Source organism: Salinirubrum litoreum, assembly GCF_020567425.1.
GTDB lineage: Archaea > Halobacteriota > Halobacteria > Halobacteriales > Haloferacaceae > Salinirubrum > Salinirubrum litoreum.
Genome location: NZ_JAJCVJ010000003.1, coordinates 1 through 57,671 on the forward strand (window position 1 = coordinate 1; position 57,671 = coordinate 57,671).

Genomic DNA, 57,671 nt, shown 5'->3' on the forward strand with positions numbered 1-57,671 from the left:
ACCGGGACGCTCCCGGTGTCGGCGGTGTCGCGGAAGGCGTACTCGGCGTCCGCCGAGGAGCCGTCGTCCGCGATCACGACCTCCTCACTGCCGGAGCCGAGGACGGTCACGTCGGTGATCTGTGCGACACTGCTATCGCCGACCGCGAGGCCGATCTCGGCCGCGCCGACGCCGCCCTGTGCGTCGTCGACGACGACGGTGAACGTCGTCTGCTGGCCGACGTCGATACTGTCCGTCGCCGGGTCGAGGCTGACGGTGGTCCCGCCGGCCGCGAGGGCGACGCCCGCCGTGGCGCTCGAGGCCACGACGAGGGCGGCGACGAGGAGGACGGTCAGCCGTCCCGCTCGTGCTGTGATCGATGGTCGTTTCGTGTTGGTATCTTTCATGTTGTCGTTGTGAGTGTCCGTAAGAGACGAAATACTGAGTCGGGGAGGTAGTTATGCGGCCCCTGTGAGTTCGGTGAACAGTGCCTGTGCGTCGCCGACGTCGACGCTCCCGTCGCCGTTGAAGTCGAACGCGTCGACGTTCGTCGTGACCGCGTCGGCGTCCCGGTTGCTGAACAGCGACTGCGCGTCGCCGGTGTTCAGGTTCCCGTCGCCGTTGACGTCCTCGTAGAGGCCGTCACCGTCCGGGTCGCCGGGCAGGTCCTGCGCGTCGTTGACCGCCGGCGGGGTCACCTCGACGGTACCGCCGGCACTGTCGGAGGCGGTCTCGACCGTGTACCCCCGCTCGCCGAAGGCGGCGTCCGCCGGGACGTCGACCTCGAAGGTCACCTGCGTCTGGCCGTTCGCGGCCACGGTCACCTGCTGACTGTCGACCGTCTCGGCGGTGCCGTCGTCGTCGAGGTCGAACTGCAGGTCGACCGTCTGGGTGCTCTCGACCGCCCCGTCACTGCTGATCGTCGCCGTGACGGTGGTGGTACTCCCGACGGCCGCCTTCGCCGGAGCGCTCGTGCCGTCCACGACGAACTGCACGGGCTGGACCTCCAGGCTCGCGCCGGTCGTACCGGTCACCTCGTAGGGGACACCTTGCTCGTCGAAGACGAGCACGTCCTCGTTGCCGTCTGCCGCACCGATAGAGAGGCCGGCGGTGCCCTCGCCGGCACCCTCGACGGTCACGGTCGCGACGGTGACGGGCCCGGTCTGAGCCGTGTCCGCACCGAAGTACTCGAACTCGGCAGTCGAGTCAGCGATCGTGACGTCCTCCGAGTTCGCCCCATTCAGGACGGTCACGTCGGTGATCGTCGCGATGGAACTGTCGTCGACAGAGACGGCGATATCGGCGGCGCCGACGCCGCCGGCCGCGCTGTCGACGACGACGTCGTATGTCCGCTCGGCCCCGACTGTGGCGGTCTGCTCGCCGGGCTTGAGACTGACCGTCGTCTCCTTCGCTTCGGGCGGCTGGACCGTGACGCTGGTCGACTGTATCGCCGTCTCGCCGAACGAGTCGGTGACCGTCAGCGCGAACTCGAGCGTCGTCTCGCTGTCCACGTCCGGCGCGGTGAACGTCGGCTGGACGGCCGTGGCGTCACTCAGCGTGACGTCCGGGCCGCCGGTCTGACTCCACTGATAACTCAGCGAGTCGCCCTGGTCCGGGTCGTTCGACGCGGAGGCGTCGAGCGTCACCGTCTCGCCTTCGGTGACCGTCTCGGGATCGGCGTCCGCGACCGCCACCGGCTGGGTGTTCACCGTCAGCGTCGCGCTCCCGACACTGTCGAGCGTGTAGCCGGCACCGTTCTCGTCGAAGACGACGAGGTTGCCGGTCTGGGCGTTCTCGACGATCTCGATATCCGTCGTCCCGGCCGACGCGGCCTGGAGTGTCACCTCGAGAACGGTGACGCTCCCGGTGTCCGGGCTGTCCGCGAACGCGTACTTCACGTCCGCCGACCCGCCGCCGCCAGCGACGTCGTTGTCCGTGCTGCCGGGTTCGTTCAAGACGGTCACGTCGGTGATCGCCGCGACTCCCGGATCGCTACTCGTCACCCCGAGTTCGGCGGCACCGACGCCGCCGTCGGCGCTCGCTACTGCGATCTCGACGGTCGTCGTCTCACCGGGTTCGATCGTGTTGTCGTCGTCGGTGACCGATACTGTCAGGTCTGTCGTCGTCGCTGCCCCGGCGAAGCCGGCGAAGCCGACGGTCGCCGAGAGGGCGACCACGGTCACCAGCAGCAGGGTCAGCGCCTTCCGGTTGGATGGTGTGGTTGAGTTCATCTGTGTTCCGTCGTCGTGCGTCGGTCGGTGTCGTGTCGTGCGTGTGTCGGTCGGGTAGTGGGGTGGTCCGGTCCGAGTGGGGGACTGTCCCTCCAGAGAGTCGCGTGGACCGGCGGGGAGAGCGGTGGCTGATCAGGCCTCCGTCCCGTCGCTGTCGCCAGCCTCGACGCCGTTGGCGAACAGCGCCTGTGCGTCGCCGACGTTCACGTCACCGTCGCCGTTGTAGTCGAACGCGTCGACGTTGTTCACGACGACCGGATCGTCCGCGTTGGCGAAGATCGCCTGTGCGTCGCCGACGTTGACGTCGCCGTCGCCGTTGACGTCCTCGTAGAGGCCGTCACCGTCCGGGTCCGTCGGGGCGTTCTCGAAGTCGCCGATGACCCCGGGACCGTCGTCGGCGGTGTCGATCTGCTCGACCTTCACGGCCGAGAGCTTCGCGTTGTCGTTGATCGCCGCGAAGTCGACGTTGAGCGTGCCGTCGGTCACCTCGACCGTGTAGGTCTTGTCGGTGGCCGTCAGCGGGCCGACCTCGGAGAAGATGTCGTACTCCGTGAGCACCTCCTCGCCCTCGACGGTCACGGTGAACAGCCGGTCGTTCTCGTTCGTCCCGTCGACCGGCGGCGTCGTGGAGTCGGGTGAGTCGCTCCCGGAGACCCCCTGGTAGATCTCCGCGAACTTGAGGGTCACCTCGTAGGTGCCGTCCTCGACGTCGAGCGCGAGGTTCGGCGCCACGTTCCCGTCCGAGCCACCGTACCGTTCGGTCTGGTACAGCGTGTCGTCCTCGGTGTTCGCGATCGACTGACTGACCGAGTACGTGGAGCCGCTCGCGAGAGCGGTCGCGTCGGCACCGGCCTGGTAGGTCGTGCCGTCGGCGGCAGTGTACGACGAGCCGCCGGCGTTGGCCGCGAACACGACCTCGCCGTCCTGGTCGGGTTCGTCGACGTACACCGCGAACTCCTCGCTCGCGGTGGCCTGGCCGTCGTCTGCGGTGACGGTCACGGTGTAGGTCCCGACGGCGTCGGCACCGGGCGCGATCGTCAGCGTGCCGTCCGCGTTGGCCATGACGAAACTCGGCCCGGAGGCCGAGTAGGTCAGGTCGTCGCCGTCGGCGTCAGAGGCGGGCACGTCGACCGAGAGCGACTCGCCCTCGGTGACGCCCTGATCGGTGATGCTGTCGACCGTCGGCGCACTGTTCCCCGCGTCGGGATCGAGTTCGAGGACGACCACGTTCGACGACAGTCCCGCACCGTCGCCGTCCTCCACGGCGGCCACGAAGTAGTTAAGACCGCCGACGTCGGTCGAGTCGGTCAGCGTGACCGGGATCGTCGCCTCGCCGTTCGAGTCGAGCGTCGCCGAGTAGTACTCGACGTTCTCGGCCTTGTTGGCCTCGAAGTCCTCGATCTCGTAGCCGGGCGTCCCGTCGTAGTCGGGGACGTTGCTCAGTTCGAGTTCGCCCTCGACCCGCACGAGCGTCACGTCCGCGTTCGCGGGCCCGGAGACGGTGATCGTCTGGGCCGCCTCCGTCACCGTCGCGGCGCCGTGGTAGCCGTCGAGCGCGGTCCCGTCCAGCGAGACGCCCTCCGCACCGATGCTCGGCGCGGCCGGGACGTCACTGTCGGCGACGGCCTGGGCACCGCCCTGGCTCCCGTCGCCGATCGCCTGCGTCGTCTGGGTCGTGCCGTCGGCGTAGCCGACGTCGACCGTCGCTCGCGCGAGTTCGAGGCCGGAGACCGGGCCGGCCTCCTGCGACGAGACCGTCGCGCCCTTGATACTCGTCGGGTCGTTGTCCGCCGAGAAGGCGACCGTCTCGCCGGGGTCGAAGTCGGTGAACTCGATCGTGAGCACGTCGTAGCCGTCGGAGCCGTCCTGCCCGTTGTGCGGTTGGCTGAACACGTCGCCGTCGGCCGTGGAGACGACGCCGACGCCGTCACCAGACTGGCTGTCGATGGTCAGACCCTTCGCGGCCTGGTCGCCGGCCGTCCCGTCTGGGTCGAACACCATGTCGGGCAGGGTCGTCGTGCTCAGGTCGATCGTCACCGACTCGATGTTCTGGTCGCCGGTGTTCGTCACCTGGAAGGACCCGCCACCGTAGGTGCTCGCCTCGAGGCCGCTGTTGGGAGTGATCGCCACCTCGGCGCTCTTCGCACCGGTCGAGGTGGGCTGGACGGTCACGCTGACCGAGTCGGTCGCGGTCGCGCCGTCGTCGTCGGTCACCTGGACCTCGAAGGTGAGCGTCTCCTCGCTCGTCAGGTCCGGTGCGGTGAACGTCGGCTGTGCGGCCGAGGCGTCCGAGAGACTGACCGACGTGCCGCCGGTCTGCGTCCACGAGTAACTCGCGATCGAGCCGTCGGCGTCACTCGAACCGGTGGCGTCGAGCGTCACCGTGTCGCCGGCCTGCACCGTCTGATCGGCACCGGCGTCGGCCGTCGGCGCAGTGTTCTGTGCCTCGACGGTGATCGTCAGGTCGTCGGTGTCGGTGACGCGCGTGCTTTCGCTGTCGATCCCCGACCCCTCGCCGGCGACGGTGTAGTCGCCACCGGCTGCGTCACTCGGCACCTGGACCGTGTAGGTGATCGTGTAACTCCCACCCAGCGAGACCCACTGAGTCTCGGATGGTTTGTACGTCACACCGTCAGGGCTCTCCTGACTCGTCACTGTCCACCCTGACGGGAGGTCGACGTCGATCGCCGGGCCGTTGACGTCGTCGGCGGCGTTGACCGTCGCCTCGACGGTGAACGTCTCGCCGGGTGCGACTGTCGTGTCACCGCTCTGCACTGTCTGTGTGAACGATACCGCTTGGGTCTGTGCGCTGGCTACCCCGACCGGTCCGAGGACCGAGGTAACCATGAGCACCGCGACGAGCGATGCCAGGAGCCGTCTACTGTTGGTACTGTTGTTTTCTGTCATTGATCGATGGTACATTGCTCCGACCGCGCCGGAGCAGCCGTGGTTGCCGTGTCGTCGCTACTCCCGCCGTTACGGGCGGTCACGTCGCCAGTCCGCGTCGCCCACACCGTCCTCGGGCAGGTCGTCGACCGACCGGCGTCCCCCGACGGGGACCGGGTCGGGCCGTCATCAGCGGTGGGTGCGATCGACTGCAGGCCGCCGAAACGGGCGGCAGTGTCGATCGTATCCGGGTGAGATCGCATGTTAGCTCGACCCCCCGCTCGACGTTTCGACGATCTCGATCGCGTTGACCTGCGGGTTCTCGATCGCACCCGGCGTGAAGGTAATCGTGACCGTCCCGTCGCCGTTCTCGGTGACGGTGAACGCCTTCACCGTCCCCGTGGCGTGGCCGACGTCCTGGACCGGGTCGTACTCGGTCAGGACCTGCTGGCCCTCGACGTCGACGTTGTACTGACGGGTACCCTCGGTGTTCGTACACGGACACTGGCTGCCGAGGTAGAGCCGAACCTCCACTTCGGCACCCGAGGAGACGTCGAACTCCCAGGTCATCCCGCCGTACCGTTCGGCGTCGTAGACCCCGGGCGGCGTACTCGACGGGACCGCACTGCCGGCCGTCACGTCGTCGCCGCCGTCGTAGTTCCCGGTGCTCTCTCCGGTGACCGAGACGAGCGGACCGTCGGTGCTCGTCCCCGCGATGCCGGTCCAGTCGGGACCGCCGTCGGTGGCAGACAGCGTCGTGCTCTCGCCCACGTTCACGCGGGCGAGTACCGTGCCGTCGGTGGTCGCCGTCGCGGTGTCGACCGTCAGTTGGAAGCTCTCGGTGCTGGTCGCGGCGCCGTCGTCGGCCGTCACTTCGACCGTGTACGTGCCCGCGTCACCCGAACCGGGGTCGATACTGATCTCGCCGCTGTCGAGTGTCACGAAGGCCGGCGACTGGCTCAGCGACAGCGACACGGTGTCGCCGTCGGGGTCGGAGGCGCTCACCGGCACGACGACGTTCTCGCCGGTCACGACCGTCTGGTCGGACAGCGCGTCGATCGACGGTGCCGTGTTCGTGTCTGTCTCGACTTCGAGGACGACCGTCTGTGAGACCGCGCCGGTCGCGCCCGAACCGTCCTGCACGGCCGCCTGGACGTAGTTCAGGTTCGACTCGCTGAGACTCACGTCGACCGTGGCCTCGCCGTTCGAGTCGAGTGTGACCGTCTGCGTGTTCACCGCCTCGGCGTTGTCCGCCTCGAAGGCGTCCACGTCGTAGCCGTCAGACGGCGGCGCGCTCGCCTCGACGGTCAGCACTTCGACCGTCGCGTCGGCAGGCCCGCTCAGCGTGAGCGTCTGACTCGCACTGGAGACCGTCGCGGCGCCGTGGTTCGGGAAGTCGGTCGACTGGAGCGTGACGCCGTCGACGCCCAGCGTCGGCGCGGCGGGTGCGTCACTGGTGACGCTCGACTGTGAACCGCCAGCGCTCCCGTCCGTGAACAGGTCGTTCGAGACCGTCGCGCTCGACGACTGGACGGTCACGGCCGACCCCGAGAGTTCCAGCCCCGAGACCGATCCCTCGCCGCCGGTCGTCTCGACGCCCTTGATCGTCGTCGGGTCGATGTCGACCGAGAACGCGACCGTCTCGCCGGGGTCGAAGTCGTCGAACTCGACCGTCAGCGCCTTGTAGCCGTCGTCGCCGTTCTGGCCGTTCTGCGGCTGGCTGAACACGTCTGCGTCGGCCGTCGAGACCACGCCGGCGCCGTCACCCGACTCGCTGTCGATCTCCAGTCCTTTCGCGCCGGAGTCACCGGCGGTCCCCTGCGGGTCGAACACCGCGTCGGGGATGAGGCTCTCACTCAGGTCGATGGTGACCGACGAGATGGGCTCGTCACCGGTGTTCGTCACCTCGAAGGAGCCACTGTTGAACGTGCTCGCGTCGATGTTACTGCTCCCCGAGTTGACCGTCACGTCGGCACTCGTCGCGCCGGCCGGGCCACCGTCGCTCGCCTCGACGATCTTGAACGCGCTGAGCTTCGCGAAGTCCTGGGAGGCGGGCATGTCGATGTTCAGCGTGCCGTCGGTCACCTCGACCGTGACCGTCTCGTCGACCGCCGTCAGGCCGCCAGCCTCGGCGTAGATGTCGTAGTCCGTCAGGACCTGTTGTCCCTCGATCGAGACGTCGAACACGCGGTCGCCGACCTCGCCGTCGCCGCCGCCGTCGTCGTCGCCGCTCCCATCCGTCTCCGAGGTGTGGTAGATCTCGGCGAACTTCAGCGTCACTTCGTAGGTCCCGTCCTCGACGGGAACGCTGTACGTCAGCGGATCGCCGTACCGTTCGGTCTGGTAGAGGGGATCGTCGTCCGTGTCTGCGATCTCCAGGGTCGTCTCCGTGGTGCCCTGCGAGTTACCGAACGAACCGTCGAAGTTCGAGTCGGCGACGTAGGTCGTCCCGTCGCTGGCGGTGTAGTCGGAGCCGCCGGCGTTGACCGCTGCGACCACGGTGCCGCCGGTCGCCGCCTCGACGGTGAGCTGGAACGACTCGGTGGTCGCGTCCGTCCCGTCGTCTGCGGTCACCTCGACCGTGTACGTCCCTGCATCACCCGACTGCGGAGCGACGTCGAGGCTGCCGGTGCCGTCGCCGTCGTCCGTCAGCGTGACGAACGCGGGACCGCTCGTCTTCGACAGCGTCAGCGCGTCGCCGTCCGCGTCGGAGGCGCTCACGCCGACCGTCGCCGACTCCCCTTCGGTCACCGTCTGATCCGCGATCGACTGGACTGTCGGGGCGGTGTTGCCGCCGCCGTCACCGACCGTCGCGCCGGTCGACCAGATGTCGATCAGGCTCTGGATCTCGGTGAGGCTGATCGTCTCGCCGCCGGTGTCGGGCACCTCGCTCCCGCTACTCCAGTAGTCGATCGCGGTCTGGATCTCCTGCAGATCGATCTGGTCCTCGGGGGCGTTGTTGTCCGCGATCGCCTCCGCGACCGTCAGATCGCCGGTCGTGCCGTCGACAGCCACGACCTCGATCGCCGAGATCTTCGGGTTCTCCTGCTCGTGCAGGAACTCGACGTCGATCGAGCCGTCCGAGGGCGTCACCTCGTACGACTCCACGACGCCGACGTCGTGACCGTACTGATCGTAGATGTTGTAGTCGTTCAGCTTCGTCTCGCCCTCGACGACCACGTCGAACGTGCGCGGTCCTTGGGCGTCGACGTTCGAGGAGTCCAGGAAGATCTCCGCGAAGTAGAGCCGGACCTCGTAGGTCTGCCCGCTCTGGATCTGATCGGAGAACGTCCACTGCATCTCGGTGTCGTCCGCAGTCGACCCGTCGGTGTCCGCATCGAACCGCTCGGTCTGGAACACCGACGCGGGCGTGCTCGACGGCACCGAACTGTCGAGCGTGACGGTGTCGGTCGTCGAGTAGGTAGAGAGGCCGTTGTCGCCGTCTGCGTTCACGTACTGCGACGGGCTAGCCTCGGTGTCGGCGCTCCAGGCGGGGCCGTCGTCGGTCGCCGCGACCTCCTGCCCGCCGGCGTTCACGCGGTACACCACCTCGCCGTCCGCAGGCGTGGTGTCCTGCACGGTGACGCTCACCGTGTCGGTGTCGGTCGCGCTCCCGTCGGAGACACTGACCTCGAAGGTGAGCGTCGTCTCGCTGTCCACGTCGGGCGCGGTGAACGTCGGCTGTGCGGCCGAGGCGTCACTCAGCGTGACGTCCGGACCGCCCGTCTGCGTCCACGAGTAGGTCAGCGAGTCGCCGGACGAGCCCGAGGCGTCGAGTGTCACCGTCGCCCCTTCGTCGACCGTCTGGTCGTCGCCGGCGTCGGCGACGACGCTCCCCTCGGCGTACTGCACCGAGAGCTGGTCCCACGTCGCGGAGAACGTCGAGGACGCGAAGTTGGACGTGCTGATGACACCGATCGCGAGACCCTGGTCGCTGTCGGTGAACCAGGCGGCCGGTGCCGCCGCCGTCCCGACTGTCTGCTCCGTGCCGCCGTCGACGGTGTACGTGGCCGTGACCGCGTACTCGTCGACGCCGTTGTCGGGCGCCGGGTCGGTCGTCGGGTCGACCGTGAGGTAGAGGTCGGTCGCCGTGTTCGAGCCGGTGACGCTCGAATCACTCACCGTCGCGACGTCGGTGAACGTTCCACCGTTCTCGGTCGCCAACTGGACGCCGCCGCTCCCCCCGGCGGCCGAGACGACGAACTTGAGGTAGTTGTCCTGATCGCCCGTCCCGACGAACATCCCGGCGGACTGGGCCGACTCGGGGTCCCCGGGGAACCCGGCGACGGTCGTGTGGACAGTGAACGGCTGGGAGACGTCGCTCGTGTCCGCGCCGAACTGGAACGCGTACTGCTGGTCGTTCTGATCCTGATAGGCGTCACCCTGCGGGACCTCGTCGACGCTCAGGAGGTTCGCCTGTCCGCCCGCGAAGACGTTGTCCGGGTTGTAGAGATCAGAGTAGGGGTCCTGTCCGTTACTCATCAGGCCGGTGAAGCCGAGTCCGTCCGTCCCACCCGACGTCGCCGGGATCGTGTTGTCGAACGTGTCGGTCGAGCTGAAGTCCAGGGTCACGGGCAGTTCCGTAGTCTGCCCGTTGTCCGGGTCGAGCGCGAACGGGTCCTCGCTGTCGGAGAGTCCGTCGTTGTCGTCGTCGTCGTCCAACTCGTCCGGGTTGCCGTCGTCGTCGTAGTCGTCCGGAACCGACGCGGCGGAACACGGATCCGTGCCGACCGCCTGCTCGTCGCCGTTGGTGTAGCCGTCGCCGTCGGCGTCAGCCGTGGGGTCGCTCAGGTCACACTGCGTGTCCCCGCCACCGTCGTAGTCGGCGGGTTCGAACACCTGGATCGCGTTGTCCGTCCGCTCGGCGGACCAGACCGTCCCGGGGAACGGGTCGTCGTCGCCCTGGGTGGTCACGTCGAGCGTGCCGCCGCTGGACAGGAGCGGGGTCGGACTCTCGCTGACGTCGTCGCCCTGGGCGTTGAGTTCGATGCGGTAGATGTTCCCGTCGAAACTGGAGGTCAGCAGGTCACCCTGCATCGCCCCGCCGAAGTTCGACGCGGTGTACTCGGTCAGGCCGTTCGTCGACGCGCCGAAGGTCGCGAGCGCGCCGTCCTCCTGTCCGGGCACGAGGTAGTCACACTCGCCCGTGCCGTCGTAGCCGTCGTAGACCGCACCCGGGATGTAGTCAGGGTTCCCCCGGACCGGGTTCGGGTGACCCGCGTAGTACCCCTCCCCGGAGATGTAGTGGAGGTTGTCGCTGTAGGTCGTCCCGCTGTCCTGGCTGGCGACTTCACACGTCGCCGTCGGTGGGCCGCCGAGGCCGCCGTTCGGGCCGTTGTCCACGCTGTAGAGCTGCCCGTCCTCGGTCAGGTGGACGTCGTACGGGTTCCGGAAGCCGGGCGCGTACACCTGCACCGGACTGTCCTGTTCGAGCACGGCCATGTTGTCGCCGTCGAGGCCGCCGAACGGCCCGTCGGTCGACGTCTGACCGGGCGCAAGCGTCGGCAGGTCGTACTTGTACGGGACGTCGGTGTTGGCCGCGTCCTTCTCGGACATCGACTCGATCTCGGACAGGTCGATCGAGAGGATCGCACCCGAGTAGGCGTACTCGGGGATGTTCGAGAAGAAGTTCGAGGGCGTCCCCATGTTCGTGTGGCCACCCTCCGCGAGGTACAGGACGCCGTTCTGCTCGTCGAGTGCCAGCCCGTTCGGCGCGTGGTTCTCCTCCGAGCGCGGGAGCCCGCGCACCAGCATCGTGTGGTCCCACCCCGAGTCCGTCTCCGTCAACTTGGAGATGACACCCGAGTTCGTGTCGAGACTCTCGGACGGCGGATCGGTGTTGCCCGTCGCGATCCGCCAGTCACTCGACGACACGTACAGAACCGGCTGGCTCGCCGTCCCGGTGACCGTGATCCCGGTCACCTGTCGGATCTGTTGTGAGTTGTAGTCGCCGTCGTCGTTGTGGTTCGGGATGTCGTTCTTGATCGTGGTGATCGTCTCTGCGGACGTCGCAGCGTAGTCGTTCTCGGCGGTCCGCTCGACCTCGAAGGCGTAGATCGTCCCGTCCTGCTGGGAGACGTACAGTCGCCCGTCGGGACCGAACTGCAGCGAGGTCGGGTTGTTGATGCTACTCACGCTGACGCCCGAGAGGTCGAGTTGGCTGCTGCCGAACCCGACCGGGACGTCGCTCACGCCTTCACCGGAGAGAGCGATCGACAGCGGCGAGTTGCTCCCGCTGTGTGTCACCTCCAGCGTCGCGCTCTTCGGATCGACGCTCGAGGGCGTGAACGTCACCGGGATGTCGGCGGACTCGCCGGGCGCGAGGGTCGTCTGCGACGCCGCTCCCGTCGAGAAGTCGCCCGCGTCCGTGCCGGTGACGGACACGTCCGTGATGTCGATACTCGGGTCGCCCGACGCGCCGAGGTTCGTCACCGTGACTGTCTCCGTCCCGCTGTTGCCGGTCACGACCGACCCGAAGTCGACCGTTCCGGGGCCGCCGAGTGTGTCCGGCTGTGGTTCGGCGGAGACGATCTCGATGGCGTTGATCTGCGGGTTCTCCGTGACGTGCGTGAAGTCGACGTCGACCGTCCCGTCGCTCGTCACGGTGAACGACTCCATCGCGCCGGTCTGGTCGCCGTACGTCTCGATGATGTCGAAGTCGTTGAGTTCCTGCCCCTCGACCGAGACGTCGAAGACCCGGTCGCCGACGTTGCTGGTACACGTACACCCGTCGTAGAAGTACAGTCTCACTTCCACCTGCTGGCCAGACGGGACGTCGAACTCGTACTGCATCTCGTCTCCGTCGCCGGCCTCACCGTCGTCCCATCGTTCTGTCTCCCAGATCTGGGTGGACGTTCCGTCCGGGACCGAACTGTCGATCGCGTTCGGCTGACCGTGGCCTGCGGTGTTGTCACCCCCCGAGACCAGATAGCTCTGGAGCGACGAGTCCCACGTCGTTCCGTCGATGCTCCCTCCCGCGTTCGCGCGGTAGAGCACGTCGCCGGGGGCGGCCGACGCAGTGTCGGTGAAGGCCACCGTGCCGACCATCGGTGACAACACCAACAGCAACACGACCGCGAGCACGACGATCGTCCGTCCGTATCGATGTATGCGTCTCAGTGTCATGGCTTGTCTCTGTGACACTTCTCACGTGTTAGCGGTAATTAGTATACACAACAAACTATTACGAAACCGAACGATAAGTCTCTGTAAACCCCGATTTATGCAGTTTCAGCGGCCCTCATGCAACGTGTCGACGGACGAGGGTGAGTGGCCGACCCTAACAACTGATTAATTCTCCGACAGGACCGCGAATATACCGGGCCGGCGGTTCTCCGGCGAGAAACGAGACGTGCGTCCGGAACACGGCTCACAGCGGCCCCGACGATACCCTCACTCGTGTCGACAGGGCCGTCGCTCGGCGAGGAGTCGGGCCTGAACAGCACCCGGAGACGCGTTCGACGACAGCCTCGCCGATGTCACGCCGCCCACGTGATGCGATCGGTTGTGACGGCCCTCCTGTGGTCGTCGCTCGTCGGGCGACTCAGTTCGTCCAGGGATGGGAGTCGTACAGTACTGCGAGACACTCCTCGACGAACTGCGAGAGTCGGCCTCCGACGCCGTGGTCCATCGAGAAGCCGATGGCCGTTCCAGCCTCGTCGAGCAGGTGGACGACGAGGGCGCCCCCGAAGACGTGCGTCGAGGCGAACAGCGGACCGAAGGAGGGGTCGTCGGACGTCGGGCGACACGCGAGTCGCTCGCCCTCGTAGAGATTCCGGATGCGGTCCAGTCGGTCGACCGCGACCGACCGGTCGATGTCGTCGGCGACGTAGTGAACGACCTGTTCGTCCGGGTGGTACTCGACGAGACTCCGGAAGTCGTCGCCGAGTCGGTCGCTGAGAAACGACACCAGCCGCTCGGGATCGCGTCCGGGGACGTCGGTCGGTTCACTCATGATTGTGACAGAGACCGATCCGGTACTTAAGCGCGTGGGCTCGCGGCGCGCGGCCTCGAGAGTTCGACGAAAACGAGGACTCGGGGTCGGGCGACACTGTCGGCGACCACCCGGTGTCCCCGTTGCGAACGGAACCACACTCAGTCCGTCTGGACCGGTATCGTTCCACGGCACGCCGGACGGAAGTTCGTCAGCGTGGTCACGTGACACCAACACGTGACGAGTCGCGAATCGCGGTCCAGCCTCCTGAACAATCACCCGTTAACGTCGTCCGGTCGACTCGTAGGGACAGACAAAACGCGGTCGGATGGTCGGTGGTACCGGCACCACGACCGGCAGCCCTCGGGTCCGAATTCGGTAGACGTAACCCTGCTCGGGCGAACAATCGACCAGCGACGATGGAGCCTCGACGCGACCTGATCGATCTGTTCCGCGCCGACCGGCCGACGTTCCGCGCCCGCGTGGACTCGGTGCTGACCGACACCGACCGGGCGGACACGGCGCGGCGTGACGCACTCGCGGCCGGCCCCGAGAGCGAGCGATTCGACGGCCCACCCGAACTCGACGACTACGGGTCGCTCTCGCTTCGAACACGTGATCTCGTCTGGCGGTGTTACCTCCTCGACCACGCCCCACTCGGACTCACGATCTGCGGCCCGGCCTTCCGCGACACGCCGATCGTCTACGCGACGCGGACGATGCGCGCGATCACGGGCTACTCGCTCGCGGACCTGCGCGGCGAGAATCCCCGACTCCTCCAGGGGCCGGACACCGACGCCGACGCGGTCGCAGACCTCCGGGAGGCGGTGGACATCTGGGAACCGGTGACGGTCGAGTTGTGGAACTACCGGAAAGACGGTACTCGCTTTCGGAATCGGCTGTCGCTCGTCCCCTTGCCGGACGAGACCGGTACTGTCGGCAACTGGCTGGGCGTGCAGGAGGCGGTCGACGCCGTCACCGAGACGCGCGAGCAGTCACCGGACGGGTGACCTGTCCCAGGGCGCTCACCGCGCTTCGTGGACTTCGACGGTGTACTGGTCGTCCACCGTCACCTCGTAGTCGCGGTACTCGAAGGTGACCTGACCACTGGTGTTTCTGAACAGGTCTTCCAGTGCTTCCGGGTCGATCACGTCGTACAGTGGCGGCGTGAGTTCGTCGGTTGCGACGTTCTCGTGTGCTGCCAGTGCGCTGGCTACCGCCGAGGTCACGTCCCCACTCGCCGACTGTCGTGCGACTTTGCCCGTGTGCATACGATATCCATCATGTTCTACGTACATAACGTCTGTGCAGGAAATCGAACTCCGACCCCTGAATACAAGAAATACCGTGAGTGATACTATCGTCAGACGAAATATGAGCAGATCGAAGCAAGAAAATATCTCTCCGCCGGGTTCTGCGGCTCCCGGCTCTCCCCGTTGTGTGCACGACTCGTGTGCGGGTTCGCACATATCTGTCAGAGAATCGGGAGACTGCGCCGCTTCCCGGGGGGTCGGTCGCCGGTCGGCCCGGCGTCTCCTCGCCCGGACCAGCCGCAACCGTCAGGGCCACGGCGACAGGCGACGACCGTGCCGCCGCCTCCTCTGGTCCGACGGACGTCAGACGCCCGTCGTCCACGCAGTCCGGATCGGTGGGACGTCAGACGCCGAGAGGCCGTCGCCGGTCGCACACTCACTCGTACTCGACCGTCTCCAAGCGCCCCCGCCAGTACGCGAGGTCGCCGGTCGGCCGGTTCCACTCCGCCCGGCCGGCGGTCGGCACTAGCATCCCACCGCGTTCCTCGTAGGCCCACCAGTGGCCCGACCACGGCGTGCGCTCGTAGCGCCCGTCGTCCTGCTGGGCGGGACGCTCGCCGCTCACGTGCGTCACGAGGTCGTCCTCGCCGAAGTGGACGACCAGCGAGGCGGTCGTCTCGCCGACCGAGAGCGTGGCGCGTGCCGACCGGTCGTCGATCGCGTCCCACGAGACGCCGGCACTCGGCAGGAGGGCCGGCGGGTACCACGGACTCTCGCCGAGGTAGCGGAGCAGTTCCCCTTCGTCCAACTCGGGACTCGACTCGGCGTCGGCGACGGTGATCGCAGAGAACACCGTCGCCGTCAGCGACCCCTCGCCCGCGACGAACGAGTCGACGACACGGGCCGAGACGAACGGTGCCATCTCGATCGACGCCTCCCAGACGAACCCCGGCGGGTCGGTCGTGACCTGCTGTGTCGCCGAGAAGGGTCGCCACGGGGAGTCGGCGTCACCGGTCCGGAACTCCCCGGTCTGGGTGAGGTCGACGAACCGCACCTGCGACCGGTTCTCGGGGAGGACCCGGGAGAGGTAGCGCGCCACCGGCGGCGGGAGGTCGGCGAGTTCGGCCCCGACGTCGGTCGCCGTGTCACCGTCCTCGTCTGCCTCGGTCTCACTGTCGGCGTCGACCTCCGCACCTCGCCGGAGGTCGTTTCTGAGTGCGGTGATCTCGCGGTCACGCCGGCGTCGGGCGACGACACCCACGAGACCGGCGAGGGCGACGCCGGCAGCCAGCAGTGCAGCGAAGAACCCTCGCCGAGTCACTGTCGGTCACCACCGCGTCGGTACGTCAGCCGTCGGGAGATCTGTCGATCCGATACCATGAGTCGGCTACGACGCCGGATCGCCTATACCCTGGTGGCGGTTCTCGGGCCGGGAGAATCGGCGCTGCCGGGCTTGTGTATACCGGCCGCACACTCAGGGTCGCGGCCGTCGTCTCGCTCCGGTATGGACACCGAAGACACCGGAGCATCGAGTAGTGTCTCGACCGCGACCGACGTCGATCGACTCGTCGAGTCTCCTGCGGTCCGGGGGTTCACCGTCTTCGTTCTCGGGACGCTGGGCTTCTCGTGGTCGCTGTGGGCACTACTCGTGGCCGACCTCGTCCCGCCGTCGGCGACGACGCCGTTGATCCTCGTCGGTGGGTTCGGTCCCCTCGTCGGCGCACTGCTCACGCTCCGGGTGCAGGGGGCCTCCATCCGGGCGTGGCTCCGGTCGAACCTCCGACTCCGACTGCCGGTGCGGTGGTACCTCGTCGCGCTCCTGCTTCCGCCGCTACTCGTCGGCCTCGCGGGTCTCGTCCACGCGGGGGTGTTCGGTGCGCGACTCGACCTCGGGAGCCTCCCGCCGGCGTGGGTCTATCCGGCCGGTCTCGTGCTCGTCTTCTTCGTCGGCGGTGGGCAGGAGGAACTGGGCTGGCGGGCGTTCGCGGTGCCGGTCCTGCAGGAGCGGTTCTCGGCGCTTCTCACCAGCCTCCTCGTCGGCGTCGTCTGGGTCTGCTGGCACCTCCCGCTGTTCGTCGTCCCCGGAAGCAGTCAGGCCGGCATCCCCCTCGCGCCCTACGCCGTCGCCGTCGTCTCCGTCTCGGTCGTCTTCACCTGGCTCTACAACTCGACGGCCAGCGTGCTTCCGGCGATGCTCCTCCACGGGGGGATCAACCCCATCGCCCAGTACTTCCCGACCGGCGGGGCCGACGCCATCCGGACCGTCGAGGGCTACGGATCGTACGCGCTGGTCGTCCTCGGTCTCGCTCTCGTGGTGCTGTCGGTGTCCGGCGCTGCGAGTTTCGCCGACGAGAGGGTTCGTCTCTCCGCGTTGACCGGGTCCTCCGAGACGGCGGACTGACCGTCGCTGTCACTCCGCCCGTCTCGTCCCGACGTTCTCGCGCGACAGCACCGCCGGGACAGTGTCGCCGCGACAGCGTCGCCGAGTGTTTATGCTCCTCCCGTCCGAGGGACGAACCATGACCACCACCGAGACGGCCGGCGACCACGCTGAGCACGAACACACCAGCCGGTGGCCGCTGATCGCCGCCGTCGGTGCGGCGGCGTTGTACGCCGGTGCTGGCCTGTTTCTCGTCGGTCCAGACCTCGTCCCGGTCGTGCTCCCGACACTCCTGCTGGCCGGCGGTGCGCTGGGTTTCCTCGGCGGCATCTTCGGGTGGCTCTGGGAGGCGTTTCTGGTCGATTACTGGGCCGACCACACCGCCGAGGCGGCCGGCGACCGCGCGGGCGTCTACACGGGTGGGATGCTGCTGTTTCTCGTCTCGGACGTGGCGACGTTCCTCGCCGGCTTCGTCTACTACGCCTTCATCCGCGTCGGGGCGTGGCCGCCGAGCGAGTTGCCGCCACTGCTCGGGTCGTTGGTGATCGTCAACACGCTCCTCTTGGTCGCGTCGTCGTTCACGATCCACTACGGGCACCACGCCCTCGAAGCCGGGAACCGCCGGGGCTTCCTCGCCGGTCTCGTCGCTACGACCCTGCTCGGGGTCGTCTTCCTCGGCGGGCAGGCGCTGGAGTACTACGAGTTCGTCGTCGAGGAGGGCCTGACGCTCGCGGGGGGTGCGTTCGCCACCGCCTTCTACGGCCTGACGGGGCTCCACGGTCTGCACGTCGCGCTCGGCGTCGTGTTGCTGGGGATCACGCTCGCGCGGGCACTGCGGGGGCAGTACGCGCCCGACCGGGACACGTCGATCCGCACCGTCTCGCTGTACTGGCACTTCGTAGACGTGGTGTGGGTGTTCCTGGTCGCGGTGCTGTACGTCGGTGCGGTGGTCGGCTGAGAACCGGTCCGCCGAGTACTCGCCTTCGAGCACGTCGGAGATTTCCGCGTGGCGGCGTCCGTCGAGTTCTCCCCTCTCGAGTGCGATTTCGAGGCGTTCGGTGTCGCTCTCGGCGGCCTAATACCGCTCGTACAGCTCTCGGACCTCGTCGTCGGTTTCTGTCGGTGTCGTGGGGCCGGTGCCGGACGCCATGGTTCCTGTGAACGTTGTCGGCCGCTCGGTTCACCCGTTTCGATGCGAACAAGTACGAAAATATTTGGTCGCAGTGGCTACGTCGACTCCGACCTCGCTGTCGGATCTACTCCAACCCACGTTCCAGTGCCACCAACTTCCGGTACGCCGGCGGCGTCAGAATCCCCACGATCCCCAGCGCGATAGCGAAGACGCCCAGCGGGAACTGGAGAGCTGCGGTCTCGAAACACGGATTGTCGGCGACGACCGTCGCGTAGTACTCCTCGTTCTCGTAGGTCACGACCGTCCCGTTCACGAACGTCTCGTAGCGCGGGAACGGCGCACGGACGTGTGCCTCGCCGATGGGGTCGGCCAGTGCCTCCTCGAAGGCGGCCTGCTCGGTGTTCGACAACTCCGCGAACCCGAGACGCTCGACTCCCCCTGGCGGGGTCCCGTCGAACCGCTCTGCGGTCGCCTCGGGCCCCTCGACGACGATGGTCGGGTCGCCGCAGTCGGCGATGTCCTCCTGGATGATCCCGTACGCGCCGGGCACGGCGGCGGCGATGCCGACCGCGACGATCAGCACACCCACGAAGGGGACGCCGTAGGTGAACACGATCGAGGTCCACTCCTCGTCGTCCGCGTCGTCCGGGCGGGCCATCAGAGTACCCCCGCGAACCGCTGTCGGGCCCGCCGCCGGAGGTACTGGAAGGTGACGGTGAGACCGAGGCCGTACGCCCAGTGGGCGACGACGACGAACGCGAGGTAGCCGATCAGGCCCAGGCCGCTCTGTCCGGTGTAGAAGGCGACTGCGAACCCGGTGGACATCAGCGTGGCGAAGACCAGCCCAGTCTCGAACAGCAGTCTGCCGGGGAGGTACTCCTGGAACGCGAGGAAGATCAGCGGCCACGTGATCGTCCCGCCGATCAGGAACAGCACCGCGCCGATCAGCGGACTCGCGCCTAACCCGACCAGTTCCGATATCTCGCCGAACGACGCCGGGTCGAGCACGCCGATCAGGATCGCGGTGCCGAGGCCGCCGGCCATCAGGACCGTGCCGACGAAGCCGCCGACGGCGGCCATCCCCGCGTTGCGCGAGACGTTCTCCGCGACGGTGCCGACGCCGCCGAGCAGTCCCGGCGGTTCGCCCTCCGCGTCGTAGGCCGCCCGAACCGTCTCGGGTTCGGTCGGTTCCATGTCGTACTTCGCGACCATGCGATCCTCGAACCACTGCCACTCCTTCGTGAACTGGCCGGTCGCCTTGAGGTCCCACGGGTCGGTCGACCGGACGACCTCGCCGCGCCAGTAGGAGGCGAGCATGTTGTAGAGCCACAGCAGGGCGGCGAGGCCGACGATGTACGCCCCGACGGTGGCGATCTGGTGAGCGATCTGGTACTCGGGCGGGTAGATGGCCTGCCGGCGCGGGAGGCCGAGCCCGCCGATCACCAGCAGGGTCGTGAACGTAATCGTCGACCCGAAGACGAGCAGCACCGACTGGAACCGCGCGAGTCGGCGGTCGTACCACCGGCCCGTCATCAGTGGGTACCAGTAGTAGCTCGCGGCGATCATCATGAACGGGATGATGCCGACGACGATGAGGTGGAAGTGGCCGACGACGTAGTAGGTGCCGTGGTAGAGGATGTCGACCGGGATCACCGCGAGGAAGACGCCGGTCACGCCGCCGACGATGAACGTCCCGATACTCCCCGCCACGAGGATGAACGGGGCGGTCGTCCGGATGTCGCCGTCCCACATCGTCGTCAGCCAGTTGAACACCTTGATGGCCGACGGGACCGCGATGGCGATGGACACCGCCATGAACGAGGCCCGGACGCGGGGGTCGATGCCGGTCGTGAACATGTGGTGTGCCCAGACGCCGAAGGAGAGCACGCCGAGGCCGAGTGTCGAGTAGACGATGAACTTGTAGCCGAACAGCCGGCGACCGACGAACTTCGGCAAGATGGTACTCAACAGACCGGTCGCCGGCAGGAAGAGGATGTACACCTCCGGGTGGCCCCAGAACCAGAACAGGTGTTGCCACAGCAGCGGTCCGCCGCCCTCGACTGCGAAGAACGTCGTCCCGAAGTTCCGGTCGAGGATGAGCATCAGCAGGGCACTCCCGAGCAGGGGGAACGCGAACAGCGCCAGGCCGCTGGTGACGAGCATGTTCCACGAGAAGATGTCGAGGTTCGCCCACGTCACGTCGTCTGCGCGCTCGTAGACCACGGTCACGATGAAGTTGATCGCACCGAGGGTCGTGGCGACGCCCGAGAGGTGCAAACCCAGAATGAGGAGATCCAGTTGCGGGTTCGTGCTCTGGACCGACAGCGGGGCGTACAGCGTCCAGCCGACGCTGACCTCGCGCAGGGTGAGGAAGAAGCGGATCGCCCCCTCCGAGAAGAACGGACTCAGCAGTTGGCCGCCGACCTGTACGAACAGGCCACCGCGCGCGAGCAGGAGTGCCGGCGGGAGGAGCCAGAACCCGATGGCGTTCACCCGCGGGAACGCCATGTCGTCGGCGCCGATCAGCAGGGGGAGGAAGTAGTTCCCGATGCCGAAGAACACCGGCAGGACGAAGAAGATGAGCATCGTCAGCCCGTGGGTCGTGAACAGGGCGTTGTACGTCTCCGGCGTCCAGATGTCGGCCGGCGGCGTCAGCAGTTCCGTGCGGAGCATCATCCCGTCGATACCGCCCCACAGGCCGGCCGAGGTTCCGAAGACGAGATAGAGGATGCCGATCTCGCGGTGGTTCGTCGTCGTCAGCCACCGGATCGCCTCCTCGCGGACGCGCTCCAGATCGAGGCGGATCGACTCGCGGGTCGGGTAGCCGCCGTCGCTGGTCGGGCCCGCGCTCCGCCGGAGGTGGAGCCAGAAGCCGAGGACCGAGACCGCCAGCAGCCCGAGTGCACCGACCTCGACGAACGCGCTGTTCATGCCGACACCGAGAACGTCGGCGTCGTCGCGCGAATGGGTAGGAGTTGCATTGCTACGTACTGGCGAGGCTAGCAGTATAAATCTACACACCGGTTCCCGATGTGAGTCCGTGTCGGCCGAGCGCCGGGGACGAAGAATCAAGACGCTGTCTGACGTACTGTGAGAGTTGGGGAAACACGATGGACATCAGCGACATCGTCTCGACGGAGTTCGAGACGTTCGAGGCGGACACACGCGCAGCAGAACTCGAAGCCGCCTTCGGCGAGACCGGAGCGAAGGCGGTGATCGTCACCGAGGACGGCGAGTACACGGGCGTGGTGACACAGCGCCGGTTCGCGTCGGCACATCGCAACCCCGACGCGAAGGCGGGCGGTCTCGTCTGGCACGTCAGGACGGTGGACCGAGACGAGGACGTGCGGACGGTCGCTCGGGCGATGCTCGGGAGCGACAGTATGGTCCTCCCGGTCTTCGAAGACGGCGACCTGTACGGCGTCGTGTCCGCAGACGACCTCCTCGTGGCGGTGCGCCCGTTCCTCCACGTTCTCACCGTCGAGGACGTGTACGTCGACGATCTCGTCTCCGTCTCCCCGGAGACGACGGTCGGGTCGGTGTTGCACACGCTCCGGGACCAGCGGATCACCCACCTGCCGGTGGTGGACGACGGCAGTCTCGTCGGCATCGTCAGCCTGTTCGACCTCCTCGACTTCGTGGTGCGGGAGATGGATCGACAACAGGGCGGGTCACCGGGTGCCGGTGCCAGCCCCAGTGGCGGGAGCCCACACGGCGGCTTCGGCGAACGCGCCGGCGACGTCGACCGGATGCTCGACCTCCCGGTGGCCGACGTGATGACGGGCCCCGTCGAGACGACGGCGGTCGACCAGCGACTGGACGAGGCGGTCGAGCGGATGCTCTCGGCGGGCGTCTCGTCGCTGGTCGTCACTGCCGACGGCGACCCGACGGGCATCGTCACGAAGACCGACGTGCTCCGGTCGTTGACGTGGACCGACGAGCGCCGTCTGCCGGTGCAGATCACGAACGTCGACCTCCTCGACGACATCAGTCGCGCGGAACTCACCGACCTGATCGAAGGGATCGCGAAGAAGTACGGCGATCTGACGGTTCTGGAGGCGAACGTCTTCCTCCACGAACACGACGAGCGGTTCCGGGGGACGCCCCTGCTCATGGCGCGCATCCGCCTGTTCACCGACAGAGGCCACTTCGTCGGGACCGGCGAGGGCTACGGTGCGAGTCACGCACTTCGCCTCGCGGCGAACGTCGTCGAGCGACAGGTGCTGGAGGGGAAGACGTACGCACAGAGCAAGAAACACCCACCGCGAGACGAGTGGGCGAAGCTCTACGGGTGGTGGCTGGCCGGCGAGTCTGGCTCACCCGGATAGCTCCGGCCGCCGATTGACGACACCTCGCGTCGAATCTCCCCGTGGGTGATCCACGTGAACCGACCCAGACTCCTCGCCGTCGCACTCGGGGGCGGTATCGTCCTCACGTTGCTCTCGGGACTCGTCCCGGTCCGGACACTCGCGGGCGGTGTCCACTACGGACTCCCGATGGCGTGGCTGGTACGGCGGATCCTCGCTCCCGAGTTCTTCCCGTGGCGGGTGAACTGGCTCGGACTCGTGGTCGACATCGTCGTCTGGACGGTGATCCTCGCCCTACTCCTCGTCGTCTCCGAGCGACTCCGGAACCGACAGGCGCGGAGTGGACCGACGGAGTGACCTTCGGGAGACCGACGTTCGAACATCCCCCGCCGAGACCGTGTCCGACCCAACCGAGCGTTCGACGGACGACACCCGACTCCGACTGCTTCAGCTACCGCTGTCGTGGGTCGGTCTGCTGTTCGCGGTCGTCGGCGTGACGGCGTTCGCGGTCGCGGTCGAGAGTGGTCGGTCGGGGTGGGCGGCGGGTCTACTCGCACTCGCCGTGAGCCTCCTCGCCGTGGTCGCAGTCGCCGGCTTCGACGCAGTCGTCGGCCGCCGGTGGCTCCGGATCGTCGCACACGTGGGTCCGGGCCTGTTCGTGTTCTCGGTCGCGTTCCTGGGGTCGGCGCTCCAACTCGCCGACCGCTTCCTCCGACCGGCCGAGTACGTCGTCCTTCTGGGACTCTGGGTCGTCGCGCTCTCGCTTCTCGCCGCCGGCTTCTTCCTGTGGACCGACGCCCCACGGCGCGTCCGCCGCGTCGCGACTGTCGGCCTCGTCGCCACGCTGCTGTGGGGGGTCTACACCGTCGGCTACGCCGTCGTCGTCCTCGCGGGCAGTGAGGGCGCGTTCTCGGGGCTGACGGTCGAAGCTGTCGCAGTGTGGGCACTCGTCGTCGTCCTGATCGGCTTCCCGACGCTCCTGTTTCGCTGGGACCTGCGGGCGACGAGACGACCGGCAGAGACGCCTCCGGGGTGAGTGGTCCCGAGGACGCTGTCATGCCGACGGTTGACGACCGTGGCCGTCGTCTCGTCGAGTATGACCGATCAGACCGACGCCCAGGTGACGGTCCCGGCCGACGGAGTCGAACTCGCCGGTGAACTCGTCGTGCCGGCGGGCGCGACGGGACTCGTCGTCTTCGCCCACGGGAGCGGGAGTAGTCGGCTCAGTCCACGCAACACCTTCGTCGCGGAGGTGCTCCGGGCGCGCGGGCTGGGGACGTTGCTGTTCGACCTGCTCACCGAGTCGGAAGACCGGACGTACGAGACGCGGTTCGACATCGACCGTCTGACGACGCGGTTGCTCGCTGCGACCGAGTGGCTCGAGAGCCGCGAGGAGACGGGGTCGCTGGCGCTCGGCTACTTCGGGGCGAGCACCGGTGCGGCCGCCGCTCTCCGCGCGGCGGCCCGCCTCGGTGACGACGTGAGCGCAGTGGTCGCTCGGGGTGGGCGAGTCGACCTCGCCGAGGAGCAGGCCCCGGCCGTGACGGCACCGACGCTGTTCGTCGTCGGCGGGGCGGATACCGAGGTGCTGGCACTGAATCGCGCCGTGTTGGCTGACCTCACCTGCACGAAGGAGTTGGCGGTCGTCGAGGGTGCGGGCCACCTCTTCGAGGGCCACGGCGAACTCGAGACGGTCGCCGACCTCGCCGGCGAGTGGTTCGAACGGCACCTGTCGTGACCCGGTCCGCGCGTCGTCTCACAGAGATGCAAGGAGGAAGCCCACGACTTCAGTCGTAGGTAACTGACTCCCGTCGCTACTGCTCCGTCACTCGCTCGTCTCGGCGAAGTGCGTCGCGGATGCCGTTCAGCGCGACGGCGATTCTGAGCAGGAGGACCGCGACGACACCGAGGAGGAGTTGCTCCGTCAGGATGGCGAGACCGACGACGACCAGGAAGGCCAGTCGGTCGACCGGGGAGACCGTGTCGAACATACGAACACCCACTCGAACACGCCGGTCATAAACGCCGGGCAAACACATATACCGACAGCCTCGGAAGACCAGTACAGTGCAAATCAATCGCAGGTTCCTCTCGCTGTGTCTCGCGGTCGTCGGACTCCTGTCGCTCGCTACGCCTGTGGTCGCTCAGTCGGTCAACCGCGCCGCCATCGACGAGTTGAACACGCAACTGCTGTACGTCGCGCTCCCGCTGACGCTGTTCGTCGAGTTGACGCTGGTGTACGCCATCTACCGCTTCCGGAACAACGACGACCCGAGTCCGACCGTCGATGATCCCGGTCTGGAGATCACGTGGACCGCCGCGACCGCCGTCATCCTCGTCTTCGTCGGCGTCTCGGGCTTCTTCGTCATGACGAACCCGTATCTCACGCCGACCGCGATGGCCGACACGGGCGACCCGGCGGCGAACGCGGCGACGGCGGGCGACGAACTGATCGTCGAGGTCGACGCCTACCAGTGGGGCTGGTCGTTCCACTACCCCGACGCGAACGTGACGACGCGTGACCGACTCGTCATCCCCGCAGACCGCGACGTCCGCTTCGTGATGAGTTCACGCGACGTGATCCACTCGCTGTACGTCCCCGATCTGGGCATCAAACAGGACGTGTTCCCCGGCACCGAGACGGTCGCCCGGACCCACGCGACCGAGACCGGCGAGTATCGCCTCTACTGTACGGAACTCTGCGGTGACGGCCACGCCCGGATGCACGGTGCGGTCGTCGTGCTGAACGAGACGGCCTACGGTGACTGGCAGGATCGACGGTCGGCGGCGTAACTCTCCGACCCGCGTCTGTCGTCGACCCGCGTCTGCCACCGACCCGATCACTCCTGCCAGATCGCGGTGAGGACCGCCTCCTCGGTCTCGACGGTGTCGTACTCGTACCCGCGCTCCGAGAGTTTCGGGTAGAGGTGCTGTGGCGCGCGGTCGTTCGTCTGGACGACGACGGCGTCCCGGTCGCTCTCGGCAAGCAGTTCCAGCGTCTCCGTGAGCGGTTCGGGTGGGGGGAGGTCCCGCACGTCGAGATACTCGCGTGGTCGCTCGGGCGGTGCCTCGGTCGCCTCGACGCTGGAGTTCTGTCGCTGGTGCGCCATACCGGTCCGTGGGGACGCCACCTCCCAGTATCCACTCCCGAACGTGTTCGGGCCGAGCCTCCCTCGCCGGCGAGCGAACATCTTCGGGACCACTGCTACCGGGGTCGCGCACCGACCGACGGTATGGTCGACATCCCCTCTCCGTTCGGCTCCGACGCGACCGACTTCGACGCGACCGACGAGTTCGTGCCGGCCCACCTCCCCGATCCGGGACCGTTTCTCGCGGATCACGACGTGTTGACCGGCGAGCCACACGTCCGGTTCCACGAGCAGACGCACGACGTCTTCGAGGCCCGGTCCGTGTACGACGTGACCTTCGACTACAACCTCGCCCGATTGAACCTCGACACGCGCCACCCGGACGCGGGCTTCCGGTACGCCGAGGATCGCGACGACCCCGACACCCTCCGGGCGGAGTTCACCCCGACGACCGAGTTCTGTCCACAGGGCGAGACGCTGGCGGTCGCCGCGTTCCGCGCCTGGAACGGGCTGTCCGACGAGCACGACTACGAGACGGTTCGTGTGCGAGTCCACCCGATGCATCAGCACGCCGAGAGCGTCAACGAGCGACTCGCGGATCTCGACCCGGCCGACCCGGCGGGCGAGACTCCGGCCACGACTCGCCCGGACGATCCGACGACGCCGACCTCACCCTTCTGAGTCCGCCGACCGGGAGTCGGTGTCTCGTCGCGTGCGTCGACGGGCCCATCTCGGGAAAACGACGCCGGCGAGTCCGGTGGCGGCGTGTGCCCTGAGGACGCCGAGGAGGTTCGCTGTCACGATCACGAGGCCGACGAGCACGAGGAGGCCGCCGGCCTGCGTCGCGGCCGGGACACCGAGACCGACGAGCGAGGCCCCGCTACCGGTCGCGAGGAGGTCGAGTCGCGCCAGTCGGTCGTCGTACAGGTCGTCGACGGCGGGGACGTCCGAGAGGCCGAGGCGGTCGCTGTACTCCTCGACCCAGACGAGAAACGGGACGACGTGATACAGCGTCCCGACGACGACGAAGCCGACCGCGACGGCCAGCAGGAACCCGCCGACGGCCGGGTGGCCGACCGTCGCGCGCGAGGAGAGCGGATCGGCGAGCCACGCTGGGGGGGTGGTGCCGGCCCACAGCAGGAGCGCGACTGCCCCGACCGCGTACCGGCGGAGCATGGGTGAGGGAGCGACACGAGCACCCCAGAGACGACGACCGAGGAGGAGAGCGACGGCCGACACGCCCGCCACGACCGCGACCGCACCCAGCCGAGCGACGACCGAGACCGAGAGCAGGCGACCCCCCGCGAGCAGGACGACCCCGGCGGGGAGTGTCGCTTCCTCGATCCGCTGCAGGTGTCGATCCACCGGGTGGTCGCCACACTGGGTGAACATCGGCGCGAGCTGGGCGAGCGCGCCGGCGACCGTCAGCAGGACCGCCCCGAAGACCGCGACGGTCGCGTGGGTCGCCCGGAGCGCGACGTAGGGGACGGAGACGAGACCGGGTCTGGCGGACGAGAGCCCCAACAGGACCCCGAACGTCGGGACGAGCGTGAAGGCGACGAGCGCCAGCGCGAAGTGACGCTCGGTCACGTCCCACGGTCGCGCCCGGCGGAGGGTGAGCGCGACGTTGGCGACGAACGTCCAGAAGCCGAGCAGTGCGACGACTCCGGCGACCGGGAGCCACGTCGGTTCCACGAGGAGAAGTGAGCCGGCGACGCCGAGTAGCCCACTGGCGACCAGTGGAAGCTGGAGCCGGGTGAGTCGCCGAGAGTACAACTGGACGCCCGACCAGACCGGGACGAACTGTGTCATCGCGCCGAGGATCGTGAGACAGACCCCGCCGGCGACGAGCAAGTGGACCGCCGCGACCGACGATCGACCGACACGAACGCCGGAGGGCCCGAGGAGTGAGACGACTCCGCCCAGCAACAGAAAGCCGAGTCCGACGACGAAGTGCCGGAGGGGGAGGACGGTCGGCGGGCCGCTCTCCGGATCGACGCGACCGAGGACAGCGTTCATGTGCGGCTGTTCTGCCTCCCGCTCCCTCGACGTGACGCCGAAGATGTTCGGTCGCCGGCCGATCGCGGGGAGACCGCCGACACCGAGCGCGACGAGTCCCCCGCCGACCACGAGAGAGCGGTTCAGACGCTCTCGGACTCCGCCGAGCCGCCGGCCGTCGGACTCGCGTCGACCTGCCGCCGGTTCCGGACGGTCAGAAGGACGAAGATGACGAGTCCGAGTACGCGAAGTCCGAGGTCGAGCAAGACGCCGCCGAACTGCGCCTCACTCCCGAGCAACGCGGCAGCGTCCGAGACACCGATGTAGAGCAGACCCGGAGCCATCAACAGCAGGGAACTCACCGCGAAGCCGGTACGCTCGATCCAGTTCAGCGGCGCGTAGAGGTAGCCGATCACGGTGCCCCCGAGCGCGATCACCCCGACGACGATGCCGGCGACCGGGATCAGAATCTCCGGGATCGCGAAGGCCGGATCGAACAGGTCGCCGAGTTGGACGACGCGGTAGGTCTTGTCCGATCCCGGCACCTCGACGCCGGTCCGGAGCAGGATGACTCCCGGCGCGAGGATGAAGGCGAAGGGGACGATGGCCTTGTTCAGCGACAGCGAGAAGGCGTCGACGCCGGTCTGGAACGCGTCGGACTTCGCCACCCCGGAGGCGGCGTAGGCCGCGACCGCGACCGGCGGCGTGATGTCGGCGATGACACCGAAGTAGAGGATGAACAGGTGCGCCGCGAGGATCGGGATCCCGAACTCGACCAGTGCCGGCCCGAGCAGCGAGACGAGGATGATGTACGTCACGGTCGTCGGCATCCCCATCCCGAGGATGATGGAGGCGACGGCGGTGACGATCAACATCAAGACGAGCGACCCGGCGGAGATGTCGAGGATGAGCGAGACGAGGTTCGGCCCGAGCCCCGAGACGCTGATGACACCGGGGATGATCCCGGCGGCCGCGACCGCGACGACGACCGGGACCGCCGTCCGCGCGCCCGACTCCATCGACGTGCCGACGAACGACGCGAGTCGGAACAGTCGGTTGTCGGCGAGCGACTCGCGGTTCGCGCCCTCTGCGACGGTCTCCGCCGCGTCCTGCACCTGCGGGTCGAGGCGGAGCAGGGCGGCGTCCATCCGAGGGTTCCACGCGAGGGTTATCACGCCGGCGACCATCGCGTACCAGCCGATCTTGCCCAGCACCGCCGCGAAGGCCCCCGAGACGCCGACGCCGGCACCGCCCGCGCCGGTCGCGAGGCCGATCACGCCGACGCCGCCGACGAGGAACGACGCGAACTCCGCGCCCGTGATGAGCGCGAGTGTCACCGCGAGAGGGACGCGCGTCCGGTCGTTGTACGCCGCGACGAGCGTGATGAGCGCGCTGACGGCGACGAGAGTGAACCACGCAGACCGGGCGACGGAGAGGCGTTCGCCGATCAGGTACCACAGGAGGAGGACGATGGGCACGAGGTAGAACCAGCCCCGCTTCGCGTGGGGCTTCAACGCGACCACGTCGTCACGACTGAGGCCGCCGATGTTCGCCCGCGAGGCTTCGAGGTGGACCATCACCCAGACGCCGAAGAAGAAGATGACCGCCGGGATGGCCGCCGCGATTATCACGTCCGCGAAGGGCGTCTGGGTGTACTGGACGATGAGGAACGCGGCCGCGCCCATCACCGGCGGGAGAATCTGCCCACCCGACGACGCAGACGCCTCGACCGCGCCGGAGAACTCCGGATCGTAGCCGGAGCGCTTCATCAGCGGGATGGTGAACGCGCCGGTCGTCACCGTGTTCGCGATCGAGGACCCCGAGATGGTCCCCATGAACCCGCTGGCGAGGATGCTCGCCTTCGCCGGGCCGCCCTTCCGGGTGCCAGTCGCGGCGTACGCCAGGTCGATGAACCACTGCCCCGCGCCGGACATCTCCAGGAACGCGCCGAACAGGATGAAGATGTAGATGAACTGCACGGACACCGTCACCGGGATGCCGAACACCCCGTTCTCGGTGTTGTACCAGAGGTTCTGGACGATCGACGACCAGCGCAGTTCGAGGATCGAGAGGTTCCCGAGCAGGGGCACGCCGGGCGAGATGAAGTAGCCGAACCGGGCGTAGACGATGAACGACGCCACGATGATCATCAGCGGGAGCCCCAGCGTCCGCCGCGTCGCCTCGAGGACGAGCAGGACGCCCAGCACACCGAGTAAGAAGGCGTACGGGAAGTCGCCGACCGGCGTCAGTCCGAGAAGGGTGCCGACGAGGTCCCCGAGGCCCGGCCCGAAGAGGCTCTCGACCGCCCCGGCGTAGTACTCCGAGACGGTCCGGGTCGCCGTCAACCCCCGGATGCGGACGACGTTCTGTATCTCCGCGAAGTCGGTGATGAAGTACGCCGCCGTCAACACCGCGACGGCCGAACACACCACGTCGGCCGGCGTCACGCGCTCCTGTTTGGGGTCGAGCGCGAACCAGCGGACCAGCCGACGCGAGCGCCGGGCGACACCTGCGATCGGGCTGTCGGGGCCGAACCGGCGCTCTGCAGTCGGCACGACACGCCCGAGTCGCCGAGCGACGAAGCCGTCGCCGGTCGAGGGCGGGTAGAGGAAGAACGCGAGGACGAGTGCGAAGACGACGTGGATGGCGTTGATCTGGAGCAGTTGGAGCGAGGCGATCTGAACCTCGCCGATCACGGGCACGTCGAAGCCGAACTCGAAGCCCTGTGCCGCCAGCAGCATCTGGAACGCCGAGAAGGAGAGGCCGACGATGGCGACGAAGATCGCCGCCAGACCGCCGACGGTCCGCTTGCGTTCGATCTCCTTCAGCAGTTCCTCGGCCTCCTCCTCGGTGAACTCGTCGTCGTCCGCATCGGTGACCCCGTCACGTCCGCCGTCTGGCGTGGCATCGGCCTCGGTGCTGTGGTCCGGTCCGTCGGGGCCGCGATCGGTCCCGCCGTCGGGGCTGAGTCGGTCGTCGGCCCGCCGGGCTGGGTGGTGGCGGTCGCTGGTCGGTGGTGCTGTCCTGCTGTCGTCGTCGGTCGTCGTGTCGTCCGGGTCGTCGTCGGTCATAGTGTAGTCAGGTACGTAGAGAGGGCATCGAGTGCGGACCGATCGCGGAGGTGGACGCGGACCGACTCGGCGTCGGCCCGGCCCACGAGGTCGTACTCCCGGTCGTCGACGAGCAGTCGGTGGCCGGCGATCCGACCGGGTTTGACGTAGAGGTCCTCCGCCGTGCCGGGCGGGTCGTAGACGAACACGCCGTCTTCTCGCGTCACGTTCGCGTCCGTCGGCAGGCCCCAGCCGTACGATTCGAACTCCATGCGGGTCAGCTCCAGATACCCGTCACGGACGGTGTAGCCGTCGTAGACGCGCGTCTTCTCGACGCTGTGGGTGTAGACGAGCGCGACCCGGTCGCCCTGTTCGACTGGCTGGGAGACGACCACCTCGCCGGTGTCGACGCGTTCGACGACCAGCGTCTGGCCGGTCGGCACCGCCGACGCGACCCCGGTCACGAGCAGTACGACTACGAGCAGACCGAGGACGACGCGTCGAGAGTGGTGAATCTGCATCTGGAGCCGAGATCACGCGGGGTGGTCGACTGCCGAGACGGGCGAGTCGCGTCTCAGCCGAAGTACGCCGCCGCGCCCTCGTGCAGTTCGATGGACATCCCGTCCTGTGCGCTGTCCCGGCTGATGAAGTCGGTCTTGATCGTCAGCTCGTCCGTGTGGTCGAAGATGGCCGCCGTCACCTGCTCGACCGTGTCGGCCGACTGCTCGGCGCTGGTGGCGATCATCGCCTGCACCGCGACCGTCTCGACGGCCTGATCGACGCCCGTGTAGGTGCCGGCCGGGATGGTGTCGTCGGCGAACCACGAGGCGGCGTCCTTCACCGACGACCGGTTGTCGCCGGAGATGGGGACGATCACGATGTCGTTCGTGTTGGCGAGGTCCTCGATGGCACCGACCGGCCACCCGCCGACGACGAACGCCGCGTCGATGTCGCCGTTCCGGAGTTGGTCGGCCGCCTGCGAGAACGAGGCGTTCTGCTCGTCGAAGTCGGAGATGCCCACTGCTTCGAGAATCTGGAGCGCGTTCACCTGCGTCCCACTGCCGAGGTCGCCGGTGTTGATCGTCGCGCCGGAGAGGTCCGACAACGACTCGATGCCGGTGTCAGCCAGCGTGACGACCGTGATGGTCTCGGGGTACAGCGTCGCGACACCGCGCAGGTTCTCGACTGCGCTGTCCTGGAACGCCTCGATGCCGGTGCCGTTCCGGGCGAAGTAGGCGATGTCGTTCTGGATCAGCGCGAAGTCGGCGTCGCCGTTCGCCAGACTCCCGACGTTCTCGACGCTCGCGCCGGTCGACTGGACGTTCAGTTGGAAGTCGGTGTACTCCTCGACGATGGTCTTGAACTCGTTCGAGAGCGGGAAGTAGGTCCCACCCTGACCGCCGGCGTGCCACGCCAGCCGTTGGGACTGACCGCCGTTGCCGCCACAGCCAGCCAGCGCCGCGATACCTGCCACACTCGTCGCTTCTACGAATCGCCGCCGGGAGAGCCGTTCAGACATGTACGTCGAACGACCACGCGTAAACTAATATAGTTATGCGTAGCATTAGGGAGCGATACGGAGACGGCGGCGGGGTGTGTCCGATCAGACAGGTCGCCGAGGTCCGAACTAAGACGTGATTACACCATTGACTTTCAAGCTTCGAGCCACGTCGAGAACTGCTTTCGAATGTGTGTCGCTCGGTGTCGGTGTGAGACGACCGCGTCTCACGCTCCGGGCCGACCGACCTACACGTCCTCGTACAGCGGGTACTCCGTACAGAACTCGTCGACCGTCTCGCTCGCGGCCGCGAGTGTCGCCTCGTCCTCGGGCGCGTCGACGACCTCACAGATCACGCCCGCCAGTTCCGCGCTCGCGGCGGTGTCGAAGCCACGGGTCGTGACGCCGGGCGTGCCGACGCGGATCCCACTCGGGTTGAACGCAGAGCGCGTCTCGCCGGGGACCGTGTTCGCGTTCATGACGATGCCGACCGACTCCAGTGCCTTCTCCACGTCCTTCCCGGTCGTGTCCGGGTGCGAAGGGCGCAGGTCGGCCAGCACGAGGTGGGTGTCGGTACCGCCGGAGACGAGGTCGATACCGTGATCGGTGAACGTCTCGGCCATCGCGGCGGCGTTGTCGACGATCTGCTCGGCGTAGGCGGTGAACTCGTCGGTCAGCGCCTCCTTGAAGCCGACCGCCTTCCCCGCGATGTTGTGGATCAGGGGGCCGCCCTGCGTGCCGGGGATGACCGCGCTGTCGATGGCGTCGGCGTACTCCTCTTTGCACAGGATGATCCCGCCGCGACCGGCCCGGATCGACTTGTGGGTCGAACCGGTGACGATGTCGGCGACGCCGACCGGCGACTCATGGACGCCGGCCGCCACCAGCCCGGTGATGTGTGCCATGTCGGCCAGGTGGATGGCGTCGGCGGCGTCGGCGGCCTCCTGGACGCGCTCCCACTCGACCTCGCGCGGGTACGCGGAGAAGCCGGAGACGACGATGTCCGGATCGACTGCCTCCGCTTGTTCGACGAGGGCGTCGTAGTCGATGTAGCCGGAGTCGGGGTCGACCTCGTAGTGTTCTACGTCGTAGACCTGCCCGGCGAAGTTCATGTGGTGGCCGTGCGAGAGGTGGCCGCCGTGGGTCAGGTCCAGCGAGAGGATGGTGTCGCCGGGGTCGATGACCGCGAGGTAGGCGGCCATGTTCGCCTGCGACCCGCTGTGGGGCTGGACGTTGACGTGCTCTGCGCCCCAGAGTTCCTTCGCGCGGTCGATGGCGAGAGTCTCGATCCGGTCGATCTGTTCACAGCCGGCGTAGTAGCGCTTGCCGGGGTAGCCCTCGGCGTACTTGTTCGTCAGGACGCTCCCCTGTGCTTCCATCACGGCGGGGCTGGCGTAGTTCTCGCTGGCGATCAGCGTCAGCGTGTCGCGCTGGCGGGCGAGTTCGTCGTCGAGTACCGCCGCGAGTTCCGGGTCTGTCGCTTCGATCGGTGTGTTGTCGAGCATAGTGGAAAACTGCGTTCCGTGGGTGTTCTGAGGTTGCGGGCACTGCTACAAAACGATACTGATCGGGTCAGAAAGGACCGACGCGTCGGGGAGTGGCCGCCTTCGGGTTCCACACCGCAGAGGGGTTCGCCGGTTCTCAGGACGCTGGAACGTCACCGGCGCTTAACCCCCTGCTGTCCCAACGTCTCCCCATGCATCTCGTCGTCGCAGTCGACGGTTCACCGGAAGCGGAGGAGGCACTGGCTCACGCGACCGACATCGCGGACGCGACCGACGCCCGGATCACGGCGGTCCACGCGGTCGATCCATCGGTTCCCTCGGGCGACGCCGACCCCTTCGGCGGGGCGACCGAGCGCGACCGGCAACTGATCGTCGAGAGCGTCGAGACCGCCGAGGAACGCGGGTTGGAGATTCTCGACGCCATCGAGGACGTGGCCGGAAATCTCGGGTACGAGATCGAGACCGAACTGGTGTACGGCGACCCGGCGGACGCGATCACCGACTACGCCGAGACGGTCGACGCAGACGCCATCTACGTCGGCCACCGAGGGTTGTCGGAGCGCCGCGAGACGATGGTCGGCAGCGTGGCGAAACAGTTCGTGGAGCGTGCAGATCGGCCGGTGACGGTCGTCAGGTGAGGCGTCCACCGCCAGAGCGGTGACGGTCGTCGGGTGACAACCCGCCGACCGTCCTGCAGATTCGGCGCTATCGGCGGAAGTGCGCGACCGCCGCCCCGGCGAGACCGTACAGCGGCACCTCGACCGACGCGAACAGCAACCGGACCGCAGCACTCGGGAGGAACCGCCAGACGGAGACGTCTCTCGGGAGGGCGAACGCGAGCAGGTAGCCGACGAACACGGACACCGCCCCACAGAGGGCGAACCGGGCGAGGAGACCGACGTAGCGGTCCGAGAGCGCGATCAGCCCGCCGACCCAGTAGCCCGTGACGGCGACGAGAAGCGGCGACGCGACGAACCCGCCGATCGTCGTCGCGGAGACTACCCAGTCGTTCGGCGGTCCGAGGTCGCCGGCGAGCGCCAGCGCGAGTTGTCCCCCGTCGAGGAGACCAGCGAGGAGTCCGAGGGCGGTGACGACGACTGTCGCACGGCGGAGGGCGGACATGGACGGACCGCCGGCGGCCGGATTCAAAAAAACACGGGGAGCGTCTCCCGCGTGCCGGGCGCTGACACCCGACAGTGCCTTCCGGCTTCGAAACCCACTGTAGTCCCCACCGACGAGTTCGGGTGTGAACGGCGGGTCGGCGGTGACGACAGACGAGTCGGCGGTGGACAGCGACGCGACCACGGAACGACTGCTGGGCGGCTACACCGGCCAGATGCTCCTCGCCGTCTCGCTCGCGTGGGCCGTCCTGCAGGCCGGTCGGTTCCTCCTCTCGCCGCTGCTCCCGGCGATCATCACCGATCTGGGGATCACCGAGGCGACCGCCGGCATCGCGCTGGCGCTGTTCCAGGGCGTCTACGCCGTGACGCAGTACCCCGCCGGCGAGTACTCCGACCGGTGGTCGCGGGCGACGCTCATCGTCCCCGGACTGGCGACGCTCGTCGGCGGCTTCCTGCTGTTCGGGCTGGCCGGCGGACTCGCGGGGTTCGTCCTCGCGGCGGTCGTCACCGGCTTCGGGAAGGCGCTCTTTGCGATCCCGTCGCGGGCACTCCTCTCCGATCTGTTCGTCGAGCGACGGGGGCGAGCACTCGGCATCTACGCCGCCGGGACCGACCTCGGGGGACTGGCCGCCGCCGGTCTCGGCGTGCTGGTGTTGTCGGCCGGTGTCGCGATCCCGGCGTCCATCGCCGGCGTACCCGTGCCGGGCCCGTCGCCGACGCTCTCGTTCGATTCGTGGCGCGAGCCGTTTCTCCCGGTCGCGGTCGTGCTCGCCGGGTTGCTGGTCGTCTACGCACTGTGGACCCGCGACACGTACACGCTCGGCTCCCGGTCACTCGACGTGGCGGGAACCCTGCGCCGACTGCTGGCGACGCCCCGCCAGCGCCGGACACTGCTCGCCTTCGGTCTGTTCTACCTGATGGTCGGCGGCTTCATCAACTTCCTGCCGACGTATCTCGCGCAGGCGAAGTCGTTCTCACCCGGCGCGGCGAGTGCGGCCTTCGCCCTCGTCTTCGTCGTCGGTGCGGTGACGAAGCCGGTGGCAGGGGGACTCAGCGACCGCTTCTCTCGGGAGTCCATCGCGGTGGCCGGACTGCTGGTCGCGAGCGTCGCACTCGCGGGACTCGTCGTCGCCGACTCGCGACTCGCGATTCTCGGCGGCATCGTCCTCCTCGCAGTGGGCTACAAGACCGAGTTCCCCCTCGCCGACGGCGTCATCCTCGACAACGCGCCGGACGGCGACCTCGGCGCGGACCTCGGGGCGGCACGGGCGCTGTTCCTCGCGGCCAACGCGGTCGGCCCGGCGTACGTCGGCGTCGTGGCGACCTACGTGAACTACACGGTCGCGTTCGGCGGTCTCGTGGGGTGTCTGCTCCTCGCCGCCGGACTCCTCGCGTGGGACACGGTGGGTCGGGACTGAGCGGTTCTCCCTGGCTGAGAACGACCCCGAGCAGTCTTCGGTGTCTCTCACGAATGTCTATGTATATTATGGCGACGAACACACTCACCGAGACAACGGAGGGACGCCGGGTCCGCGTCGGCGTGCTGAGCCTGCACAACAGCAAGGAGACGAAAGCGATCCTGAACGCGGTCGAGGCGCTGGGGCACCGCCCCGAGTGGCTCCGGGCCGAGAACACCGTGATCCGGATGGACGACGACGAGGTGACACTGACGCCGCCGGTCGACGTGATCGTCAATCGACTCCTGCTGTCGAACACCGAACAGCCCTCCGAGGAACTGGGACTCGCCCGGACCCTCGACGGCATCGTCCCGATGCTGAACGCGCCAGACGCGACGGCACGGGCCGGCCACAAGACCGCCGCCGCGGTCGCACTCGTCGACGCGGGCCTCCCCGTGCCGAAGACGACCTTCGCGCTGTCGAGCGACCAGTTGACGCGTCTCCGCGAGGAGTTCGGCACCGAGGCCGTCTACAAGACCGCCATCGGGACTCACGGCGGCGGCGCGTGGAAGGTCCGGACCAGCGACCCGCTGACCGCCCGGGTCGGCAAACGCCGGGCCTTCCTGCAGGAACTCGTCGGCCGAGACGGCGAGGTCCCCCGCGACCTCCGGGTGTACGTCGTCGCGGGCGAGGTACTGGGTGCGATGGAACGCGTCGCCGTCGAGGGGGACTGGCGGACGAACGTCGCTCGCGGGGGCCACGTCGCCGACGTGAGCGACTCGACGCCCGACGCTGTCCTCGAGATCGCGCGTCGGGCGGCGACGACGCTCGGTCTCGACTGTGCCGGCGTCGACCTGATCGAGGGTGACGACGGCTGGTACGTCCTCGAAGTGAATCCGACGGCGGGGTTCAAAGGGTTCTACCGCGCGACCGGCACCAGTCCCGCGCCGCACATCGCCCGGCAGGCCATCGAACTCGCGGGTGGGACCGTCGATCCGGATCGCGTCGAGCGACTGGCTTCGACGCTCGACGACTCGGTCCCGGCGTGTAAACCCGCGCCACAGCCAGTCAGTTCCGACGAGGTGGTCACCATCGGCTACACCGAACAGGTGGTCGTCTCAGGGACGACAGGGACGAAGACGGTCGTGGCGAAGTCCGACTCCGGTGCGGCCTCCACGAGTATCGACCTCCAACTCGCGGCCGACATCGGTGCCGGGCCGATCCACACCGTCTCGCGCGTCCGGTCCGGGAGTTCGAAGCAGACGTCGACCCGACCCGTGGTCGATCTGGTCGTCGGCATCGGCGGGGAACAGTACACCGTCCCCGCGAACATCCAGGACCGGACGCACATGACCCACCCGCTCTTGCTGGGTCGTGACATCCTCAAGCACTACCGACTCGACGTGAGCCGGCGTGTCGAGGACCACGCCGAGGTCACCGACGAGGAGTGAGCGACGGGAGCCCGGTCGCTCACACGCCGGCTGAGGGGTCCGGTTCGGCGGCGAGGTACGGCAGGAAGGCGTCGGCGAGGGGCGTCAGTTCGACACGCTCCCGAGTCTCGTCGTACTCGACGACGCCGAAGTCGACGAGTTTCGGGAGGTGTGCTTGGTACAGCGAGAGTTGCACGCGCTGTCGCACCGCGCCGTCGACCGCGTGTGCGTCGGTGTCTGCCTCCAGTGCGGCGACGTGTCTCGCCAGCGCTCGGAGGCGCGCTTCCCCCTCGGCGCGCTCGTGGAGATACCAGAGCGCGAGGCGCCGGCGACGTGCCTGGAGGACGTCGAACAGGTCGTCTCGCGTCAGCGAGTCGGTCGGCGCCGTCGGGGAGCGGTCCCGGAGACCGCCTTCCGAACCGTACGCGCTCGGGTCGTCGTTTGTGGTTGGTCCCGTCATCGTACCTCCACGATGGATCTTCGCCGGCATATATCGGCCCGAGCGTTTCAGCCGTTTCGACCGGGTGAAACTGTTTCACCGCCGGATCGAGGTCCAGAATCGACGCCGCACCCGGCGAGACCGACGGTGATACCACGCTCCGAGAGACGAGACGACGCGAGCGACCGGCGACACAGCGCTCTGCAGGGTGAGACTACGAGTATCGGCCTGTGACACACGCCCTGCGGGTTGAGAGCACGCGAAGCGACCGGCGGCACCGCTGACGGTTCCGGACCGCTGGCATCGACCCGGGAGCCAGCCGGCGTCGTCCCGCGACCTCGCGTCGAGTCAGCCCGGACTGGGATCTCGGGGTCGCTGCCCGCGATCGGTTCGTGTGGTCGTGATCGCTGGCTCGTGGCCCGCCAGACAGATCAGGTTCTCCCGACCGAGACGTATCTTGGTGATCTCGTTGTCGTCGGCCATCCGGCTCAAGAGCCGACTCACCTTCGCCTTCGACCAGTCGCTGTGTTCGACGATCACACCCTGTTTCACGCGGCCGCCTTCTGCGGTGAGCATCCCGACGACGAGTCGGTCGTCCTCGACGCCGGGGTCGGCGGCCGACACGACCGCCTCGGCCGAGTCCGCCTCGCCCCACCGCTCGTCGGGAGACGCCGTGGCGTCGTCGGCACCGGTCGCCGCTGACCGCCGGTCTGTCTCGGCCGGGAAGTCTGCCGCGTGGTCGCCGGCGGTCGTGAGACCGACCGCCACGGTCGAGACGGCTGCCCGGAGTCGCCGCCCCGCGTCGGCGACGCCGCAGACGGCGCGGTGGCGCAGGTGGACGACGAGGACACTGTGCCGAACCTGGCCGGCGACCTCCCGGCTCTGGTCGACGACGACCCGCCCGTAGCCGACGAGTAGCCGACCGTAGCCCGCGACAGTCCGACCGTCGTCGACGACGCGTTCGAGTGTCCCGAGTGCAGAGCCGACGAGGTGGGTCAGTGCTCCGAGCGCACCGGCGGCGAGCGCCCGACCGCGTCCAGACAGCCCTGCACAGAGGAGCACCGCGAGCAGGGCGGAGAGACCCCCGCCCGGGAGCGTCGTGGTCTCGGTCGGATCAGTTCCGAGGGCGGTCTCCACCCGGTCGCCGAGGAGGTCGCCGTCGGTGTTGCCCGCGAGTGGGTCCGTGCCGAGTTCCCGTTCCGTCGCGTCGTTCAGTCCGTCGCCGTCGGTGTCTGCGACGAGTGGGTCGGTCCCGGCGAGTCGCTCTCGCTCGTCGCCGAGTCCGTCGCCGTCGGTGTCGGCCGCCGTCGGCGAGGTGCCTGCGGTGAACTCGGCCCCGTCGGCGAGTCCGTCGCCGTCGGTGTCGACGACGGTCGGGTCCGTTCCGAACAGGGACTCGCTCCCGTCGTCGAGTCCGTCACCGTCGGTGTCGGCGACCGTCGGGGAACTCTCGCCGTACAGTTCTCGCTCGTCGTCGAGTCCGTCGCCGTCGGTGTCGACGGACAGTGGGTCGGTCCCCTCGGCCAGTTCGGTCGCGTCGTTCAGTCCGTCGCCGTCGGTGTCTGCGACGGTGGGGTCGGTCCCGAGTTCGACCTCGCGGCCGTCCGCGATGCCGTCGCCGTCGGTGTCGGCCGTCGTCGGCGAGGTGTCGGTCTCCCGTGGGTCCGGTAGCCCGTCGCTGTCGCTGTCGCTCGCCCAGAGGTGCGTCCCGGCTTCGTGTTCCTCGGCGTTCGTGAGGCCGTCGCCGTCGAGGTCGCCCGTGCGGGGAACCGACACCACGGTCAGCGACTCGGTGGCGAGCGTCTCGCCGGAGGACGGGTTCTGGATCGACACCGTGAGGTCTGTCGGCCCGTCGCCGCCGAGTTTGAGGTCGGCCGTGACGCGGTCGGAGTCGGGACCGATCCGGATACACGACCCCGGTCCGCCGGTGTTGAAGCAGACGGTGCGTTCTCTCTCGACGGAGAGGTGGACGACGATACCGTAGCTGTCCACCGTCTCTCCCGAGTCCGTCCGTTCCCAGACGTAGACGGTGTCTATCTCCGTTCCGGCGCTGTGGTCGAACGACACCGACTCGATCTGTGCCGTCGGCACGCCCGACGACTCCGAGGAGTCGACGCCGCCGACGCTCCCCGAATCCGCCGAGGCGACCGCGCCTGCGCCGGCGACCACTACGATCACGAGTAGGACGGTGACCCCCGTCCGTGAGAGACGGCTCTGGTGCATTCGTTTGTACGAGATAAGACTGAATTATATACTTTTCGTCGCTTCTTGTCGAAGATAACTAACCATCTGTAGCAGTAATCGAAACGTAGTTGGTACGTATCCTGTTACTACAGTCGGCTCGGGGCGGAGCCGTTTTGTCGCTCGCGTGCCGTGGATCGGTATGCTCGGTCTCCGCTACGTCGCCTGCGAGGAGTGCGGTCGTGTCACCGCCACGGCCGTCTCGGACGCCGACCCCGTCTGTGGTCGGTGTGAGAGTGTGGCGGTCAGGACCCTCGACGGCGACACGGACGCAGACAGCGACGGCGGCGTGACGTACTTCGCGTCGTCGATGCGTGTGGAGTGAGGCGACGGCCGACCGGTGAGACGCGTCGGTCGGGACGGCACGACGTATCGGAGCTTTCATTCTCCGGCCCGTGTCACACCCGGACGATGGTCCTCTCGCTGTTCGCGTCTGCGTCGCCGGCCGTGAACGTCCTGTTGATCGTCGTCGCCACCGCCGTCATCTGGATCGGAAGTGGCTGGCTGGAGGCGTCGGCGGAGGACCTCTCCGCGTACTACGGCCTGCCGGCGGTCGTGCAGGGCTCGGTGGTCGTCGCGGTCGGCTCCAGTTTTCCGGAGTTCACCAGCGTCGTCTTCACCGCACTCGACGGCGCGTTCAACATGGGCGTCGGTGCCATCGTCGGCTCTGCCATCTTCAACATCCTCGTGATCCCCGGACTGTCTGGGCTGGCGGCCGCCGACGAACTGGAGGCCAACCGGACGATCGTCTACAAGGAGGCGCAGTTCTACATGCTCGCGGTCTCGGGACTCGTCATCACCTTCGCGCTCGCGGTCATCTACGACCCGGTGACCGGCACCGGGTCGCTCGCGGGCGAGATCGGGCGTCCGCTCGCACTGATTCCGCTGGGGCTGTACGGGCTCTACTTGTTCATCCAGTGGCAGGACGTGAGTGACTACGAGGTCGAGGAACCGCCGAGCGACATCCCGGTCGGGCGGGAGTGGGGTCGGCTTCTCGCCGGTCTGCTCTTGATCCTCGTCGGCGTCGAACAGTTGGTCGGTAGCGTCGAGTCGCTGAACGCCACGTTCGGGATTCCGGAGTTCCTCGCGGGCGTGACGATAATCGCCGCCGCGACGAGTCTGCCGGACACGCTGGTCAGCGTCCGGGCGGCCCGCGACGGGAACGCCACGACGAGTCTCGGCAACGTCTTCGGCTCTAACACCTTCGACCTTCTCGTCGCCATCCCGGTCGGCGTGCTCATCGTCGGTGCGGTCACCATCGACTTCGGCGTCGCGGTCCCGATGATGGGTGTCCTGACGGCGGCGACCGTGATCCTGTTCGGCCTCCTCCGGACCGACCTTTCGCTGACGACGCCCGAGTCGGTGAGTCTGCTCGTCCTCTACACCGTCTTCGTCGTCTGGGTCGTCGCCGAGACGGTCGGGGTCGTCCAGATACTTCCCGGTGGGTGAGTCGGCCGGTCCGCGTCGAGCAGCCGTACCGTGGCCGAGGACCGCGGTCAGTCCTCGCCCGTCACGCCTTCTGGCGACCCGCGTGCTGTGCGGCCCCGCCGGCGTACTCGTCGTGCGTACAACCCGGCGCCGGAGACACCGATCACGAGCAACACGACCAGCCACGTCAGCAGCGCGTGTGAGACGTAAGTCCCCGACAACAGCGACCAGTTCACCGTGTCACCGATCAGTACCACGTCCAGGTCCAGCGGGACTCGCCCGGTGGTAGAGTTGTCGGCCCCGTGCATCAGCATCGCCAGCAGGGCGCTCCCGCCCGACCCGTTGAACACCCACGCCAACAGGACGGAGAAGGCGACGATGCCCGTGAAGTACGAGAGGATCAGCACCGCCGGCCAGTCCGCCCGAATGCCACCGGGGAGCACGAACTGCGGGAGGTGCCACAGTCCCCAGAAGACGCCGACGATCACCGCCGCGCCGAACGCGCCGTACCGCGCCTGCAGTTCTGGCTGGGCGAACCCGCGCCAGCCGAGTTCCTCCTGGCCGCCGCCGATCAGCGTCCCGAGGACGATGCCGATACCGATACTGACCGGATCGAACGCGAAGGCGGTCCAGTCGATCGGATCACCGAGCAGCCACCCGACCACGCCGCTGGCGTACGCGATCAGGAACGGGACGGCGATGGCGACGACGTACCACGCCGGGTGGACCCGCCAGCGTAGGACGTCTCGGAGCCAGCCCCGGACACTCTCGCCGGACGCCCGGAGGACGACGACCGCGGAGATAGCCGGCGCGAGTGGGCCGAGAAAGCCGCCGATGAACCACCAGGTCCACGACGGCTCGAGACCCAGCAGGAGGATCACGCCCTCCAACCCCCACGCGATGGCGTAGGCGAACAGAAAGAAGGCGGCGATGCGGTGCCGGGCGATCCAGTTGGTGGTGGGGGTGTCTCCGCCGGTGCCCGCGGGACTCTCACCACTCTCGCTGACGGTGTTCATGACGACTATCGGTCCGGTGAGTGGGTAGCTGACGAGCATGATTCTCGGGGCGTGGGGACGACTGGCGTCGGCTCTGGGCCGAGTCGAGACGACCACTCCCACCCCGTGAGAACCAGCGCACTCGACACCCTCGCCGGGAACGTCTCTCCGAGTGGTGAGCCCAGATGACCTCGACGACAGTTCCCCGGTGGCAACGCGGTTCGACAGTCCTGCTCGCACTTCTGACGACGGCCGTCGTGCTGCTCGGCTTCGCCCGCCCCGACCGCTACCCGCCCGCGATCCGGACACAACTGGTCGTGCAAGACGTGCTGGTACTCGTCGTGGGCGTCCCGGCGCTCCTGCTCGGCGTCTGGTACGCGGCGCGGGGGTCCACCGCCGGGCGCGTCGTCTGGCTCGGCGCACTGGCCTACGCGGCGTACGTCTGGCTCTCGACCGGCCTGCAGGTCCCGTTCACTCGGTTCTTCCTCGCGTACGCGGGACTGTTCGCGCTCTCGCTGTTCACGCTGATCGGGGGTGTGCTGGCGACCGACCCCGAAGCCCTGCGCTCGGCACTCGAAGATCGCCTGCCGGACCGACTGTACGCCGGCGCACTGGCCGTCATCGCGGGCGGACTCGCCACGCTGTGGCTGGCCGAACTGGTGCCGGCGACGATCAGTGCGACACCCCCGGCACTGGCCGCCGAGACCGGCCCGCAGGCGCTCGTCTCGCACTTCCTCGATCTGACGCTCGTCGTGCCGGGACTGGCGATCACGGCCGGGTTGCTCTGGCGAAAGCGGCCGTGGGGGTACACACTGGCCGGTGTCGGCGTCGTCTTCGGCGCGTTGCTCGCGCCGACGATCACCGGCGCGACCGTCGCACTGCTGTTCGTCGGGAGCGTGACCGTCCCGGCCGTGGCCGTCGTCTTCACCGTCCTGCCAGCAGTGCTGGCGGTCGCGCTGGCTGTCGGCTATCTCAGATCTCTGGCGGGTGGGGGACACGACCCGGCCGACCGCCCGGCCGGTGCCACCGACGCCCCCCGGTAACACTCGTGTCCGCGCAGGCTCAAGTTCTTGCGACGCCTACTGCTGTCCATGAGTGACGTGACGCCCACACCGGGCATTCACCACGTGACGTGCATCGCTGGCGACCCCCAGCGCAACATCGACTTCTGGGTCGAGACGCTCGGGCTTCGCCTCGTGAAGCGGTCGATCAACCAGGACGACCCCGGCACGTACCACTTCTTCTTCGCCGACGCGGAGGGGACACCGGGCACCAGTATGACGTTCTTCCCGTGGGAGGACCTCCCGCAGGGGAAGGTCGGCACCGGCCAGGTCTCGACCACTGCGTTCCGCGTCCCCGAGGGGAGTCTCGACTACTGGGAGTCCCGGTTCGACGACTACGGCGTCGACTACGACGACCGCGTCGAGCGGTTCGGCGAGACGGTCCTCCCCTTCCGTGACCCGGACGGGCTCCCGGTCGAACTCGTGGAGACCGAGATTCCCGAGGACGATCCAGTCGTTCCGTGGACCGAGTTCGTCCCGAGCGAGTACGCCATCCGTGGGTTCCACTCCGTGACGCTGTGGATCGCGGACCCGGACCCGACCGAGGGACTGCTGGAGACGATGGGCTTCGAGCGAGTCGGCACCGAGCAAGCGCAGAGTGACACGCCCGGCGACCGTCGAACACGCTTCGCGGCCAGCGGGCCCGTCGGGAAGTACGTCGACGTCCTCCCCACGATCGAGGGCGGACGACAGGGCCACGGAACCGTCCACCACGTCGCGTTCCAGACGCCGACCGACGACGATCAGGAGGCGATGCGGTCTGCGGTGCGGGGACAGGGGCTGTCGCCGACGAACCAGATCGACCGCCACTGGTTCCGGTCGGTGTACTTCCGGGAACACGGCGGCGTCCTCTTCGAACTCGCCACCAGCGGCCCGGGGTACACCAGCGACGAACCGCTCGACGAGTTGGGTGGTCGCCTCGTCCTCCCCGGTCGGTTCGAGAGTCAGCGCGAACAGATCGAGGCGCAACTCCCGGACGTGACGATTCCGCACGCCGACCCGATCGAAGCCGACGACTGAACGCCGGAACGTGTCCGGTCTCGGCCCCGATGACCCGTTCTCGTACATAATACTTTGGGCCAGTGGCAGCGCCAGAAACTACGGACGAGACATAACCCGATTCCGGCGAACCTTCGGGTACGATGCGACACGAACCGCCCCGCGCACACCCCTCGCGGACAGTCCGAACCGCCCTCTACCCACCAGCACCGGCCCGGTCACACCGGCGTCCGGGCCCGGTCGCCCCTGCTGACTCGGCTCTCCATCCGACCGGCCACACCGACCCGAGGTCCCGACCCTCGGGGTCGGCGACCGCCACCGCCCGGAGGTGGTCCCGATGACGAGCAGAACCGCCGTCCTGGTCGCCGGACTCCTCGTCGTGTCGAGTCTCGGTGTCGCGCTCCCGGCGACGGGTGCCGACACCGTGGTCCTCGTCGAGACCGGCGTCTCCGACCGCCAGCCGACGACCGACGAGAACGTCACCGTCACGACGAACGTCTCGAACCTCGCGGGCGACGGGAACGACTACGTTCTCAAGAGCGTCCGCGTCTTCGACGGGACCGACGCCCGGGACCGCGACGAACTCGCCGGAGTCCAGCCCCGCGACCGGATCGAACCCGGCGAGTCGCGGACCGTCGACCTCTCGGTCGGCATCGACGAGGTCGGCGAACGCGACCTCCTGATCAAACTCAGCCTGCTCTCGACCGACGGCGACGTGCGCCGGATCGAACGCGTCGTCACGCTCGACGTGCGCGACCCGCACCCCGTCGTCGGGCTAGCGTTCGAGCCGACGGTCGCCGGGTCCGCGACGAACGCGACCGTGACCGTCGCGAACGGCCTCGACCAGCCGATCCGGAACGTCGAACTCCGCCTCTCGCCCGAGCGCACCAGCCTGACGAGTAGCGATCACGTCTTCGCCCGCGTCGAACCCGGCGCGGAGCGAGCGGTCTCGGTCGGTGTGCGCGGCGACACCAGTGGCACGGAGCGCGTCACCGCCCGCGTGGCGTACAGCTACAACGGAACCAGATACACCACCGAGCGCACGCTCTCGGGCACCTTCGTCGAACCCACGAACCCCGGGCGGATCGCACTGAACAACCTCCGCGTCGAGGAGACCGACGCCGGCCTCCGTGTCCGCGGCACCGCCAGCAACCCCGGCGGGAGCGACGTGACCGGCGTCACGGTCTCGGTCGCCTCGGGTGACGGCGTCGAACCGGCGGCCAACAACGCCGAGTTCTTCGTCGGCCGCGTCGCCGGCAGCGACTTCGGGACCTTCGAGGCGGTCGCAGCGCCGACCCGCAACGGGACCGTCACGATACCGGTCCGGGTCGAGTACCTCGTGGACGGCGTCCCCCGCGAGGCCGTCAGGACCGTCTCGTACACACCAGAGCAGGAACCGACGCCCGACCGCACCACGGCGAGCGGGCTGCCGCTCTCGCTCGTCGGCGGTGCGGCTGTCGTCGTCGGCCTGCTCGGGGTCGTCGGGTGGAGGGTCCGCCGTGGTCGAAACTGACGACGCCGAGGCGACCGGGACCGTCGCCGAGTCGCTCGGGACGAGTGGCCCCAGCGACCCACTCGGCGAGAGCGCCGACGCGCCGCTCGTCGTCGCCCGAGACGTCGTGAAGGAGTATCGGAGCGGCGACGAGACGCTCCGGGCGCTGAAGGGCGTCGACCTGGAGATCCGACCGGGCGAGTTCGTCGCGGTCGTCGGTCCCTCGGGCAGTGGCAAGTCGACGTTGCTGAACGTCCTCGGCCTGCTCGACGTCCCGACCTCGGGCAGGGTGGAACTCGACGGGACCGCCGTGGCCGACCTCTCCATCGCAGAGCGCACTCGCCTCCGGCGGGAGACGGTCGGCTTCGTCTTCCAGTCGTTCCACCTCGTGCCGACGCTGACCGCGACCGAGAACGTCATGCTCCCGCGACTCGCCGGGTCCGACACGTCGGGGGCGTTCGACCGTGCCGACGGTCTTTTGGAGAGCGTCGGCCTTGACGACCGGACCGACCACTACCCGGACCAACTCTCCGGCGGCCAGCGACAGCGCGTCGCGGTGGCTCGGTCGCTGGTGAACGACCCACGACTCCTGCTCGCGGACGAACCGACCGGCAACCTCGACCAGGCGACCGGTCGGCAGGTGTTAGACGAGTTCGCCGGTATCGCCGACGACGGGGTCGCCATCGTCGCCGTCACGCACGACGAGCAGGTGACGCGGTTCGCCGACCGGGTCGTCACGATCGTCGACGGTCGCATCGACGTAAACGCCGGAGACGACAGCGAACCGGACGCCGACGCGGACGATGAGACCGGTTCGGACGGGACTGCCTCGCACGAACCGGCGGGAGGCGTACCGTGAGCCGTCGGTTCTCGGCGCGCCTGCTCGAACGGTTCCCGCTGACGACGCTGGCGTGGCGGAACCTCACTCGGACGCGCGTCCGCACCAGTCTCGCCATCCTCGGCATCCTCGTCGGGGTGGTCGCCATCGCCTCGCTGGGCGTCACTGGCGTCGCGTTCCAGGAGTCGCAAGTGGACAGCTTCGATCGCATCGGGAGTACCGTCCTGATCGAACCCGGCGAGGACGCCGACAGCCAGCGACTCGACGCCGACGACCGGCGACTCGTCCAGAGCAACACCGACTACCCGACCTACACGTTCAAACAGACGACCGCGAACGTCAGCCACCTCCGGACCGACACGACCGCGCCACTCAAGTCGGTCAACCAGCCACGCGAGCAGACGACGGTCGCCGAGGGGTCGATCCCGGTCGGGTGGCGTGACGGCGTCGCCGTCGGCAGTGGTCTCGCCGAGGAACTCGGCGTCGGTGTCGGCGACGCGATGACGATAGAGGGGGAGACCCAGCGCGTGGTCGCCGTCTTCGCCGAGAACGAGGACCAGCGGGTCTTCTCGACCGACGAGGCCGTGGTCGTCCCGAGTGAGCGACACCCGAACGAACAGTACACCGGCATCTACCTCGAAGCCGGGAGCTTCGCGTCGGCCTTCGCCGAACGCGACCGCCTCGACAGCGCGCTCAACTACCAGGAAGAACGCTACGCCGTCCAGGACTTCGAGGACGCGGTGAGTCAGATCCTCCAACTGCTCGCCCAGATCAACGTCTTCCTCGTCGGCATCGGTGCCGTCTCGCTGTTCGTCGCCAGCGTCAGCATCGTGAACGTGATGCTGATGTCGACGATCGAGCGCCGGGGCGAGATCGGTGTCTTCCGGGCGGTGGGGTATCAGCGACTCGCCGTCCTGCGACTCCTGCTGACCGAGGCCCTCCTGATGGGTGTCGTCGGCGCGGTGCTGGGTGTCGTCCTCAGCCTCGCGGTCGGTGCGGCTGTCAACCAGGCACTGCTCGGCGATCCGACGGCGTTCAGCGACCGGAGCCTCCAGTATCTCGCCTTCGGGTTCTGTTTCGGGCTCGTGGCGAGTCTCCTCGCGGGACTCTACCCCGCGTGGCGTGCCGCGAGCGACCCACCGGTCGAGTCGCTCCGGGGCTGATCGCGTCGGGTCTCGTCTTCTCCCCCTCCTCTCTGGTACGACCCTGCCCGTCACCGACCGGAGAGTGTCACCAGTAGGAGCGCCTGCCCGACCGCGATGACCGTCACGGCCGCGAGTGCGACCGTCGCGTCGGCGCTGCCCGCGACGACCAGCGCGGTCGGCACCGGCCCGGCGACGACCGCGAGGATGCCCCCGGCGAGTGTCGCCATCCGTGGGTCGCCGCGGCGCCGGTACGCCCGAACCGCCTGTCCGGCGACGAAGACACCGCCACCGACGACACTCGCGGTGAGTGCCAGGGTCGGGACGCCGACCCCGCCGACGGTCGCCAGTCCCCACCCGACCAGCACGGCGGCGACGACCGCGATGCCGGCGACGACCGGATCCCCGGGCGACAGCGGAGCGGACCCGCCCTCACCGGCCGACCGCGGGGGACCCCGGCGTGGCCCGTACATCGCCGAGAGGATGGCGAGCAACCCGAGCGCCTGTGCCACCGCGACGACGGCGTACCGGGCGGTGTCCGGAACCAGTCCCACGTCCACGACCTGCATCGACAGCGGGACGACCGCGACGAGACAGATGCCGACGACCAGCGCCCGGAGCGCGGGGTCGGCGTTCCGGCGGTAGCCCCGGATGGCACGAACCGCGACGAGGAGTGCGAGACCGACTGCCAGTACGACGACGAGGGTGGCGAGCGTCTCGACGACGGGCGTGCCGGCGAGTGTGACAGTGAGTGCGTGTGGGTGGATCATCGGAGTCTCTCGAAGAGTCGTTCGAGGCGGTCGACCGCGTCGTCCGCCGGCGGTCTGCGGGCTATCTCGACGCGGAACCCGTCGGCCGACAGATCGACCGTCAGGCGGTCGAGTCGCGCGCGATACCGCTCGAAGTGGTGGCCGTCGGGGTCGAGTTCGGTGCTGGCCGAGAGCAGATCGGCGTCGGCGAGTCGGCGTAGTTGTCGGTAGACGGTCGTCCGCGACGCACCGCAGGCGGCCACGAGGTCGTCGGCCGACAGTGGCTCTCGAGCCGTCCTGGCGAGTATCTCGCGAGCACACGGGTTGGCGAGCAGGTCGGCGACCGAGCCGAGGTCGTCGGCACTGTCGCCGGTGTCGGCCTCGTCGGTCGCTCGCGTCCGGTGCTCGTCGTCAGCCATCGTCGATGTGTTGCCGTGTCGTCCGACCGACGTAACTGCTCGCGTTCACGACTCGCTGGCGACGGTCGGACTCGCCTCTCTCCCCCGGAGGTAGATCGCGAGCAAGACGACGCCGAGAAGTCCGCCCGAGAGCAGCGAGACGCCGACTGCGGCGGTCCAGAGGCCGGGACGGGGCCGTCCGCGCCGGGTCGCGTCCCGGTAGAGCCAGCGCGTGACGACCAGCGCGGCGAGGACGTATCCGACCGCGAACAGCAGGAGCCCGACGAGCAGGAGCGAATCCCCCGCCGTGACGAGTGGGACCGACTCCGGTACTCCGACGGACGGGACCGACTCCGGCACTGCGACGAACGGGCGGGATTCCGGCACTGCGAAGACTGGCTGGACCGCCGAACGGCTGGCGAGTCCGGGATCGGTGGTGTGCATACCCCACCTCGGTCGTCGGGAGTCGTAGGTGGGCTGGCGAATCACGCGCCGCGGAATCGACCACAACGGTGAAGTAGGAGGTCTCGACGGGCCGCCGTTCGACGAGTGTCGGGGGCCGACGCCCTCGGCGGATAAACCGCCGCGATGTGACGGCACAGCAGGTATCGGCGTATCGACAGTACGAGTAGACGGGGACGCTCGGATCGGTCGTCCGTCACGTCGGAACGACCGAACTCGGCGGGCACTCGGCCCGAGGCCCCACTGCACGCGACAAGGGATGGCAGACTGAGTTGCGACGCGCTCGCGTCGTGAGCAGACGCGAGCCGCGAACCTATCGGCGACTCGATTCGTTCTCTCGGTGTTCGACACCGCCCGGAGAGTGGGTTTTCACTCCGGTCAGGTGCCCAGGTACAGTTCCGCGACCTCCTCGGAGTCCAGCAGTTCCGCACCCGTGCCTTCGAGGCGGTCCTCGCCCATGTCGAGGACGATCCCGTGGTCGGACTCCTTGAGTGCTCGCCGGGCGTTCTGCTCGACCATCAGTACTGACGTGCCGTCGTCGTTGATCTCGGCGATCTTCTTGAACATCACGTCGACGAGTTGCGGCGCGAGGCCCGCGGAGGGTTCGTCGAGGATGAGCAGATCGGGGTCGACCATCAGCCCCGCCCCCATCGCCACCATCTGTTGTTGGCCGCCGGAGAGGTTCTGGACCGGCGTATCCTCGCGGTCGGCGAGTTCCGGGAACCGGTCGTACACCGCCTGGACGCGGGCCTCGAAGTCGTCCTCGGCCGTCAGCGACCAGCCGCCCATCTTCAGGTTCTCCCGGACGGTGAGGTTCGGGAAGACGTTCTCCGTCTGTGGGACGAAACAGATGCCGTGTTCGATGGCCTCGTCGGCGGCGATGCCGGTGATGTCCTCGTCCTCGAAGACCACCCGCCCCTCGCGGACCCGCAGGAGGCCGACGATTGTCTTGAGGAACGTCGACTTCCCGGCGCCGTTCGGCCCGATGATCGTCACCATCTCGCCGTCTTCCATCTGCAGGCTCGCGCCGTCGACGATGATCGCGTCGCCGTACCCCGAGACGAGGTCGCGTGCGTCGAGCAACATCAGACCTCACCTCCGAGATACGCTTCGAGGAGGTCGTCGTCGTTCTGTACCTCCTCGGGTGACCCGCTCGTCAGCACTCGCCCCTGGTGCATCCCGACCACCGTGTCGCTGATGTCCATGATCATGTCGATGTCGTGTTCGACGATCAGCACCGTCAGCCCGTTCCGCTTCATCTCCTCGATCATCTCGATGATCTCGTCTGAGAGACTCGGGTTGACGCCGGCCATCGGTTCGTCGAGCAGCAGGACGTCCGGGTCGGCCATCAGTGCCCGGCCGAGTTCCAGCAGTTTGCGCTGGCCACCCGAGAGGTTGCCCGCGTACTCGTCGCGCAGATCCCACAGTTCGAGTTGCTTGAGGATCTCCTCCGACCGGTCGGCGATCTCCGCCTCGCGGTCGCTCGCGGTGCCCGCGAGCGCCTGCACGACGTTCTCGCCGTCGTGGTCCTGCCCGCCGAGGCGGACGTTCTGCCGGACGGTCATGCCAGTCAGTTCACGCGAGATCTGGAAGGTCCGGATCATACCCCGGGTCGCCCGCGCCTCGGGCGGGAGGTCGGTCACGTCCTCGCCGTCGAGTTCGACCGTCCCGCCGTCGGCGTCGTAGAAGCCCGTGACGAGGTTGAACGTCGTCGACTTGCCCGCTCCGTTCGGGCCGATGAGTCCGACCACGGTGCCGCGTTCGACCTCGAAGGAGGCATCGTCGACCGCGACCAGGCCCCCGAAGGACTTGTACAGGTCCTCGACGCGCAGGATAGGGTCGCTCATCGGGTCGCCTCCCCGAACAGGCCGTCGGGCCGGGTCAGGAGACCGACCACGAGCACGACCAGTCCGACCAGTGGCTTGTACTCCGCCGGGATGACGACGACGCTCAACTCCTGGAGGAGGCCGATGACGTAGCCGCCGACGACCGCGCCGACGGGGTCGCCGATCCCCCCGAGGATGACCGCCGCGAAGATGGGGATCAGCGCGAGAAAGCCCATCGTCGGCCGGAGTTGGCCGTCGAGGCCGAGCATCACACCGGCGATGCCGGCGACGACGCCCCCGACCAGCCAGACGTACAACACGAGTCGCTCGGTGTCGACGCCACGGATGCGCGCGAGGTCGGCGTCGTCCGACGCGGCCCGCATGGCGATGCCGATGTCGGTCCGCTGGAGGAGGACGAACACGCCTCCGAGAACGAGCAACGAGAGGCCGACGATGGCGACCTGATCGCCGAGGATCTGGACGCCGAAGTAGGTGGGTGCCTCCTCGATGGGGACGTCGAACCGCTTGCTCCCCGACCCCCAGACGATCCGGATCAGGTTCCGCAGGATAAAGGAGAGACCGATGGAGACGACCAGCAGCACGATCGCAGAGCGGTCGCGGAAGTGCTGGAAGACGGCCTTGTCGAGCGTCACGGCGAGGGGACCGACCGCCAGCACCGCCAGTGCACCCGACACCGCGACGGGGAGGCCGAGTTGGTCGTTCAGCCCGAAGGCGACGAACGCACCCAGTGCCATGTACTCGCCGTACGCGATGTTGATGAAGTCGAGGATGCCGAAGATGAGCGTCAGCCCCAGCGCACCAAGCGCGATGAGACTGCCCGACACCAGCCCGAACCAGACGAACTGGAGGTCGAAGGCCGCCATCACTCACCCTCCATCGACTGGCCCGCGGCCATGCGTTCTCGATCCCCGAACAGCCCCTGCGGGCGGTAGTAGAGGACGACGATCAGTGCCGCGCCGATCACGATGAGTCGAACGAAGGGAATCTCGCTGCTGAGGGGGATGTTCGACGGTAGGAACCGCGTCACCTGCCGGATCCCGACGAGGAAGACCGTCCCCGCGATGGCACCGACGTAACTGCCCGCTCCGCCGATGATAACCGCGGCCCAGACGCTGAACGTCAGCGACGGCAGGAACATCGTCGGGTTGATGGCGAAGAAGAAGTGCGCCCACAGCGCACCCGCCAGCCCCGCGATGCCCGCGCCGAGGCCGAACGACTTCAGCTTGAACATCGGCGTCCGCTTGCCGAGTGCCCGGGGGACGTCCTCGTCCTCCCGGATCGCGTGGAGGACGCGCCCGAAGGGGCTCGTCGAGAGTCGCCGGAAGAGCAGGAACGTCGCTCCCAGGATGGCGAGTGTCAAGCCGAGATAGAACAGGTCGTAGCCGACGACGACGCCGCCCGCCTCGAGGGGGAACGCCCCCGACGCCGGTCGGGGGATACCATTGATACCCTGTGCGCCGCTGGTGAGCCACGACTCGTTCGTGATGACGAGCCGGATCATCTCGGCGCCCGACAGCGTGACCATGGCGAGGTAGTCGCCCTCCAGTCTGACGCTCGTGAGCGCGATGACGACGCCCACCGCGCCGGCGAGCACCGTGGCGGCGACGACACCGACGACGACCGGCAGGTCGAACCCGACGGCTCGTTCGGCCAACAAGCCGGAGCCGGCGGGGGTCGTCAGGATGGTCGTCGTGTACGCGCCGACGGCGAAGAAGCCGGCGTGCGCGAAGTTCAGCAGGCCCGTGTCGCCCCAGTGGATGTTCAGCCCGATGGCCAGCAGGGCGTAGATGGCGGCGATGATGCCGACCGTGACCAGGAGCGTCGCGTACGCCACTACGACCCCCTCCTGAGCGCGGCTGGTCGAGCGTCGGTACGTCGTCGTATCGTGGTGTGTGCGCACATGATATGGATAGCGAGCGGAGGCGGCCGACCGCAGACGCGGCCGGAGACGCGATCAGTTCTGACTCAACTGCTCGGCGGAGTAGGTCGTCACCTCGGACCACTCGCCGCCCGTCGCCTGCAGCACGGAGAACGGCCCGAGTGGGTCGCCGGTGTCGTCGAAGTTCTGCGGGTTCGACGCGCCGACGTAGTCGATCTCCTCGCCGGCGTTCAGCGCCTCCTTCCCCTCGGCGAACGTCGACACCTTCGTCCCCGGCGGCTTCCCGAGGTCACCGAGGTGGTTCGGGACCGCCTCGCGGTTCGCCTCGCCCTCCTTGACGAACGCCAGGCCGATGAGGTTCATCGCGTCGTACGCCGCGGCGGCGAACGCGCCGGGTGCCTTGCCGTGGATCGACTCGTGCTGTTCGGCGAACTGGTCGTAGGCGGGGCCCGGTGCGGGTGCCTGGCCGACCATCCCCTCCATCACGTCCGCGCCCATCTCCTCGATGAAGTCGGGCGTCAGCACGTCGTTGCCGAGCAGGAGTTCGAAGTCCTCGTCGGCCCCGGCCTCGACGTAGTTCTTGATGAACAGCCCCGTCACCTCGGTCGCCGCCGTCATCGAGACGACCTCCGCGTCGGAGTCCTGGAGCTTCTGGACCTCGCTGCGGTAGGAACTCGCCGTGGGGTCCAGGGCCACTTCGGTGGCGATCTCGCCGCCGAGGAAGCTGAAGTGCTCCCCGGACGCCTTCGAGAACGACTGTGAGCCCTTGTCGTTCTTGTAGGCCAGTGCCATCGTCCGGTGTTCCAGTTCCTCGTAGGCGTACTTCGCCTGTGCTCGCGCGCCGATGCTGTCGGAGGGGACCGTCCGCCAGATGTACTCCCCACCGATGTCGTCGAGTTGGATCGTCCCCGTCATCGGGGAGACGAACGAGAGACCGGCGTTCTTCGCCGGTTCGACGAGGCTCGGCGTCACCGTACTCGACGGCCCGACCATCGTCATCACGCCCTGACTGTCGAGCGTCTTGAACCCGGAGATGGCCGGCTGTGGCTTCGTCTCGCTGTCCTGTTCGATGATCTCGACGGTCTTGCCGTCGATCGTCGCCTCGTTCACGCCACCCTCGCCCTCGAGCGCCGTCTCGACTGCGCGTCGGGAGTTCGGACCGATCCACCCCAGCCCGCCGCTGAACGGGGAGAGGTTGCCGACCGGGATGGTGTTCGAGCCACTGCCACCGGAGTCGCCCCCGCTGTCGGTGTCACTGGAGTCCCCGCCGCCGTCGCCGCCGCTGGCTTCGGTGTCCGTGCCACCGCCGCCGGTACAGCCTGCGAAGCCCACGAGTGCGGCCGTGCCAGCCGTCGTGAGGTAGGTCCGTCGATCGATGCCTGCTTGCCAACCACTGCCAGCCTTGTCTGGCATGAAAATATGGCTACACTGGCACCACTTATATCTTGGGTGTACTATCGTGATGATAGTGCTCGTCCCATACTCGACGAGGAGTGGTTCGACTCGTCTCCCATCGATACTTTCTAACTAGGCCGAATTCACCCGTTCTCTTCGCTCATCCCCAGTAGCACGGTACACTCGACTGAACGAGTTTCTGTGTCGTTCGGGTACTCTCTTACAGTCGTGTGCACACCACGGATGCAGTTGTGTGAACGTGTATCGGTCACGCGGGAACGGTCGACACCTGCACACGACTGAACCGACGTGGCACACACGACTGCACCGAACGTGAGCGCGTCGTCGACGCGCAACTGGCCAGCGCGGGGGGTCTCACGGGTCGTCGACAGGCTCCACGACAACGCTTATCCATCGTGTGTCACTACTGTCGACGTATGAGTCCTCGACGCGAGCGAGACGACGACGCCGCGAACGCCGGGAAGGTCCCGGTTCGCGCGGTGCTCGCGGTGTTCGAGGAGCGGTCGGATCGTGCGCGGCCGTTGACGGCGACCGACATCATGGACGCGGTCGGCTGTTCGCGGCGCACTGCGCACAACAAGTTGAACGAGTTGGTAGAGGAGGGGCGACTGGAGACCCGGAAGGTCGGCTCCCGAAGTCGTGTCTGGTGGGTCCCGATGGTGTCCGACGAGCCACCGGCGACCGACGAACCGGACCCGCTCGCGTCGCTCCCCATCGACGACGTGGACCTCCCAGGGACGGGCAAGACGCTCCGTGCCCGAGAGGAGGCGCTTCTCGCGGCCTACGAGTACATCCAGGAGTATCCGGAGGCGAAGAAGTCTGACTTCCTCCAGGACGTGTTCCCGGAACACCCCGCGGAGTACGAGACGGCAGAGGGCTGGTGGAACGCCCTCCAGCCGGCCCTCGCGGAACTCCCGGGTGTGGACCCCCCGAAAGAACGGGGGCACGTCTGGCACTTCCTCGGCGGCTGACGGCGACCTGCGAGTCTCCGACCTCCGTGCCGACGCTGGTGCCGTCGGCCGATCCTGCGGTGGGAAATGACGAAACGTTATAATACGGTGTGCCGTGAGAGCCACTACGTGGTTACCAGTGACACGGCCCCGAGGTGACTGAGGGGATGAGCGACGGCACCCGCGACGGCGAGGTGTACACGAGCGCCGAGGAGGGCCGCGAGTACCGAGGCAGTTCCTACATGCCGACGGCCTACGACAACCTCGACCTCGCTCCCGACAGCACCGCCTTCCCCGACAACGGTGACGACGGTCGGTATCGGATGCTCGACCTCCCCCGGGTCCCGAAGCTCTCGCACGTGGTCGGGCCGTCGGCGATCATGCTCGGCGCGTCGCTCGGGAGCGGCGAGACGTTGTTCTGGCCGGTGCTCATCGCCCAGCACGGTTGGGCGCTCTACTGGGCGTTCTTCGTCGGGGTGTTCACGCAGTTCTTCCTCAACACCGAGATCCAGCGGTGGACGCTGGCGACCGGCGAGTCCGTCTTCCGCGCGTTCGAGCGACTCCACCGCTTCTGGCCGCTCTGCTTTCTCGTCCTCGGCTTCGTCAGTCTCGGCTGGCCGGGGTGGGCCGCCAGCGCCGCGAAGGTGGGCGCGACCGGCCTCGGCTTCGAGACGCTGGCCGTCAGCTATCCGCTCGGCGACCTCGTCGCCTGGAAGCTGTTCGGCATCTTCATCATGGTCCTCATCTGGCTCTCCTACCAGGTGACCCCGCTGATGTACAACGTCGTCGAGCGGACCCAGATCGTCCTCGTCTCGATGTCCTCGCTGTTCGCGGTCGCGCTGTTCGTCGCCCTCGGGTCGGTCAACGAACTGGCGAAGGTCCCCGGCGGCATCGCCAGCGTCGGCACCCTCCCGCCGGGCAGCGACATCGCCGTCTTCCTCGGCGGCCTGGCGTACGCCGGGGCCGGCGGCTACCTCAACCTCTCACAGAGCCTCTGGGTCCGCGAGAAGGGGTACGCGATGGGGCGCTACCAGGGGCGGGTGAAGAACCCGGTCGTCGGCGACGACCCCGAACCCGTCCAGCGCGACGGCTTCACCTTCCTACCGACGGTGACGAATCTCCGCCGGTGGCGCGGGTGGTGGCGACTCGCACAGCTCGAACACCTCTTGACGTTCGTCGTCGGGTTGCTGGTCGTGGCGACGATGATGATGGCCGTCGCCGCCGAGTACGCACTCGGCACCGCCGACGACGGCGTGACGATGTGGGCGGAGGGGGTCGTCCCGCAGGTGAGCCCGCTCGGTGGTGGACTCATCTTCGCGACGCTCTTTTTGGCACTGCTGACGACCGAGTACGCCATCGTCGAATCGTTCGTCAGGAACAGTGCGGACGTCATCTACGAACTCCACGGCAGGCAGGCCGGGTGGAGCCTCCCCCGCATCTTCTGGGGGCTGTTGACCGTCTTCATCCTCTGGGGGATCGTCATCCTGTCGCTGCCCATCCCCATCGAGCAGCCGTTCGGCCTGCTCGTCATCGCCGCGGCGATGTCGGGGGTGATGATGTGGCCGTACAGCGCCCTCCTGCTCGTGGTCAACACGACGCGCCTGCCGGAACACACCCAGCCGGGGTGGGTGCGGGTCGCCACGCTGTGGTGGGCCAGCGGCTTCTTCGGCTACTTCAGCGTCCTCCTGATCGGGTCGGTGCTCGCCGGGCAACTCGGCCTGTCGACGTTCGCCACCACCGCGAGCGTCGTGGGGAGCGGCCCCGGCGGCTACCTCCTCTTCGTGGTGTATGGAGTCGTCCAGACGCTGGTCGTCGTCACCTCGATCCGGGGGAAACGCCGGACTCGGGGGACGGTCGACGCCGTCGAGGAGGCGTCGGGGCCGCTCCACTGAGATGCGTGGCCTCTTCGCGGTGCTCGTCGACCGTCGACTGTGGATCTACGGTGGGGGACTCGCCGCCGTCCTCCTCGTGCGCTCGACGCTCGCCGCCTCGACACTCCGGTCGGTCGTCGTCGCGGGCGTCCTCTCGGCGATGGTCGTGACCTACGCCGGGGAGGTGTGGCTCGACGCCGACGCCGCGTCGGTCGGCCGGGTCGCCGTCGCCGTCGGCGTCGTGGGCGTCGCAGTCGGCGTCTTTCTCACCATCG

Annotated in this window: 49 protein-coding genes and 2 pseudogenes (1 of these 51 running past the window's edge); 22 read left to right on the top strand and 29 right to left on the bottom strand. The window is 68.0% G+C overall.

From position 1 onward, the window contains the following. From LI337_RS16000 to LI337_RS16020, 5 genes and pseudogenes are all read right to left on the bottom strand, one after another. Window positions 1–386, bottom strand: a pseudogene (locus LI337_RS16000) (hypothetical protein); the annotation flags it as partial. Window positions 387–437: 51 nt separating this feature from the next. Next, the gene (locus LI337_RS16005) at window positions 438–2,210 is read right to left on the bottom strand and encodes a PKD domain-containing protein (RefSeq protein WP_227230913.1); all 1,773 of its coding nucleotides are present in this window, start codon (window positions 2,208–2,210) and stop codon (window positions 438–440) included. A gap of 132 nt (window positions 2,211–2,342) precedes the next feature. Next, entirely contained in the window at window positions 2,343–4,985 is a 2,643-nt protein-coding gene (locus LI337_RS16010; RefSeq protein WP_227230914.1) for a malectin domain-containing carbohydrate-binding protein, read from the bottom strand. Between the two features lie 375 nt (window positions 4,986–5,360). Next, the gene (locus LI337_RS16015) at window positions 5,361–12,221 is read right to left on the bottom strand and encodes a malectin domain-containing carbohydrate-binding protein (protein WP_227230915.1); all 6,861 of its coding nucleotides are present in this window, start codon (window positions 12,219–12,221) and stop codon (window positions 5,361–5,363) included. A gap of 418 nt (window positions 12,222–12,639) precedes the next feature. Beyond that, window positions 12,640–13,050, bottom strand: a complete 411-nt coding sequence (locus tag LI337_RS16020; RefSeq protein WP_227230916.1) for a DUF7522 family protein — start codon at window positions 13,048–13,050, stop codon at window positions 12,640–12,642. Window positions 13,051–13,448: 398 nt separating this feature from the next. Between LI337_RS16020 and LI337_RS16025 the strand changes: the two genes are divergently transcribed. Further along, window positions 13,449–14,039 (top strand): PAS domain-containing protein, encoded by a 591-nt coding sequence (locus tag LI337_RS16025; RefSeq protein ID WP_227230917.1) that lies wholly within the window; start codon window positions 13,449–13,451, stop codon window positions 14,037–14,039. 15 nt (window positions 14,040–14,054) lie between these two features. On the opposite strand, the gene LI337_RS16030 is transcribed toward LI337_RS16025, so the two are convergent. Together LI337_RS16030 and LI337_RS16035 are read right to left on the bottom strand one after the other, a co-directional pair. Beyond that, entirely contained in the window at window positions 14,055–14,300 is a 246-nt protein-coding gene (locus tag LI337_RS16030) for a HalOD1 output domain-containing protein (protein WP_227230918.1), read from the bottom strand. Window positions 14,301–14,718: 418 nt separating this feature from the next. After that, the gene (locus tag LI337_RS16035) at window positions 14,719–15,603 is read right to left on the bottom strand and encodes a DUF6920 family protein (protein ID WP_227230919.1); all 885 of its coding nucleotides are present in this window, start codon (window positions 15,601–15,603) and stop codon (window positions 14,719–14,721) included. Between the two features lie 183 nt (window positions 15,604–15,786). Between LI337_RS16035 and LI337_RS16040 the strand changes: the two genes are divergently transcribed. Continuing rightward, complete coding sequence (locus LI337_RS16040) at window positions 15,787–16,683, top strand: CPBP family intramembrane glutamic endopeptidase (protein WP_227230920.1); 897 nt, start codon at window positions 15,787–15,789, stop codon at window positions 16,681–16,683. Window positions 16,684–16,801: 118 nt separating this feature from the next. Then, the gene (locus tag LI337_RS16045) at window positions 16,802–17,620 is read left to right on the top strand and encodes a cytochrome c oxidase subunit 3 (protein WP_227230921.1); all 819 of its coding nucleotides are present in this window, start codon (window positions 16,802–16,804) and stop codon (window positions 17,618–17,620) included. An 18-nt stretch (window positions 17,621–17,638) separates the two neighbouring features. On the opposite strand, the pseudogene LI337_RS20365 reads toward LI337_RS16045, so the two are convergent. The 3 genes and pseudogenes from LI337_RS20365 to LI337_RS16055 form a co-directional block, all read right to left on the bottom strand. Beyond that, window positions 17,639–17,812: pseudogene (locus LI337_RS20365) on the bottom strand (hypothetical protein); the annotation flags it as partial. A gap of 106 nt (window positions 17,813–17,918) precedes the next feature. Beyond that, the gene (locus LI337_RS16050) at window positions 17,919–18,452 is read right to left on the bottom strand and encodes a DUF7979 domain-containing protein (RefSeq protein ID WP_227230922.1); all 534 of its coding nucleotides are present in this window, start codon (window positions 18,450–18,452) and stop codon (window positions 17,919–17,921) included. After that, the gene (locus LI337_RS16055; protein ID WP_227230923.1) at window positions 18,452–20,725 is read right to left on the bottom strand and encodes a DUF6789 family protein; all 2,274 of its coding nucleotides are present in this window, start codon (window positions 20,723–20,725) and stop codon (window positions 18,452–18,454) included. The genes LI337_RS16050 and LI337_RS16055 overlap by 1 nt, the downstream gene beginning before the upstream one ends. 179 nt (window positions 20,726–20,904) lie before the next feature. Here LI337_RS16055 and LI337_RS16060 point away from each other — a divergent pair, with 179 nt between their 5' ends. Genes LI337_RS16060 through LI337_RS16075 form a run of 4 tightly spaced genes read left to right on the top strand, consistent with a single transcriptional unit; the run spans window position 20,905 to window position 23,839 of the window. After that, the gene (locus LI337_RS16060; protein WP_227230924.1) at window positions 20,905–22,122 is read left to right on the top strand and encodes a CBS domain-containing protein; all 1,218 of its coding nucleotides are present in this window, start codon (window positions 20,905–20,907) and stop codon (window positions 22,120–22,122) included. Window positions 22,123–22,176: 54 nt separating this feature from the next. Then, window positions 22,177–22,458 (top strand): hypothetical protein, encoded by a 282-nt coding sequence (locus LI337_RS16065; RefSeq protein WP_227230925.1) that lies wholly within the window; start codon window positions 22,177–22,179, stop codon window positions 22,456–22,458. Between the two features lie 40 nt (window positions 22,459–22,498). Next, window positions 22,499–23,137, top strand: a complete 639-nt coding sequence (locus LI337_RS16070) for a hypothetical protein (RefSeq protein ID WP_227230926.1) — start codon at window positions 22,499–22,501, stop codon at window positions 23,135–23,137. Window positions 23,138–23,197: 60 nt separating this feature from the next. Then, complete coding sequence (locus LI337_RS16075) at window positions 23,198–23,839, top strand: dienelactone hydrolase family protein (protein WP_227230927.1); 642 nt, start codon at window positions 23,198–23,200, stop codon at window positions 23,837–23,839. A gap of 76 nt (window positions 23,840–23,915) precedes the next feature. Here LI337_RS16075 and LI337_RS16080 read toward each other — a convergent pair whose 3' ends face one another. Further along, entirely contained in the window at window positions 23,916–24,092 is a 177-nt protein-coding gene (locus LI337_RS16080; protein WP_227230928.1) for a hypothetical protein, read from the bottom strand. Between the two features lie 76 nt (window positions 24,093–24,168). Between LI337_RS16080 and coxB the strand changes: the two genes are divergently transcribed. Continuing rightward, window positions 24,169–24,894, top strand: coding sequence for a cytochrome c oxidase subunit II (coxB, locus tag LI337_RS16085; protein ID WP_227230929.1), 726 nt, complete (start codon window positions 24,169–24,171; stop codon window positions 24,892–24,894). A 47-nt stretch (window positions 24,895–24,941) separates the two neighbouring features. On the opposite strand, the gene LI337_RS16090 is transcribed toward coxB, so the two are convergent. Further along, entirely contained in the window at window positions 24,942–25,211 is a 270-nt protein-coding gene (locus tag LI337_RS16090) for a DUF2249 domain-containing protein (RefSeq protein ID WP_227230930.1), read from the bottom strand. 123 nt (window positions 25,212–25,334) lie between these two features. Here LI337_RS16090 and LI337_RS16095 point away from each other — a divergent pair, with 123 nt between their 5' ends. Continuing rightward, the gene (locus LI337_RS16095; RefSeq protein WP_227230931.1) at window positions 25,335–25,871 is read left to right on the top strand and encodes a DUF7998 family protein; all 537 of its coding nucleotides are present in this window, start codon (window positions 25,335–25,337) and stop codon (window positions 25,869–25,871) included. Here the strand turns inward: LI337_RS16095 and LI337_RS16100 are convergent. The 5 genes from LI337_RS16100 to glyA form a co-directional block, all read right to left on the bottom strand. Then, the gene (locus tag LI337_RS16100) at window positions 25,860–27,320 is read right to left on the bottom strand and encodes a hypothetical protein (RefSeq protein ID WP_227230932.1); all 1,461 of its coding nucleotides are present in this window, start codon (window positions 27,318–27,320) and stop codon (window positions 25,860–25,862) included. The genes LI337_RS16095 and LI337_RS16100 overlap by 12 nt on opposite strands. 11 nt (window positions 27,321–27,331) lie before the next feature. Further along, a complete protein-coding gene (locus LI337_RS16105; RefSeq protein ID WP_227230933.1) occupies window positions 27,332–30,259 on the bottom strand; it encodes a TRAP transporter permease in 2,928 nt (975 codons plus the stop codon). Beyond that, on the bottom strand, window positions 30,256–30,759 hold the full coding sequence (locus tag LI337_RS16110) for a DUF1850 domain-containing protein (protein WP_227230934.1): 504 nt from the start codon (window positions 30,757–30,759) through the stop codon (window positions 30,256–30,258). The genes LI337_RS16105 and LI337_RS16110 overlap by 4 nt, the downstream gene beginning before the upstream one ends. 53 nt (window positions 30,760–30,812) lie before the next feature. Further along, the gene (locus LI337_RS16115) at window positions 30,813–31,757 is read right to left on the bottom strand and encodes a TAXI family TRAP transporter solute-binding subunit (RefSeq protein WP_227230935.1); all 945 of its coding nucleotides are present in this window, start codon (window positions 31,755–31,757) and stop codon (window positions 30,813–30,815) included. Between the two features lie 227 nt (window positions 31,758–31,984). Beyond that, a complete protein-coding gene (glyA, locus tag LI337_RS16120; protein ID WP_227230936.1) occupies window positions 31,985–33,241 on the bottom strand; it encodes a serine hydroxymethyltransferase in 1,257 nt (418 codons plus the stop codon). Window positions 33,242–33,432: 191 nt separating this feature from the next. On the opposite strand from glyA, the gene LI337_RS16125 reads away from it, so the two are divergent. Beyond that, entirely contained in the window at window positions 33,433–33,879 is a 447-nt protein-coding gene (locus tag LI337_RS16125; RefSeq protein ID WP_227230937.1) for a universal stress protein, read from the top strand. A 67-nt stretch (window positions 33,880–33,946) separates the two neighbouring features. On the opposite strand, the gene LI337_RS16130 is transcribed toward LI337_RS16125, so the two are convergent. Then, window positions 33,947–34,363, bottom strand: a complete 417-nt coding sequence (locus tag LI337_RS16130; protein ID WP_227230938.1) for a hypothetical protein — start codon at window positions 34,361–34,363, stop codon at window positions 33,947–33,949. 214 nt (window positions 34,364–34,577) lie between these two features. Here LI337_RS16130 and LI337_RS16135 point away from each other — a divergent pair, with 214 nt between their 5' ends. Further along, complete coding sequence (locus tag LI337_RS16135; RefSeq protein ID WP_264475120.1) at window positions 34,578–35,780, top strand: MFS transporter; 1,203 nt, start codon at window positions 34,578–34,580, stop codon at window positions 35,778–35,780. 68 nt (window positions 35,781–35,848) lie between these two features. Continuing rightward, a complete protein-coding gene (locus LI337_RS16140) occupies window positions 35,849–37,210 on the top strand; it encodes a RimK family alpha-L-glutamate ligase (protein ID WP_227230940.1) in 1,362 nt (453 codons plus the stop codon). A 19-nt stretch (window positions 37,211–37,229) separates the two neighbouring features. On the opposite strand, the gene LI337_RS16145 is transcribed toward LI337_RS16140, so the two are convergent. Both LI337_RS16145 and LI337_RS16150 read right to left on the bottom strand, forming a co-directional pair. Next, complete coding sequence (locus LI337_RS16145) at window positions 37,230–37,649, bottom strand: DUF7344 domain-containing protein (RefSeq protein ID WP_227230941.1); 420 nt, start codon at window positions 37,647–37,649, stop codon at window positions 37,230–37,232. 327 nt (window positions 37,650–37,976) lie between these two features. Beyond that, window positions 37,977–39,851: a helix-turn-helix transcriptional regulator gene (locus LI337_RS16150; protein WP_227230942.1), complete on the bottom strand. Its 1,875-nt coding sequence runs from the start codon at window positions 39,849–39,851 to the stop codon at window positions 37,977–37,979. A gap of 160 nt (window positions 39,852–40,011) precedes the next feature. Between LI337_RS16150 and LI337_RS16155 the strand changes: the two genes are divergently transcribed. Beyond that, entirely contained in the window at window positions 40,012–40,194 is a 183-nt protein-coding gene (locus LI337_RS16155) for a hypothetical protein (protein ID WP_227230943.1), read from the top strand. 86 nt (window positions 40,195–40,280) lie between these two features. Next, entirely contained in the window at window positions 40,281–41,318 is a 1,038-nt protein-coding gene (locus tag LI337_RS16160; protein ID WP_227230944.1) for a sodium:calcium antiporter, read from the top strand. A gap of 47 nt (window positions 41,319–41,365) precedes the next feature. Here LI337_RS16160 and LI337_RS16165 read toward each other — a convergent pair whose 3' ends face one another. Next, window positions 41,366–42,352 (bottom strand): type II CAAX endopeptidase family protein, encoded by a 987-nt coding sequence (locus tag LI337_RS16165; RefSeq protein WP_227230945.1) that lies wholly within the window; start codon window positions 42,350–42,352, stop codon window positions 41,366–41,368. A gap of 125 nt (window positions 42,353–42,477) precedes the next feature. Here LI337_RS16165 and LI337_RS16170 point away from each other — a divergent pair, with 125 nt between their 5' ends. The 5 genes from LI337_RS16170 (at window position 42,478) to LI337_RS16190 (ending at window position 47,845) form a co-directional block, all read left to right on the top strand. Next, window positions 42,478–43,335: a hypothetical protein gene (locus tag LI337_RS16170; RefSeq protein WP_227230946.1), complete on the top strand. Its 858-nt coding sequence runs from the start codon at window positions 42,478–42,480 to the stop codon at window positions 43,333–43,335. A 48-nt stretch (window positions 43,336–43,383) separates the two neighbouring features. After that, window positions 43,384–44,373 (top strand): ring-cleaving dioxygenase, encoded by a 990-nt coding sequence (locus LI337_RS16175; RefSeq protein ID WP_227230947.1) that lies wholly within the window; start codon window positions 43,384–43,386, stop codon window positions 44,371–44,373. Window positions 44,374–44,689: 316 nt separating this feature from the next. Then, on the top strand, window positions 44,690–45,865 hold the full coding sequence (locus tag LI337_RS16180; RefSeq protein ID WP_227230948.1) for a COG1361 family protein: 1,176 nt from the start codon (window positions 44,690–44,692) through the stop codon (window positions 45,863–45,865). Beyond that, complete coding sequence (locus tag LI337_RS16185; protein ID WP_380700354.1) at window positions 45,852–46,703, top strand: ABC transporter ATP-binding protein; 852 nt, start codon at window positions 45,852–45,854, stop codon at window positions 46,701–46,703. Before LI337_RS16180 ends, LI337_RS16185 begins: the two co-directional genes overlap by 14 nt. Beyond that, window positions 46,700–47,845, top strand: a complete 1,146-nt coding sequence (locus LI337_RS16190; protein WP_227230949.1) for an ABC transporter permease — start codon at window positions 46,700–46,702, stop codon at window positions 47,843–47,845. Before LI337_RS16185 ends, LI337_RS16190 begins: the two co-directional genes overlap by 4 nt. A 50-nt stretch (window positions 47,846–47,895) precedes the next feature. Here LI337_RS16190 and LI337_RS16195 read toward each other — a convergent pair whose 3' ends face one another. The 8 genes from LI337_RS16195 to LI337_RS16230 all read right to left on the bottom strand — a co-directional run bounded on the left by LI337_RS16195 (window position 47,896) and on the right by LI337_RS16230 (window position 54,572). Next, window positions 47,896–48,594: a DUF7521 family protein gene (locus tag LI337_RS16195; RefSeq protein ID WP_227230950.1), complete on the bottom strand. Its 699-nt coding sequence runs from the start codon at window positions 48,592–48,594 to the stop codon at window positions 47,896–47,898. Further along, window positions 48,591–48,992, bottom strand: coding sequence for an ArsR/SmtB family transcription factor (locus LI337_RS16200; protein WP_227230951.1), 402 nt, complete (start codon window positions 48,990–48,992; stop codon window positions 48,591–48,593). The genes LI337_RS16195 and LI337_RS16200 overlap by 4 nt, the downstream gene beginning before the upstream one ends. A 45-nt stretch (window positions 48,993–49,037) precedes the next feature. Beyond that, window positions 49,038–49,415, bottom strand: coding sequence for a hypothetical protein (locus LI337_RS16205; protein ID WP_227230952.1), 378 nt, complete (start codon window positions 49,413–49,415; stop codon window positions 49,038–49,040). Window positions 49,416–49,811: 396 nt separating this feature from the next. Next, window positions 49,812–50,522: an ABC transporter ATP-binding protein gene (locus tag LI337_RS16210; RefSeq protein WP_345777773.1), complete on the bottom strand. Its 711-nt coding sequence runs from the start codon at window positions 50,520–50,522 to the stop codon at window positions 49,812–49,814. Then, entirely contained in the window at window positions 50,519–51,280 is a 762-nt protein-coding gene (locus LI337_RS16215) for an ABC transporter ATP-binding protein (protein ID WP_227230954.1), read from the bottom strand. Before LI337_RS16215 ends, LI337_RS16210 begins: the two co-directional genes overlap by 4 nt. Next, window positions 51,277–52,143, bottom strand: a complete 867-nt coding sequence (locus tag LI337_RS16220; protein WP_227230955.1) for a branched-chain amino acid ABC transporter permease — start codon at window positions 52,141–52,143, stop codon at window positions 51,277–51,279. The genes LI337_RS16215 and LI337_RS16220 overlap by 4 nt, the downstream gene beginning before the upstream one ends. Further along, entirely contained in the window at window positions 52,143–53,114 is a 972-nt protein-coding gene (locus LI337_RS16225) for a branched-chain amino acid ABC transporter permease (protein ID WP_227230956.1), read from the bottom strand. The genes LI337_RS16220 and LI337_RS16225 overlap by 1 nt, the downstream gene beginning before the upstream one ends. Before the next feature lie 120 nt (window positions 53,115–53,234). Continuing rightward, window positions 53,235–54,572 (bottom strand): ABC transporter substrate-binding protein, encoded by a 1,338-nt coding sequence (locus LI337_RS16230; RefSeq protein WP_227230957.1) that lies wholly within the window; start codon window positions 54,570–54,572, stop codon window positions 53,235–53,237. A 419-nt stretch (window positions 54,573–54,991) separates the two neighbouring features. On the opposite strand from LI337_RS16230, the gene LI337_RS16235 reads away from it, so the two are divergent. The 3 genes from LI337_RS16235 to LI337_RS16245 all read left to right on the top strand — a co-directional run. Further along, on the top strand, window positions 54,992–55,546 hold the full coding sequence (locus LI337_RS16235; protein ID WP_227230958.1) for an ArsR family transcriptional regulator: 555 nt from the start codon (window positions 54,992–54,994) through the stop codon (window positions 55,544–55,546). 146 nt (window positions 55,547–55,692) lie between these two features. Beyond that, on the top strand, window positions 55,693–57,417 hold the full coding sequence (locus tag LI337_RS16240) for an Nramp family divalent metal transporter (RefSeq protein ID WP_227230959.1): 1,725 nt from the start codon (window positions 55,693–55,695) through the stop codon (window positions 57,415–57,417). 1 nt (window position 57,418) lies between these two features. Next, window positions 57,419–57,671, top strand: the 5' portion of a protein-coding gene (locus tag LI337_RS16245; protein ID WP_227230960.1) for a hypothetical protein. 149 nt of this gene lie beyond the right edge of the window; the window shows 253 of its 402 coding nt (coding positions 1–253); the start codon lies at window positions 57,419–57,421; its stop codon lies beyond the right edge, outside the window.

Coding starts and splice junctions, on each gene's coding strand:
- LI337_RS16205 (WP_227230952.1), bottom strand. CDS start 49,415: ATGCACACCACCGATCCCGGACTCGCCAGCCGTTCGGCGGTCCAGCCA.
- LI337_RS16200 (WP_227230951.1), bottom strand. CDS start 48,992: ATGGCTGACGACGAGCACCGGACGCGAGCGACCGACGAGGCCGACACC.
- LI337_RS16235 (WP_227230958.1), top strand. CDS start 54,992: ATGAGTCCTCGACGCGAGCGAGACGACGACGCCGCGAACGCCGGGAAG.
- LI337_RS16160 (WP_227230944.1), top strand. CDS start 40,281: ATGGTCCTCTCGCTGTTCGCGTCTGCGTCGCCGGCCGTGAACGTCCTG.
- LI337_RS16080 (WP_227230928.1), bottom strand. CDS start 24,092: ATGTTCGACACGGTCTCCCCGGTCGACCGACTGGCCTTCCTGGTCGTC.
- LI337_RS16090 (WP_227230930.1), bottom strand. CDS start 25,211: ATGGCGCACCAGCGACAGAACTCCAGCGTCGAGGCGACCGAGGCACCG.
- LI337_RS16165 (WP_227230945.1), bottom strand. CDS start 42,352: ATGCTCGTCAGCTACCCACTCACCGGACCGATAGTCGTCATGAACACC.
- LI337_RS16175 (WP_227230947.1), top strand. CDS start 43,384: ATGAGTGACGTGACGCCCACACCGGGCATTCACCACGTGACGTGCATC.
- LI337_RS16030 (WP_227230918.1), bottom strand. CDS start 14,300: ATGCACACGGGCAAAGTCGCACGACAGTCGGCGAGTGGGGACGTGACC.
- LI337_RS16025 (WP_227230917.1), top strand. CDS start 13,449: ATGGAGCCTCGACGCGACCTGATCGATCTGTTCCGCGCCGACCGGCCG.
- LI337_RS16240 (WP_227230959.1), top strand. CDS start 55,693: ATGAGCGACGGCACCCGCGACGGCGAGGTGTACACGAGCGCCGAGGAG.
- LI337_RS16110 (WP_227230934.1), bottom strand. CDS start 30,759: ATGCAGATTCACCACTCTCGACGCGTCGTCCTCGGTCTGCTCGTAGTC.
- LI337_RS16015 (WP_227230915.1), bottom strand. CDS start 12,221: ATGACACTGAGACGCATACATCGATACGGACGGACGATCGTCGTGCTC.
- LI337_RS16195 (WP_227230950.1), bottom strand. CDS start 48,594: ATGATCCACCCACACGCACTCACTGTCACACTCGCCGGCACGCCCGTC.
- LI337_RS16140 (WP_227230940.1), top strand. CDS start 35,849: ATGGCGACGAACACACTCACCGAGACAACGGAGGGACGCCGGGTCCGC.
- LI337_RS16060 (WP_227230924.1), top strand. CDS start 20,905: ATGGACATCAGCGACATCGTCTCGACGGAGTTCGAGACGTTCGAGGCG.
- LI337_RS16020 (WP_227230916.1), bottom strand. CDS start 13,050: ATGAGTGAACCGACCGACGTCCCCGGACGCGATCCCGAGCGGCTGGTG.
- LI337_RS16005 (WP_227230913.1), bottom strand. CDS start 2,210: ATGAACTCAACCACACCATCCAACCGGAAGGCGCTGACCCTGCTGCTG.
- LI337_RS16055 (WP_227230923.1), bottom strand. CDS start 20,725: ATGAACAGCGCGTTCGTCGAGGTCGGTGCACTCGGGCTGCTGGCGGTC.
- LI337_RS16040 (WP_227230920.1), top strand. CDS start 15,787: ATGGACACCGAAGACACCGGAGCATCGAGTAGTGTCTCGACCGCGACC.
- LI337_RS16075 (WP_227230927.1), top strand. CDS start 23,198: ATGACCGATCAGACCGACGCCCAGGTGACGGTCCCGGCCGACGGAGTC.
- LI337_RS16230 (WP_227230957.1), bottom strand. CDS start 54,572: ATGCCAGACAAGGCTGGCAGTGGTTGGCAAGCAGGCATCGATCGACGG.
- LI337_RS16170 (WP_227230946.1), top strand. CDS start 42,478: ATGACCTCGACGACAGTTCCCCGGTGGCAACGCGGTTCGACAGTCCTG.
- LI337_RS16095 (WP_227230931.1), top strand. CDS start 25,335: ATGGTCGACATCCCCTCTCCGTTCGGCTCCGACGCGACCGACTTCGAC.
- LI337_RS16220 (WP_227230955.1), bottom strand. CDS start 52,143: ATGGCGGCCTTCGACCTCCAGTTCGTCTGGTTCGGGCTGGTGTCGGGC.
- glyA (WP_227230936.1), bottom strand. CDS start 33,241: ATGCTCGACAACACACCGATCGAAGCGACAGACCCGGAACTCGCGGCG.
- LI337_RS16050 (WP_227230922.1), bottom strand. CDS start 18,452: ATGGCCCGCCCGGACGACGCGGACGACGAGGAGTGGACCTCGATCGTG.
- LI337_RS16155 (WP_227230943.1), top strand. CDS start 40,012: ATGCTCGGTCTCCGCTACGTCGCCTGCGAGGAGTGCGGTCGTGTCACC.
- LI337_RS16105 (WP_227230933.1), bottom strand. CDS start 30,259: ATGACCGACGACGACCCGGACGACACGACGACCGACGACGACAGCAGG.
- LI337_RS16045 (WP_227230921.1), top strand. CDS start 16,802: ATGACCACCACCGAGACGGCCGGCGACCACGCTGAGCACGAACACACC.
- LI337_RS16145 (WP_227230941.1), bottom strand. CDS start 37,649: ATGACGGGACCAACCACAAACGACGACCCGAGCGCGTACGGTTCGGAA.
- LI337_RS16125 (WP_227230937.1), top strand. CDS start 33,433: ATGCATCTCGTCGTCGCAGTCGACGGTTCACCGGAAGCGGAGGAGGCA.
- LI337_RS16115 (WP_227230935.1), bottom strand. CDS start 31,757: ATGTCTGAACGGCTCTCCCGGCGGCGATTCGTAGAAGCGACGAGTGTG.
- LI337_RS16215 (WP_227230954.1), bottom strand. CDS start 51,280: ATGAGCGACCCTATCCTGCGCGTCGAGGACCTGTACAAGTCCTTCGGG.
- LI337_RS16150 (WP_227230942.1), bottom strand. CDS start 39,851: ATGCACCAGAGCCGTCTCTCACGGACGGGGGTCACCGTCCTACTCGTG.
- LI337_RS16180 (WP_227230948.1), top strand. CDS start 44,690: ATGACGAGCAGAACCGCCGTCCTGGTCGCCGGACTCCTCGTCGTGTCG.
- LI337_RS16130 (WP_227230938.1), bottom strand. CDS start 34,363: ATGTCCGCCCTCCGCCGTGCGACAGTCGTCGTCACCGCCCTCGGACTC.
- LI337_RS16135 (WP_264475120.1), top strand. CDS start 34,578: ATGCTCCTCGCCGTCTCGCTCGCGTGGGCCGTCCTGCAGGCCGGTCGG.